Annotated in this window: 44 protein-coding genes; 17 read left to right on the forward strand and 27 right to left on the reverse strand. The window is 71.1% G+C overall.

The window, feature by feature from the left end:
• The first annotated feature begins 292 nt into the window (after positions 1-292).
• Entirely contained in the window at positions 293-2,779 is a 2,487-nt protein-coding gene (locus ABT340_RS38535; RefSeq protein WP_352015873.1) for a DNA gyrase/topoisomerase IV subunit A, read from the forward strand.
• Positions 2,780-2,977: 198 nt separating this feature from the next.
• Here the strand turns inward: ABT340_RS38535 and ABT340_RS38540 are convergent, their stop codons facing one another.
• Positions 2,978-3,358, reverse strand: coding sequence for a VOC family protein (locus tag ABT340_RS38540; protein WP_352015874.1), 381 nt, complete (start codon positions 3,356-3,358; stop codon positions 2,978-2,980).
• 174 nt (positions 3,359-3,532) lie between these two features.
• The gene (locus tag ABT340_RS38545; RefSeq protein ID WP_352015875.1) at positions 3,533-3,850 is read right to left on the reverse strand and encodes a hypothetical protein; all 318 of its coding nucleotides are present in this window, start codon (positions 3,848-3,850) and stop codon (positions 3,533-3,535) included.
• A gap of 165 nt (positions 3,851-4,015) precedes the next feature.
• On the opposite strand from ABT340_RS38545, the gene ABT340_RS38550 reads away from it, so the two are divergent.
• The gene (locus ABT340_RS38550) at positions 4,016-4,510 is read left to right on the forward strand and encodes a beta-class carbonic anhydrase (RefSeq protein ID WP_352015876.1); all 495 of its coding nucleotides are present in this window, start codon (positions 4,016-4,018) and stop codon (positions 4,508-4,510) included.
• Positions 4,511-4,585: 75 nt separating this feature from the next.
• Here ABT340_RS38550 and ABT340_RS38555 read toward each other — a convergent pair whose 3' ends face one another.
• The gene (locus tag ABT340_RS38555; protein ID WP_352015877.1) at positions 4,586-6,658 is read right to left on the reverse strand and encodes a DNA gyrase/topoisomerase IV subunit B; all 2,073 of its coding nucleotides are present in this window, start codon (positions 6,656-6,658) and stop codon (positions 4,586-4,588) included.
• Between the two features lie 240 nt (positions 6,659-6,898).
• Between ABT340_RS38555 and ABT340_RS38560 the strand changes: the two genes are divergently transcribed.
• Both ABT340_RS38560 and ABT340_RS38565 read left to right on the forward strand, forming a co-directional pair.
• The gene (locus ABT340_RS38560; protein ID WP_352015878.1) at positions 6,899-7,129 is read left to right on the forward strand and encodes a DUF7455 domain-containing protein; all 231 of its coding nucleotides are present in this window, start codon (positions 6,899-6,901) and stop codon (positions 7,127-7,129) included.
• A gap of 218 nt (positions 7,130-7,347) precedes the next feature.
• Positions 7,348-8,088: a YaaA family protein gene (locus tag ABT340_RS38565; protein WP_352015879.1), complete on the forward strand. Its 741-nt coding sequence runs from the start codon at positions 7,348-7,350 to the stop codon at positions 8,086-8,088.
• Between the two features lie 61 nt (positions 8,089-8,149).
• Here the strand turns inward: ABT340_RS38565 and ABT340_RS38570 are convergent, their stop codons facing one another.
• Together ABT340_RS38570 and ABT340_RS38575 are read right to left on the reverse strand one after the other, a co-directional pair.
• On the reverse strand, positions 8,150-9,781 hold the full coding sequence (locus tag ABT340_RS38570) for an RNA polymerase sigma factor (protein ID WP_352015880.1): 1,632 nt from the start codon (positions 9,779-9,781) through the stop codon (positions 8,150-8,152).
• 241 nt (positions 9,782-10,022) lie between these two features.
• Positions 10,023-12,116, reverse strand: a complete 2,094-nt coding sequence (locus ABT340_RS38575) for a SpoIIE family protein phosphatase (protein WP_352015881.1) — start codon at positions 12,114-12,116, stop codon at positions 10,023-10,025.
• A 631-nt stretch (positions 12,117-12,747) separates the two neighbouring features.
• Here ABT340_RS38575 and ABT340_RS38580 point away from each other — a divergent pair.
• The 5 genes from ABT340_RS38580 (at position 12,748) to ABT340_RS38600 (ending at position 16,981) form a co-directional block, all read left to right on the forward strand.
• Positions 12,748-12,987 carry a hypothetical protein gene (locus tag ABT340_RS38580; RefSeq protein WP_352015882.1) on the forward strand — a complete coding sequence of 80 codons (240 nt, stop codon included), beginning with the start codon at positions 12,748-12,750 and terminating at the stop codon, positions 12,985-12,987.
• A gap of 194 nt (positions 12,988-13,181) precedes the next feature.
• Complete coding sequence (locus ABT340_RS38585) at positions 13,182-14,693, forward strand: hypothetical protein (RefSeq protein ID WP_352015940.1); 1,512 nt, start codon at positions 13,182-13,184, stop codon at positions 14,691-14,693.
• Positions 14,694-14,700: 7 nt separating this feature from the next.
• Positions 14,701-15,456 (forward strand): LamB/YcsF family protein, encoded by a 756-nt coding sequence (locus tag ABT340_RS38590; RefSeq protein ID WP_352015883.1) that lies wholly within the window; start codon positions 14,701-14,703, stop codon positions 15,454-15,456.
• Positions 15,453-16,097, forward strand: a complete 645-nt coding sequence (locus ABT340_RS38595) for a 5-oxoprolinase subunit B family protein (RefSeq protein WP_352015884.1) — start codon at positions 15,453-15,455, stop codon at positions 16,095-16,097. The genes ABT340_RS38590 and ABT340_RS38595 overlap by 4 nt, the downstream gene beginning before the upstream one ends.
• Positions 16,094-16,981, forward strand: coding sequence for a 5-oxoprolinase subunit C family protein (locus ABT340_RS38600; RefSeq protein ID WP_352015885.1), 888 nt, complete (start codon positions 16,094-16,096; stop codon positions 16,979-16,981). Before ABT340_RS38595 ends, ABT340_RS38600 begins: the two co-directional genes overlap by 4 nt.
• Before the next feature lie 4 nt (positions 16,982-16,985).
• Here ABT340_RS38600 and ABT340_RS38605 read toward each other — a convergent pair whose 3' ends face one another.
• From ABT340_RS38605 to ABT340_RS38635, 7 genes are all read right to left on the reverse strand, one after another.
• Complete coding sequence (locus ABT340_RS38605) at positions 16,986-18,074, reverse strand: winged helix DNA-binding domain-containing protein (protein ID WP_352015886.1); 1,089 nt, start codon at positions 18,072-18,074, stop codon at positions 16,986-16,988.
• A 47-nt stretch (positions 18,075-18,121) separates the two neighbouring features.
• Complete coding sequence (locus tag ABT340_RS38610) at positions 18,122-19,846, reverse strand: ABC transporter family substrate-binding protein (RefSeq protein WP_352015887.1); 1,725 nt, start codon at positions 19,844-19,846, stop codon at positions 18,122-18,124.
• 13 nt (positions 19,847-19,859) lie between these two features.
• A complete protein-coding gene (locus ABT340_RS38615) occupies positions 19,860-21,989 on the reverse strand; it encodes a dipeptide ABC transporter ATP-binding protein (protein WP_352015941.1) in 2,130 nt (709 codons plus the stop codon).
• Positions 21,990-22,060: 71 nt separating this feature from the next.
• Complete coding sequence (locus tag ABT340_RS38620) at positions 22,061-22,987, reverse strand: ABC transporter permease (protein ID WP_352015888.1); 927 nt, start codon at positions 22,985-22,987, stop codon at positions 22,061-22,063.
• A 9-nt stretch (positions 22,988-22,996) separates the two neighbouring features.
• On the reverse strand, positions 22,997-23,980 hold the full coding sequence (locus ABT340_RS38625; RefSeq protein WP_352015889.1) for an ABC transporter permease: 984 nt from the start codon (positions 23,978-23,980) through the stop codon (positions 22,997-22,999).
• 213 nt (positions 23,981-24,193) lie between these two features.
• Positions 24,194-26,533 carry an AAA family ATPase gene (locus tag ABT340_RS38630; protein WP_352015890.1) on the reverse strand — a complete coding sequence of 780 codons (2,340 nt, stop codon included), beginning with the start codon at positions 26,531-26,533 and terminating at the stop codon, positions 24,194-24,196.
• Positions 26,534-26,771: 238 nt separating this feature from the next.
• Positions 26,772-28,652: a tetratricopeptide repeat protein gene (locus tag ABT340_RS38635; protein WP_352015891.1), complete on the reverse strand. Its 1,881-nt coding sequence runs from the start codon at positions 28,650-28,652 to the stop codon at positions 26,772-26,774.
• A gap of 210 nt (positions 28,653-28,862) precedes the next feature.
• On the opposite strand from ABT340_RS38635, the gene ABT340_RS38640 reads away from it, so the two are divergent.
• From ABT340_RS38640 to ABT340_RS38650, 3 genes are all read left to right on the forward strand, one after another.
• Positions 28,863-30,419, forward strand: coding sequence for an MFS transporter (locus ABT340_RS38640; protein WP_352015892.1), 1,557 nt, complete (start codon positions 28,863-28,865; stop codon positions 30,417-30,419).
• An 876-nt stretch (positions 30,420-31,295) separates the two neighbouring features.
• Positions 31,296-31,760 (forward strand): hypothetical protein, encoded by a 465-nt coding sequence (locus ABT340_RS38645; protein WP_352015893.1) that lies wholly within the window; start codon positions 31,296-31,298, stop codon positions 31,758-31,760.
• Positions 31,688-32,311, forward strand: coding sequence for a VanZ family protein (locus ABT340_RS38650; protein ID WP_352015894.1), 624 nt, complete (start codon positions 31,688-31,690; stop codon positions 32,309-32,311). Before ABT340_RS38645 ends, ABT340_RS38650 begins: the two co-directional genes overlap by 73 nt.
• Positions 32,312-32,320: 9 nt before the next feature.
• Here ABT340_RS38650 and ABT340_RS38655 read toward each other — a convergent pair whose 3' ends face one another.
• Genes ABT340_RS38655 through ABT340_RS38670 form a run of 4 tightly spaced genes read right to left on the reverse strand, consistent with a single transcriptional unit; the run spans position 32,321 to position 38,301 of the window.
• On the reverse strand, positions 32,321-32,911 hold the full coding sequence (locus ABT340_RS38655) for a phosphoribosylanthranilate isomerase (protein ID WP_352015895.1): 591 nt from the start codon (positions 32,909-32,911) through the stop codon (positions 32,321-32,323).
• A 28-nt stretch (positions 32,912-32,939) separates the two neighbouring features.
• Positions 32,940-33,197: a metallothionein gene (locus ABT340_RS38660; protein ID WP_352015896.1), complete on the reverse strand. Its 258-nt coding sequence runs from the start codon at positions 33,195-33,197 to the stop codon at positions 32,940-32,942.
• A gap of 59 nt (positions 33,198-33,256) precedes the next feature.
• Complete coding sequence (locus ABT340_RS38665; RefSeq protein WP_352015897.1) at positions 33,257-34,699, reverse strand: serine/threonine-protein kinase; 1,443 nt, start codon at positions 34,697-34,699, stop codon at positions 33,257-33,259.
• A 38-nt stretch (positions 34,700-34,737) separates the two neighbouring features.
• Positions 34,738-38,301 (reverse strand): WD40 repeat domain-containing serine/threonine protein kinase, encoded by a 3,564-nt coding sequence (locus ABT340_RS38670; protein WP_352015898.1) that lies wholly within the window; start codon positions 38,299-38,301, stop codon positions 34,738-34,740.
• A gap of 389 nt (positions 38,302-38,690) precedes the next feature.
• On the opposite strand from ABT340_RS38670, the gene ABT340_RS38675 reads away from it, so the two are divergent.
• Both ABT340_RS38675 and ABT340_RS38680 read left to right on the forward strand, forming a co-directional pair.
• On the forward strand, positions 38,691-38,864 hold the full coding sequence (locus ABT340_RS38675) for a hypothetical protein (RefSeq protein ID WP_352015899.1): 174 nt from the start codon (positions 38,691-38,693) through the stop codon (positions 38,862-38,864).
• Between the two features lie 86 nt (positions 38,865-38,950).
• Entirely contained in the window at positions 38,951-39,529 is a 579-nt protein-coding gene (locus ABT340_RS38680; protein WP_352015900.1) for a TetR/AcrR family transcriptional regulator, read from the forward strand.
• Here ABT340_RS38680 and ABT340_RS38685 read toward each other — a convergent pair.
• The 4 genes from ABT340_RS38685 to ABT340_RS38700 all read right to left on the reverse strand — a co-directional run bounded on the left by ABT340_RS38685 (position 39,459) and on the right by ABT340_RS38700 (position 43,704).
• Positions 39,459-41,159: an alpha/beta fold hydrolase gene (locus tag ABT340_RS38685; protein WP_352015901.1), complete on the reverse strand. Its 1,701-nt coding sequence runs from the start codon at positions 41,157-41,159 to the stop codon at positions 39,459-39,461. The genes ABT340_RS38680 and ABT340_RS38685 overlap by 71 nt on opposite strands.
• Before the next feature lie 72 nt (positions 41,160-41,231).
• On the reverse strand, positions 41,232-41,798 hold the full coding sequence (locus tag ABT340_RS38690; protein ID WP_352015902.1) for a TetR/AcrR family transcriptional regulator: 567 nt from the start codon (positions 41,796-41,798) through the stop codon (positions 41,232-41,234).
• A gap of 23 nt (positions 41,799-41,821) precedes the next feature.
• Positions 41,822-42,688 (reverse strand): RNA polymerase sigma-70 factor, encoded by an 867-nt coding sequence (locus ABT340_RS38695; RefSeq protein WP_352015903.1) that lies wholly within the window; start codon positions 42,686-42,688, stop codon positions 41,822-41,824.
• A gap of 35 nt (positions 42,689-42,723) precedes the next feature.
• Complete coding sequence (locus ABT340_RS38700; RefSeq protein WP_352015904.1) at positions 42,724-43,704, reverse strand: helix-turn-helix domain-containing protein; 981 nt, start codon at positions 43,702-43,704, stop codon at positions 42,724-42,726.
• A 103-nt stretch (positions 43,705-43,807) separates the two neighbouring features.
• On the opposite strand from ABT340_RS38700, the gene ABT340_RS38705 reads away from it, so the two are divergent.
• Positions 43,808-44,278 (forward strand): rhodanese-like domain-containing protein, encoded by a 471-nt coding sequence (locus ABT340_RS38705; protein ID WP_352015905.1) that lies wholly within the window; start codon positions 43,808-43,810, stop codon positions 44,276-44,278.
• Between the two features lie 5 nt (positions 44,279-44,283).
• Here ABT340_RS38705 and ABT340_RS38710 read toward each other — a convergent pair whose 3' ends face one another.
• The 5 genes from ABT340_RS38710 to ABT340_RS38730 all read right to left on the reverse strand — a co-directional run bounded on the left by ABT340_RS38710 (position 44,284) and on the right by ABT340_RS38730 (position 50,057).
• Positions 44,284-44,676 carry a VOC family protein gene (locus tag ABT340_RS38710; RefSeq protein ID WP_352015906.1) on the reverse strand — a complete coding sequence of 131 codons (393 nt, stop codon included), beginning with the start codon at positions 44,674-44,676 and terminating at the stop codon, positions 44,284-44,286.
• Between the two features lie 109 nt (positions 44,677-44,785).
• A complete protein-coding gene (locus tag ABT340_RS38715) occupies positions 44,786-45,703 on the reverse strand; it encodes a helix-turn-helix domain-containing protein (RefSeq protein ID WP_352015907.1) in 918 nt (305 codons plus the stop codon).
• Between the two features lie 134 nt (positions 45,704-45,837).
• The gene (locus tag ABT340_RS38720; RefSeq protein ID WP_352015908.1) at positions 45,838-48,678 is read right to left on the reverse strand and encodes a vitamin B12-dependent ribonucleotide reductase; all 2,841 of its coding nucleotides are present in this window, start codon (positions 48,676-48,678) and stop codon (positions 45,838-45,840) included.
• A gap of 84 nt (positions 48,679-48,762) precedes the next feature.
• Complete coding sequence (gene nrdR / locus ABT340_RS38725; RefSeq protein ID WP_352015909.1) at positions 48,763-49,224, reverse strand: transcriptional regulator NrdR; 462 nt, start codon at positions 49,222-49,224, stop codon at positions 48,763-48,765.
• Between the two features lie 482 nt (positions 49,225-49,706).
• Positions 49,707-50,057 carry a hypothetical protein gene (locus tag ABT340_RS38730; protein WP_352015910.1) on the reverse strand — a complete coding sequence of 117 codons (351 nt, stop codon included), beginning with the start codon at positions 50,055-50,057 and terminating at the stop codon, positions 49,707-49,709.
• Between the two features lie 199 nt (positions 50,058-50,256).
• On the opposite strand from ABT340_RS38730, the gene lexA reads away from it, so the two are divergent.
• A complete protein-coding gene (gene lexA / locus ABT340_RS38735) occupies positions 50,257-50,967 on the forward strand; it encodes a transcriptional repressor LexA (protein WP_352015911.1) in 711 nt (236 codons plus the stop codon).
• A gap of 76 nt (positions 50,968-51,043) precedes the next feature.
• Here the strand turns inward: lexA and leuS are convergent, their stop codons facing one another.
• Positions 51,044-53,530, reverse strand: a complete 2,487-nt coding sequence (leuS, locus tag ABT340_RS38740) for a leucine--tRNA ligase (RefSeq protein WP_352015912.1) — start codon at positions 53,528-53,530, stop codon at positions 51,044-51,046.
• 539 nt (positions 53,531-54,069) lie between these two features.
• Between leuS and ABT340_RS38745 the strand changes: the two genes are divergently transcribed.
• The gene (locus ABT340_RS38745) at positions 54,070-56,361 is read left to right on the forward strand and encodes a hypothetical protein (RefSeq protein WP_352015913.1); all 2,292 of its coding nucleotides are present in this window, start codon (positions 54,070-54,072) and stop codon (positions 56,359-56,361) included.
• A gap of 15 nt (positions 56,362-56,376) precedes the next feature.
• Here ABT340_RS38745 and ABT340_RS38750 read toward each other — a convergent pair whose 3' ends face one another.
• A complete protein-coding gene (locus ABT340_RS38750) occupies positions 56,377-57,609 on the reverse strand; it encodes a cytochrome P450 (protein WP_502992597.1) in 1,233 nt (410 codons plus the stop codon).
• Positions 57,610-57,671 lie beyond the last annotated feature (62 nt).

Here is a 57,671-nt window from a genome sequence, read left to right on the forward strand (position 1 = left end):
TTTTTTGGGGGGCCCACTCCCCCCCTTTGTGTGGTGGGGGGGGGGGGGGCCCCCCCCCCCCCCCCCGTGACCGGTCCCGCCACCACCGAGGAGGCGCCTTCATGATCTCGCCCCCCACGCGGGCGGCAGGGGCGTGTCACCGCACTCCGCAAGGTGCCGCCCGTCACGGGCGCGCAGGACGGCCCCGCCCCGGCACGCAGGCCTGAACCGGCCACCCGTCACACCACGAGGACTAAAAGGAGGATGCGCTCTCCCTCGGCAGAAAACCGAGGCGCCCGCGCAGGAAAAACAGATGGCCCGACGGACGACCACACCCCCGACCGACGGTGACTTCGAGGAGCGGATCGTCGACATCGACGTCTCCGCCGAGATGCGCACCAGCTTCCTTGAGTACGCCTACTCGGTCATCTACCAGCGTGCGCTGCCGGACGCCAGGGACGGCCTCAAGCCGGTCCAGCGCCGCATCCTCTACTCCATGAGCGAGATGGGCCTGCGCCCTGACCGAGGGCACGTGAAGTCGTCGCGGGTCGTCGGTGACGTGATGGGCAAGCTGCATCCACACGGCGACAGCGCCATCTACGACGCGCTGGTCCGCATGGCGCAGCCGTTCTCGATGCGGTTGCCCCTGGTCGACGGGCACGGCAACTTCGGCTCCCCCGACGACCTGCCCGCCGCGATGCGTTACACCGAGGCGAGACTGGCCGCCGCGGCCATGTCGATGGTGCAGTCGATCGACGAGGACACCGTCGACTTCAAGCCCAACTACGACGGGCAGGAGACCGAGCCGACGGTCATGCCCTCGGCGTTCCCGAACCTGCTGGTCAACGGCGCCACCGGCATCGCGGTCGGCATGGCGACCAACATGGCGCCGCACAACCTGGTCGAGGTCGTCGCCGCCGCCCGCCACCTGATCAAGAAGCCGGACGCGACGCTCGACGACCTGATGCGTTTCGTCCCCGGCCCCGACCTGCCGACCGGCGGCACGATCATCGGCCTGGACGGCATCCGCGACGCCTACGCCAAGGGCCGCGGCACCTTCAGGATGCGCGCCAAGTGCGCCGTCGAGCAGGTCAGCCCCAGGCGCAAGGGCATCGTCGTCACCGAGCTGCCCTTCAACGTCGGCCCCGAGCGGGTGGTCACCAAGATCAAGGAGCTGGTCACCGCCAAGAAGCTCCAGGGCATCTCCGATCTGAAGGACCTCAGCGACCGGCACAAGGGCCTGCGCCTGGTCATCGAGATCAAGAACGGCTTCATCCCCGAGGCCGTGCTTGAGGAGCTGTACCGGCTGACGCCGATGGAGGAGACCTTCGGCATCAACAACGTGGCGCTGGTCGACGGCGAGCCGCGCACGCTGGGCCTGCGCGAGCTGCTCCAGGTCTACGTCGACCACCGCATCGACGTCACCAGGCGCCGCTCCCTGTACCGCAGGCGCAAGCGGGAGGAGCGCCTGCACCTCGTCGAGGGCCTGATCATCGCCCTGCTCGACATCGACCGGGTCATCCAGGTCATCCGTTCCTCCGACGACTCCGGCCAGGCCCGCCAGCGGCTGATCGAGTCCTTCGCGCTGTCGGAGACCCAGGCCGTCTACATCCTGGACACCCCGCTGCGCCGCCTGACGCGCTTCGACAAGCTGGAGCTCGACCGGGAGAAGGCGACCCTGGAGGCGGAGATCGCCGAGCTGAGCGAGATCCTCGCCTCTGAGACCAAACTCCGCAAGGTCGTCTCCGACGAGTTGGCGCAGGTCGCCAAGACCTTCGGTACGCCGCGCCGTACAGTTCTGCTGGAGTCCTCCGGCGTCGCCAGGAACGTCTCGGTGCCGCTGGAGGTCGCCGACGACCCGTGCCTGGTGCTGTTCTCCTCCACCGGCCTGCTGGCCCGTACGGCCGACGCCTCCCCGCTGCCCGCCGACGGCGAACGCGCGGCGCACGACGTGCTGGTGTCCGTGGTGCGCAGCACGGTCAGGGGCGAGGTCGGCGTGGTCACCAACCAGGGCCGGATGATCCGGATCCAGGTGGTGGACCTGCCGACGCTGCCGCCGACGAACAGCCCGCCGTCGCTGTCCGGCGGCCATCCCGTGTCCGAGTACGTCACCCTTGAGCAGGGTGAGACCGTCGTCGGCATCGGTTCACTCGACCCCGAAGGTCCCGGCCTGGCCCTGGGCACGGCTCAGGGCGTGGTCAAACGGGTCGTTCCCGACTATCCCGCCAACCGTGACGACTTCGAGGTCATCGGGCTGAAGGAGGGCGACACCGTGGTGGGAGCGGCCGAGCTGACCTCGGAGGACCACGACCTGGTCTTCATCACCTCCGACGCCCAGCTGCTGCGCTATCCCGCGACGAGCGTCCGCCCGCAGGGCCGTCCCGCGGGCGGTATGGCGGGCATCCGCCTCGACGGGGACGCCCGGGTGATCTGGTTCGGCGTGGTCGACCCCGCCCGTGAGTCCAGGGTCGTGACGATCGCGGGCTCCTCGACCGCGCTGCCGGGGACCCAGGTCGGTGGCGCGAAGATCTCCGACTACGCCGAGTATCCCCCCAAGGGAAGGGCGACCGGCGGCGTGCGGGCCCAGCGTTTCCTGAAGGGTGAGGACGTCCTGCTGCTCGCCTGGGCGGGCCCCGCCCCCGTGCGCGCCGTCTCGACCGTCGGCAAGCCCGTCCCGCTCCCCGAGGAACTGGGCCGCCGCGACGGATCGGGCCTGCGTCTCACACACACCGTGGCGGCCGTCGGCGGCTCTCTCGGCGCCTCGGACGACCCGTCCGAGGACGAAACCGCCGGGGACTGAGCCCCCGATCCCGGTCCACCGTTCCCGGAGGAGGGCCCCGCGCCCGTCCTCCGGGAACCCTTCCCCGCCCTCACGGCCCGCAGGGCGGGGGTTCTCCCAGAAGATGACCTTTCCCCCCGGTGAACGCCTCTGCGAGCCTGGAGGGCCCGTCAGGGCCGTTCTCACCCCTCGTTTTCCCGGCTCCGCCTGCGCGGGCCGTCACCCGGTGCGGGAGGGCTCTCCCACACAGAGGCAGAACGGATGCCCCACCGGGTCGAGGAAGACACGGAAACTGTCGTCCTCGCTCGGCTGGTGGGCGTGCTTGGTCGCACCCGCCGCGAGCACGGCGGCCTCCCCCTCGTCCATGTCGTCCACGGTGAAGTCGAGGTGGAACTGCTGAGGGATCTCCGCACCGGGCCAGCGGGGCGGCCGGTAGTCCTCCGCGAGCTGGAAGCACAGCCGGCTCCGCCCGTCGGTCAGAACCACCCAGTCGTCCTCGACCGAGGACACCTCCCAGCCCAGGACGGCGCCGTAGAAATCGGCCAGGATCTTCGGGTCCGGACAGTCGAGGACGACCGACCTCATGCGCGCGATTGCCATGATCCCTCTCAGGAGACACCAACGACGAAGTTACGCCAGTGTCCTTCCCCCGGGCTTCGGCGCCACACCGGCACCCGACGGACCACAGCCCGGCCGAAGCCGTACGGCCAGGCCCCCACCCGGTCGTACGGCGAAGCGCGCCCCCGCGCAGACGGAGTCGGCGGACTCCGGACCTCAGACGGACGAGGTGTGCAGGGCGAACCTGACCGCCATCAGCAGCTGCCAGGGCTCGCCCGACTCCCAGGAGCGGATGAGCCGCGCGACCTGCTCGCCGGGCTGAAATTCACCGAAGCCGTGGGGACCGAAACACCCCGCCGCCACGAGCACCTCGACCAGCGGGTCGTCGTCGCCGAGGGACTCTGTGTAGACCGCCGCATCGAGCAGAGCCAGCGCCGAACGCGCGTTACGGCCCTCGTCATGGGTCTCCACCCGGTCCAGCCTCCGCCTGGCCTGCGCACGCAGGTATTCGGCCATCGATGCGATCCTGCTCATGATCCCCCCAAAATCCCGAACTTTGCGTCACGACATCATCACCCATCGTGAGCGGAGATGGCGGAGTCTTCCCTGAGCGAACGAAGAAGACCGCCCCGGAAGGCATCAGGAAAGCCGCATGAGGGATTATCAATCCATAGTTTCCGCCGACCGAAAGGTTTTTGCGTGGGTGCCTTCGACGATCTTCTGGCCGCGAACGAGGAGTTCTCCGCCACGTTCACCGACTCCGAGCTCACCGGTACGGCAGCCCGCGGCCTGGCTGTCGTCACCTGCATGGACTCGCGAATCGACCCGCTCGGGCTGTTCGGCCTGAAAGCCGGAGACGCGAAAATCCTGCGTAACGCGGGCGCCCGGGTGACCGACGACGTGCTGCGAACGCTGGTGCTCGCGGTCTACCTGCTGGGCGTCAACCGGGTCCTCGTCATGCCGCACACCGACTGCGGCATGTCGAAGGCCACCGACGACGACGTGCACAAGCTCGCCGCGCAGCACGGCGTCGACACCCGCAGTCTGGAGTTCCACACCGTGCCCGACCAGAGCGCCGCTCTGCGGCACGACCTGACGCGTATCAGGACCAGCCCGTTCCTCCCCGAGGGACTGGCCATCGGTGGCGCCGTCTACGACGTGCACACCGGGAAGATCATGCCTGTCGAGGTGTGAGAAGAGGGCCGGCTCCGTCCGGAGCCGGCCCTCTCTCATCTCGGACGCCCATGCGTCCCGTGCGTCCCAGGCGCCTCAGGCGTCGATGTGGTCGCGGTCGACCTCGGCCGCGCTGCCCACGATGAACTCTCTGCGCGGGGCCACGTCGCTGCCCATCAGGAGGTCGAAGATGCGCTCGGCCTCCTGGACGTCCTCGATCCTGACCCTGCGCAACGTCCTGCGGCGGGGCTCCATGGTGGTCTCGGCCAGCTGGTCGGCGTCCATCTCACCCAGACCCTTGTAACGCTGGACCGGGTCCTTCCAGCGCTTGCCCCGGCGCTCCAGGTCACGCAGGACCCGGTGCAGTTCGGCGTCGGAGTAACAGTAGACGTACTTGTCCTGGCCGCGTCCCGGGTTCGTGACCTCGATGCGGTGCAGCGGCGGAACCGCGGCGAAGACCCGGCCCGCCTCGACCATCGGCCTCATGTAGCGGTGGAAGAGGGTCAGCAGCAGGCATCGGATGTGCGCGCCGTCGACGTCGGCGTCGGCCATCAGGATGATCTTGCCGTAGCGGGCCGCCTCGATGTCGAACGAGCGCCCCGACCCCGCGCCGACGACCTGGATGATCGCGGCGCACTCGGCGTTCTTGAGCATGTCGGCGACGGACGCCTTCTGCACGTTGAGGATCTTGCCGCGGATCGGCAGCAGCGCCTGGAACTCCGAGTCGCGGGCCGCGCGGGCGGTGCCGAGCGCCGAGTCACCCTCGACGATGAACAGCTCGCTGCGGTCGACGTCGTCGCTGCGGCAGTCGACCAGTTTGGCCGGGAGCGCGGAGTTCTCCAGGGCGGTCTTGCGCCGCTGGTTGTCACGGTGCTCACGGGCGGCGATCCTGGCCTTGGCCGCCGCGGCGATCTTCTCCAGTACCGCGCGCAGCTGCTGCTTGGCGCCGCGGGGCGGATTGGTGAAGATCTCCCTGAGGTCCCGGGAGACGACGTGGGCGACGATCCTGGAGGCGGCCGAGGTGCCGAGGACCTCCTTGGTCTGTCCCTCGAACTGGGGCTCGGGAACGCGCACCGTGACGACCCCGGTGAGGCCTTCGAGGATGTCCTCCCTGGTGACCGGGGCATCGCCGTTCTTCAGCAGCCGGGTCTCACGGAGCAACTCGTTCAGCGTGCGGACCAGCGCCCGCTCCAGGCCGGTGACGTGGGTGCCGCCCTTGGGGGTGGCGATCACGTTGACGAAGGACCTGACGGTGCTGTCATAGCCCTTGCCCCAGCGCAGCGCGACGTCCACGGTGAGCTCACGCTGCACCTGGGTCGGCGTCATGTGCCCGAGCTCGTCCAGGACGGGCACGGTCTCGTGGAAGTGACCGGAGCCCTGCAGGCGCAGCACCTCGCACACGGCCTCGTCGCGGGCGAGGAACTCGGTGAACTCCGAGATGCCGCCGTCGAAGCAGAACTCCTCCTCGGCGGACTCCTCGCCGCGGCTGTCGCGCACGGCCAGGGTCAGGCCGGGGACCAGGAAGGCCGTCTGACGCAGCCGGACGTGGATCTCGTCGAGGGAGACCTCCGCCTCGGGCAGGAAGATCTGGTGGTCGACCCAGAAGCGGACGCGGGTGCCGGTGACCTTGCGCGGGAGCGGGCCGCCGTCGCGCAGGCCGGACTTCTTCTTGAACCTGCCGCCGGGCCCGTCGCCGTCGAAGACGCCCGGGACTCCCCTGCGGAAGCTGATCTCGTGGACCCGGCCGTCACGGTCGACCGCGACGTCGAGGCGGGAGGACAGCGCGTTGACCACAGAGGCACCGACGCCGTGCAGGCCGCCGGAGGCACCGTAGGAGCCGCCGCCGAACTTCCCTCCGGCGTGCAGCTTGGTGTAGACCAGCTCGACTCCGGCCAGACCGCTCTTGGGCTCGATGTCCACCGGAATGCCGCGGCCGTTGTCACGCACCTCGATCGAGCCGTCGGCGTGCAGCTCGACCTCGATGCGGGTGCAGTATCCGGCCAGGGCCTCGTCGACCCCGTTGTCCACGATCTCCCAGAGGCAGTGCATGAGACCACGGCTGTCGGTCGACCCGATGTACATGCCCGGGCGTTTGCGGACGGCTTCAAGACCTTCAAGCACCGACAGATGGCGCGCCGTATAGCCCTTCTCCGCGCTAACTGCGGTCACACCCACTCCCACTCTGCTCGAACACGTGTGCGCAGCTTACCGTTCTTCCCGCCGCGGCGGGTACAAGCTTCTCACGCGAGCACCATGGCGTTACACCGAGTGAAAAGTCCGTTACCTTCCGGCGCTTTCCGCTCTCGGCGTAGCCGGGGGCCGGTTGGGAAGCCTCGCATCCGGTTAGATGTTGTCTCAAGTGACTGACGCCAGATCCTCCACACAAGGGGATGACCTGAAAGGCGATACGTGACTGGAACACTCGCCCCCACCAAGCAGCTGACGGCCACGGACCGCTGTGACCGGTGCGGCGCCCAGGCTTACATCCGCGCGACCCTGCCCGCAGGTGGGGAGCTGCTGTTCTGCGCCCACCACGGGCGGCAGCACGTAGCCGTGCTCAGAGACAAGGGCGCCGACATCCAGGACGAGTCGGCACGCCTCAGCGACACCCCCTCGACCGCCGGCAACGACGAACGATAGAGACCGGCAGGCCCGGTGGCGACACCGGACCGACGCCGCGGGTGCGGCCGTTCCCGTGAACGACCCGTCCCGCGGCCCGGCTTGACCCATCTCAGATATCTCTGCCGTGTGCTCCGCTCCAGCGTCATCGGAGCGGAGCACACGGTCTTTCTCCACCGGTTCTCCAGCGAAGGCATCGGGCCTCGCCGGTGTGCCCCGCCGCGTTACGCTCGGCGACTGTGTTGATTCTGCTGCCGCCATCCGAGGGAAAGGCCGCGCTGGGCGACGGCCCCGCCCTCGATCTGTCCCTGCTGAGCTTTCCTTCCCTGACGGCCTCCAGGCGGAAGGTCCTGGGCACGCTCGTCACCCTGTCCGGAAAACGCCAGGCGCAGGACGTGCTCGGCCTGTCCCCGGGGCAGGTGGGTGAACTCGACAAGAACCGGCAGCTGAGGACCGCCGCCACACTGACGGCGGCGGAACTGTACACCGGCGTGCTCTACGACAATCTCGGCCTGGCCTCACTGTCTCCAGGCGCCGCCGAACGGGCCGCCGGAAGCGTGCTGATCTTCTCCGGCCTGTGGGGCCTGCTGCGGATCACCGACCGGGTGCCGCCCTACCGCCTGTCGATGAGCGTACGGCTACCGCCGCTCGGCGCCCTCGGACCCTACTGGCGCAAGACGATCACCCCGGTCCTCGACGCCGAACCCGGCCTGGTCGTCGACCTGCGTTCCAGCACCTACGCGGCGGCCTGGCAGCCGGGGCAACGGGCGGTCGGAGTGCGGGTCCTCAAGGACGGCAAGGTCGTCAGCCACATGGCCAAGGCGACCCGGGGCGTGATAGCCCGGGCGCTCCTGGAGAGTGGCGTCGATCCGCAGACACCGCAGGAACTGGCCAAGGTCCTGGACGAACTCGGCCACACCGTGACGCTCGGCCCCGTCCCGGGCGGCAGGAAGCCCTGGGCCCTCGACGTCACCACCTGACCTCGCGAGCCCGGGTACGGAAAAGGCCGCGCCATGCGGCGCGGCCTCTCACCGTGAGCGATCAGTCCAGGTAGTCGCGCAGGACCTGGGACCTGGACGGGTGACGCAGCTTGGACATGGTCTTGGACTCGATCTGGCGGATACGCTCCCGGGTGACCCCGTAGACCTTGCCGATCTCGTCCAGCGTCTTCGGCTGGCCGTCGGTCAGCCCGAACCGCATCGAGACCACGCCCGCCTCGCGTTCGGACAGCGTGTCCAGCACGGAGTGGAGCTGCTCCTGCAGAAGGGTGAAGCTGACGGCGTCCGCCGGAACGATGGCCTCGGAGTCCTCGATGAGGTCACCGAACTCGCTGTCGCCCTCCTCACCCAGCGGGGTGTGCAGGGAGATCGGCTCGCGGCCGTACTTCTGGACCTCGACGACCTTCTCCGGGGTCATGTCCAGCTCGCGGGCCAGCTCCTCGGGAGTGGGCTCGCGCCCCAGGTCCTGCAGCATCTGCCGCTGCACCCGGGCCAGCTTGTTGATCACCTCGACCATGTGGACCGGGATGCGGATCGTCCGCGCCTGGTCGGCCATCGCCCGGGTGATCGCCTGCCGAATCCACCACGTGGCGTAGGTGGAGAACTTGTAACCCTTGGTGTAGTCGAACTTCTCCACCGCGCGGATCAGGCCCAGGTTGCCCTCCTGAATCAGGTCCAGGAAGAGCATGCCCCGGCCGGTGTAGCGCTTGGCCAGCGAGACCACCAGACGCAGGTTGGCCTCAAGCAGGTGGTTCTTGGCGCGGCGGCCGTCTTCGGCGATCCACTCCAGCTCGGCGCGTACGTCGACCGGCAACCGGTCACCGTCGGTGCCGAGCTGCTCCTCGGCGAACAGGCCGGCCTCGATGCGCTTGGCCAGCTCGACCTCCTGCTCGGCGTTGAGCAGGGGAACCTTGCCGATCTGCTTGAGGTAGTCCTTGACCGGGTCGGCGGTGGCGCCCGCCGCCGCGACCTGCGGCACGGGGGCGTCATCGTCGTCGTCGGACAGGATGAGGACCTCGTCCTCGTTCTGCCTGACGGCCTCGACCTTGGGCTCCTCCTCCGTCTCGGCCTCGGTTTCGGCCTCGGCTTCGATCTCCACGTCGACCTCGACCTCGACATCGAGGTCGAAGTCCTCGATCTCGACGTCCTCAAGGTCGATGACCTCGTCGTCGTCACCGGAGACCTGCTTGGGCTTCGGCTCGGCCTTGGGCGCGGGGGCGGCCGCCTCGGGGGCGGGCTTCCTCGGCGGGGCGGGAACCGGCTTCTTCGCCGACGGCGCGATCTTCCTGGCCGGGGGCGCGGGCTTCTTTGCCGCCGGAGCGGGCTCGGAGCCGCTGACGACCGCCGTGACGGTCTCGGGCTGCTCCTTGGCCGCCGCGGCGGTCTTCGTCTTCTTGACCGGGGCGGGAGCGGCGGGGGTACGACGCTTGGTCGAAGTCCGGGACTTCTTGGGAGCCGCGGAGTCCTCAGCAGTCAGCCGTACGGTGATGCCCTCTTTGCTGAGGCTGCGCAGAATCCCTGCGACCTGCGCCATCGGAATGTCCGCTTCCTCGACGGCCTTGCGGACATCCTCGGACTCGAGGAACCCCTGCGAGCGCCCCCGCTCCATCAGCTGCTGAATGACGGGCTCGTTCAGCTCGGATGGCTTCGAGCGAGTCGAACTTGCAGGCGACACGAACACCTCTCGAAGGAAAGCGTGACGAGAATGGACCAAGGTGCCCACTAGGGGCGGAACCTCTAGTTGTTGATGAACGAGGCCGCGCGAACCGCGACGCACCTGTCCAGCATTGTGACACGACACCGTGATCCATACGGCCGCCTCCTGGCGGTTGCCCTCCACCCTAGGCCGACCAAGAGAGTAGTGCGTACGGAAGCGAGGCACCGATACCCGAAAGCAACCGTTATGACTGTTTCATTCAGTCACTCTTCGTGGCCAGGGGGACATGAATCGCGAGCACCGTGACGTCATCATCCTGTTCATACCCAGACAGCATCCGGTCAACAAGGAAATCAAGCAACATATGCGGACTTCCAACAACTTCCGGCGGCGCTTCGGTCACAACAGAGCAAAGATCGGCGAGCCCGGCGTCCAGACCTCGCTTACGATTCTCCACGAGACCGTCTGAATACAGGACCGCGGTGTGTCCCGGCGGCACGCAGAACCGGAACTGCCTACGGCTCGTCGGCCAGCCGAGAGGCGTTCCCGGCTCGCCCTCACACAGCAGGGGCACGCCCTGCGGGGAGACCAGCAGGGGCGGTGGATGCCCCGCCAGGGCCAGAGTGCCCTCACCGGTCCCGGGTTCCACGACCATGTAGGCCAGGGTGGTGACCTGCTCTTCCTCCTCGGTCGCCTCGAAGACCCTGTCCAGACCCGTGAGAACCGCCGCGGGCGGTGGGTTGGTCAGCGCCAGCGCCCGCATGGCGTTGCGGATGCGGCCCATGCCCGCGGCCGCCTTGACGCCCTTGCCCATGACGTCGCCGACCACCGCGGCGACCCTGCCGTCCTGTAGGACGAACGCGTCGTACCAGTCGCCGCCGACCTGCACGTGACGGCTTCCCGAGCGGAAGCGCTGGGCCAGCACCAGGCCCCGGACCACCGGCAGGCGGTCGGGCAGCAGGCTGCGCTGCAGCGTCTCGGCGGTACGGTGCTCACGCTCGAAGAGCGTCGCCCGCTCGACGGCCAGGGCACACTGCCCCGCGAGCGCCTCAAGGAAGACCCCGTCCTCCTGGGATATCTTCTGAGGCCTGGTGAACGAGAAACGCAGCGCGCCGAGGGCACGCCCCGCGGCCAGCAGCGGCAGGCCGACCCAGGCCCGCTCGTCACTGTGGGCCAGGAAGTCGCCGATGGCCTCCTCGTCGGCCCCGGCGTCGACGAGTTGGGCGCGCAGGCTCTCGGGCGACTCGGCGAAGACCGGGCGACGGCTGTTGACCGCCATGGTCATCACGCTGGAGTGCGCCAGCGGGATCTCCTCGCCCGGCGCGCCGGGGATGTCGGGGATGCCGCCGTTGTTGACCAGCTTCAGCGCGGCCCGCTCGACGTCGAGCAGCGCCACGGCCGAGCGATCGGCCGCCAGCGCCGTACGGCCCACGTCGATGATGACCTGGACGACCTGCTCGACGGTCAGCGCCTCGGCGAGTATGGCCGTGGCGCCCTGCAGCCTGGCCGTACGCAGCGCGGCGGCGCCGAGCTGGTCGGTGAGCCTGCCGCGCATCTCCTCGGCCTCGCGCTGCGGAGTGACGTCGGTGTTCGCGCCGACCCACTCGACCACCCGTCCGTGCCGGATGATCGGGACGGCGCGCACCTCGAAGTGACGGTAGCCGCTGGCCCTGGTGCGGGCCCGGTAGCTCCACTCGAACATGGTCCGGCCGCGGAGGGCCTCGTGCCACGCCTCCTCGGTGTACTGGCGGTCGTCGGGGTGGACGGCGTCGAGCCAGCCGTGGGCGAGGTACTCCTCAAGCCCCTGACCGGTGATGGCCCGCCACTGCGGGGCGTCCTCAAGCACGACCCCCGTCGGGGCGGTGATCCACACGAGCTGGGACTGCGCCTCGACGAGCGAGCGGTAGCGCTCCTCGCTGCGCCGCAGGTCCTCCTCGACCTGACGGCTCTCGGTGATGTTCACCCCGACCAGGCAGACCGCCCTGAGCGTCCCCTCGTCGTCATGGACGGGCGAGAACGTCAGAGACCAGTGGTGGGTCTCCCCGTCCGCCGTCCTGACCCGGATGCGCTGGTCCCCCTCGACCTCCGCGCCCTCCGCGATGGCCCGGACCGACCCCTCGATCAACGCGGTCAGGTCGGCGGAGAGCATCTCGCCGGGCGTCCGGCCGACCAGGCGCTCGGCGGGCAGGCCGACCACATCGGCGAAGACCTCGTCGACCCGGTGGAAACGCCCCTCGGGGTCAAAGAACGCGAAGGCGAACGGCGACTGCGACAGCAGGCCCTGCAGCAGGCCGGAGTCCGAGATGTCCACACCCGACTTCCGGGGACGGGGCACGGAGGTTTCGGCGCTCATGGTCGGCACCTCCGTCGCGTGCCAGGGTCTCCCACGAGGCACATCTCCAAACTTGCGAATTGGCGTAGCGCAGCTCCGGGGGACCGGATCCTGCAGTACATCATCGGCGATGGGCGGGGGCGGACGGAAGCCCCGCCCATGATGCGGTCGGCGCGTCCGGTGGGCCCTGCCCATGGACGGCCACGGACGAGACGGCTCGGGAGCGTTCCGCGCGCGGCGCGGTCACCCGCTCCGAAGGGCCGGCGTCGGCCGGGGCCCGATGTCGCTCCCACCGCCCTCCCGAAACACCGGGGCGGTCGCCTCCGGCGCGTTCAAACGTTTGCGGCCAGGACCCTAGCAGGATCAAGCCGGACCGTCCCGACAACTGCCCACCTCGTCTCCGCGAGCGTCCCAGGGAAGATCAGGCTACTGACTCATTCCCGATTTGGCTCCCCCTTCGGGGACAGTGGTTTACTCCCCAGTCGACAAATCCAGTCAAGACACGCCTCACCTCGCACCTCTTCCTCGCAAACATCGGCCAACACGGTCTCAGGAGGGTTGACACCCAGGCGATACGTTGTGGAATGGGAACGCACGTCCCCGTCGTCCACCTGGGGATCACCTTCCGGAGAAGCCGGAGGAAGGCGACGCCATGCCCGCTCTCGCCACAGGCCTTGACGGCCCGCGCGCGTCCCGCGACCGGGTGAGCGCGGGTCTCGCCGCCGAGTTCCCCACCGTCCCGCCGGGCACCGTGGACCGCCGCGTGGCCGACGCCCGAGCCCGCGCCGAGCACCTCGGCATCGAGGCCACACCCGAGGTGGTCGAACGCGTCGCCCGCGAGCATCTGCTCGCCCTCGTCAACTCAGCGCCGCCACCGCGGAGTCCCCGGTAACATCGGGATCATCGGGCCGTCTTCCACGCGCCGTTCGGCCCGGGGACGCGAGAAGGTTGGGACGTGAGCGAGCAGGGCGAGCGAGCCGGTCGGCACTGCACCGGTCCCATGCCGCCGACGGAGGGGGCGGCTTGAACCGGCGGCACCGGCGGCACCCGAGAGAGAACCAGTCCCCGGACGAGGTGTTCGCCGAGATGCTGCTCGCCTCCAGGGAGCTGCTGGCGGTGCGCAGTCCGCTGGACGCCGAGCTCATGGTCTCCGACATGGTCGGGGCCTGGTGGGGGCGTCGCCTGCGGGGCGGGGACGCCGAGCAGGTCCTCGGCGAAGGGCTGGTCGACTACGCCGCCAAGGCGGGCTCCCCCGCCGCGCTGACCCTGCTGATCGCTCTGGCCTACCTCGGCACCGCCCGTCAGGCCGCGAAGGCGGAGGGCGCCGCCCTGGCGCTCATCGAACGCGGCGTGGCCAAACCACGCTGGGCCGAGCGTCTCGGCGTCGTCAAACCGACCGGCTGCTACGTCTCCCGCGACGCCTACGGCGACCAGGACACGGTGGTGTGCACCTTCGGCTACCGGGGCGCGGACAACGACGAGGACCGCCACGCGCTGGTCATGGTCGTCGACTACAACATGCGGGGCATCGCCCGCGACGCCTGGGTCTCCTCCCACGTGGACAAACTGCTCGACCAGGCCAGGACCGAGGCCGGGGCCAACCCCATGCTGAGGTTCGAGGAGATCGAGCCGCAGCAGGCCAGGGCGCTGCTCGAATCGGCCATGAAGGCCACCGCCGAGTACGGCGACCGCAGGGCGAACCTCCCGGTCAGCGACAGCTACAGCGCCTACCACGCCTTCGCCCGCGCCCGGATCAAGGCGCTGCCGCCGGGCCGTAAGCGGCCCGCCCCGCTGCACAGCGAGGCCCCCTACAGCCGCGACCGCAGGGCGATGCTGGCGGCGGAGTTCCTCTCCTCCGACGCCGCCGAGCACCTTTCCGACCCGTCGGCGGCCTCGCGATGCGCCGACCACATCATCGACTACGGCTGTGACCAGGACTTCGGCAGGCCGCTGCGGGTCAGTCCCACCAAGTGCCAGACGTTCCTGCTCGACTGGCTGCCGCGCAAGGTCCTGCTCACCCCGGCCGAGCAGGAGGCCGTGCCGTACGTGCTGGGGGCGTGGGCTCGGTTCGCGGCGCGGCGCAGCGGGCTGGCCGACCGGGGGCTGCGCGCCACGCTCGACGGCATCTGGGAGGCCACGGCCAGGTTCGCCGAGGCCTACCGTGACCCGACCACCTTCGGGCTCGACCGCGACCTGCTCGAACGGCTGCTGCCCGACGGCGACCTGTCCGCGCTGGCCCGCAGGGTCTTCGCCTTCCCGTTCCTGCAGGGCACGCACGGTGAGATCAAGCTCGACCTGCTCAACCCCTCCGACGAGGCGGACCGCAGGATCCTGCTGGGCATCGACCACGCGGGCGAACTCGACCGGCCCGACTACGACGAACACCTGGCCTGGCACGAGGAGATCGCAGGCAGGCTCTGGGAGGGCGATCCCCCGCAGCTGTGGGAGGCCGCCCAGCGGCTGCTCGACCTGGGTCACGACCGGCACGACGTGCTGCACGTGCTGATCGAGATCGCCGAGCGGATCGGCGACGACCCGGAGGAACTCTCCATCGCCCTCGACGACATCGCTGACATTCCCGACGAGCCTCCGGTGTAGGTGAGCCATGGTGATCGACCTCAACGCCGACCTCGGAGAGGGTTTCGGTGTCTGGCGGCTCGGTGACGACACGGCCCTGCTCGACGTGGTGACCAGCGCGAACATCGCCTGCGGGTTCCACGCGGGCGACCCGCTGACCATCCGCCGCACCTGTGCCGCCGCGGTGGACCGGGGGGTGCTCATCGGCGCCCAGGTCTCCTACCGTGACCTGGCCGGGTTCGGGCGCCGCGAGATGGACGTGGATCCCGAGGAGCTGTGCGCCGAGGTGCTCTACCAGCTTTCCGCGGTCGACGGCATCGCCAGGGCCATGGGCGGGCGGGTCTCCTACGTCAAGCCGCACGGCGCGCTCTACAACCGGATCTGCCGTGACCGCGAGCAGGCGGAGGCCGTCGTCGCGGCCGTCGCCGACCATGACGAACGGCTGCCCCTGCTCAGCCTGCCCGGTTCCGTGGTCCACGAGATCGCCGCCCGGGAGGGGGTGGTCACGGTCACCGAGGCCTTCGCCGACCGCGCCTACACCCCTGAGGGAACCCTGGTTTCCCGGCGTGCCCCCGGCGCGGTGCTGAACGATCCCGGCGAGGTCGCGGCCAGGGCCGTGCGGATGGCCACCAGGGGGACGGTCACCGCCGTCGACGGTTCGGAGGTCGCGGTCGGCGCCAGGTCGATCTGCGTGCACGGCGACACCCCCGGCGCGGTGGCGCTGGCACGGGCCGTACGTGACGCCCTGGCCGCGGCGGGGGTCACCCTGCGGGCGTTCGGGTGAGCGGGCGGCCCGGGGTGATCCGCAGGGCCGGAGAGCACGCGCTGCTGGTCGAGACCGGGTCGCTTGAGGCCTCACACCGCCTCGACGCCCTGCTGCGGGCCCGGCGCCTGCCCGGCGTCGCCGAGATCGTTCCCGGCCCGGAGACCGTCCTGGTGAGCGCGCCCGGCGCCGATCCGTCCCGGCTGCTGCCCGAGCTGTCCCGCCTGCTCGGTACGGCCTCCGCCGGGCAGGCCGACAGGGACCTCCCGGACGCGCGCGCCGTGACGGTCCCCGTGATCTACGACGGGGCCGATCTGGAGGAGGTCGCCGCCCTGGCCGGGCTCTCCCCCGCCGAGGTCGTCGAACGGCACACCGGGCGGGAGCTCGTCGTCGGCTGGCTGGGGTTCGCCCCCGGGTTCGCCTACCTCACCGGGCTCGACCCCGTGTTGCACGTGCCCAGGCTCACCACACCGCGGACCTCGGTGCCCGCCGGGTCCGTCGCGGTGGCGGGGCCGTACTCGGCGGTCTATCCCTCGGCCTCTCCGGGCGGCTGGCGGCTGCTCGGCCGTTCCGCCGTGGTGGTGTGGGACGTGAACGCCGACCCGCCCGCCCTGCTCACGCCGGGGACCCGGGTCAGGTTCGAGGCCGTCACCGCGTCATGATCGAGGTCATCGCGGCGGGGCCGTACGCCACCGTGCAGGATCTCGGCCGTCCGGGCCACGCTCATCTCGGTGTGCCGTGCTCAGGGGCGGCGGACGCGCCGAGCCTGCGTCTGGCCAACCGTCTGGTGGGCAATCCGGAGGGAGCGGCCGGGATCGAGCTGACCTTCGGCGGCGCCCGGCTCCGCTTCACCGCCGGGGCGTGGGTCTCGGTCGCCGGGGCCGACTGCCCGCTGGAGGTCGTCGTGGACGGCACGACGGTCAGGCCGGCGATGCTGGCGCCGTTCTGGGTTCCGCCGCTCGGTGAGCTGCGGGTGGCGTTTCCCCGGGCCGGGCTGCGGACCTACGTCGCGGTCCGGGGCGGGCTCGACACGCCCATGGTGCTGGGCAGCCGCTCGACGGACTCCCTGTCCGGTCTCGGCCCCGCCCCGCTCGGCGTCGGCGACAGGCTGCCGGTCGGGCCGGCCGGGCACCTGCCCGCCCTCACCGTGGACGCCGCACCTCCCGTCTCGTCCTCCGCCGCGTCCCGGGAGGTCCTGCGGGTCGTCGCCGGGCCCAGGGACGACTGGTTCGCCCCCGGCGCCCTGCGGGCGCTGTGCGCGCAGCCGTACGTGGTGAGCCAGGACAGCAACCGGGTCGGCGTACGGCTGGGCGGCGGCGCACCGCTGCCGCGGGCCCGCCCCGGGGAGCTGCCCAGTGAAGGGGTGGTCACCGGGGCCGTCCAGGTGCCGCCGGACGGCCTGCCGATCGTCTTCCTGGCCGACCACCCCCCGACCGGGGGGTATCCGGTGATCGCCGTGCTCACCTCGGCCTGTCTGCCCGTCGCGGCCCAGCTCCGCCCCGGAGACCGGGTGCGCTTCCTCCTGGAGCGCCTGCCTCCCCTGTGAGGAGTCATCTCAGCAGGGCGGCGACCCGCTCTATCTCCTGGGCCAGGGCGGCGGCGGGGGCCTCCTCGAACAGGTCGAGATCGATGACGCCGTCCTTGGCCTGCCAGACCCCGGTGACCCTGCCCTGGTGAACCACAACCGGGGAGATCCACCCGGCGGCCCGGCTGACCTTGGCCTTCGCCTCCGCCGGCAGAAGGGGTTCGAGATCGCGGGGAGCACCGAGGATGTACTGGTCGAAGCCCGGCAGCAGGTGGACGCCGGTCGCAGGCGCGGTCGCCATCAGGTCGTCGAGGTGCTCGGCGAGCACGACCATGGGGCGGCCGTCCACCTCGATCTCCGCCAGCTCCGGCGCGAGATCGCGGAACCAGCCCCGCAGCACGGTCTTCGGGGCGACGCCCCGGTAGAGCCAGACGTTGAAGGTTTCCGGGGTTCCCGGGCCGTGGGCGCCGAGGAAGGACCTGACCAGGCGGACGCCGCCCTCGTCGCGGGAGAGCGGCGCCGAAGGCCCGCCGGGCACCCAGTCGCGGGGGCTGACGAAGGTCACGCGGCCCTCGCGCGGCGGACCGTAGCACAGCTCGCCGAGGAAGCTCAGCGGTTTGAGCAGCGCCCCCCAGCCCGAGGTGAGGGCCTGTCTCAGGTGGGCGTCGCCGGTGACCTCGATGACGGCCTCGACCAGCTCGTCGCGGGTCAGCACATGTCCTTCGAGCGCCTTGGGGACCGCCTCCAGGATGGCCGTGACCTCATCGGCGGTGACCCCGTGACCGCGCTGCCACGACGCCTTCTCCCAGTTGCGGAAGGAGCCGAGGACCGCGGTGTAGGCGGGCAGTTCGTCGGAGGGGACCAGGTGCAGGGTGCCGCGCGCCGTCCAGGTCTTGACCAGCGTGCGGTCCAGCCACAGGGCCTCGCCGACCTCACCGGGACGCGGGTCCGCGCGCCGTACGGCGACGGCGAGCTCGGCGGAGGAGGCCACCTGGGCCTGCACCCCCGCCAGGCGGCGGACGACGGACACCGCGTCCGGCCCCGAGGCCGGGTCGACGAACTGCCGTCTCAGCCGCCATGCGAGCACCTGGGGCCAGGTCGTGGAGAGAACCATGGAAAGACTTCTATCGTCTCCCCCCGACAGAATCCCGCCCGGGCCCCCTATCTGACGAAACCGATGTCCTGGTACTTCAGATCGTAGAAGCCGCGAGCCCCGTAGTTGGCGATGTTCTTGTTGACCGCCACGTTCTGCGGGCGCTGGTAGAGCGTCACCACGTTGACCGCGTCCCAGATCAGTTTGTCCGCGGCGTTGGTGTCCGCGATGGCCTGGGCGTCCCCCAGGTCTCCGGTCGCCTTGTTCATCGCGGCGTCGATCTCCGCAGAGCCGATGCGGCCGAGGTTGGCGTTCCACTGGGGCTGGCCCTTCGCGTCGCGGACGGCGTTGACGTACTGGCCGTAGGCGCTGAAGACCGGGAACGGCGTGCCCATGTAGGCGAACGCGGTGATGTCGTAGTTGCCGGGGATGATGTACTTGGTGAAGTAGTCGTCGCTGGGCACCGCCTGAAGGGTGACCTTGACGCCGATCTGGGCCAGCATGCTCTGGGTGATCTCGGCCTCGGACTTGGTCACCTGCAGGCCGGAGGGCATGACGAAGCGCAGGTTCAGCTCGCGGCCGTCCTTCACGCGGGTCTGGCCGGACAGCCGCCAGCCCGCGGCGTCCAGCAGCCGCCTGGCCCGTTCGGGGTCGTAGACGCCGACCTCGCCCGCGTTGTCGCGGTAGCCCTCCTGGGTGTTCATGAAGAAGTGGTTGTTCAGCAGCACGATGGGCCAGTCGAGCCCCTGCAGGTCGGACTGGGCGATGGCCTGGCGGTTGATGCCCATCGCCACGGCCCTGCGGACGTTGACGTCGGACAGCACCGCGCTCTCGCCGTTCAGCGTGAAGTGCCGGAAGTCGGGCCCCGCCGCCTGACGGACGATGGCCCCCTGGCTGCTCTTGGCCCGCGCGTAGTCGGGCGCGGACGGCCCCATGTCGAAGGTGTCCAGCTCGCCGTTGCTGAAGGCGCCGATCAGGGCGTCGTTCTCCAGAGCCCGGTAGATGATCCTGTCGAGCTTGGCCCGCTGTCCCCACCAGCGCTCGTCCCTGGCGATCGTGATGGTCTTGGCCGTCTGGTCGAACGAGACGAACCTGAACGGCCCCGCGGTGACCGGGACGCGGTTCAGCCAGGCCGTGTTGAAGGTCTCCGCGGTCGCGTTCGTGCTCTTCGGGTAGAGCGGGCCGAACAGGGACTGCCAGTCGCCGAACGGCTTGGCGAAGGTGACGACCACCTCGTGGTCGTTCCTGCCCTTGGCCACGTCCTCGACGTCGCGGTAGCCGGTGGTGCTCGAAACCCGGTAGTCGAGGTTCGAGCCGTTCATCGCCCGCCACTGGGCCCGGTAGTCCTCCCAGGTGATGGGGGTTCCGTCCGACCACCTGGCGCGCGGGTTGAGGGTCAGCGTGACGACCTGCCTCGGCTTGGTCTCGGTGACCTTCCCGGCCAGCAGGTAGTCGGTGTTCGCCGAGATCTCGCCCTTCTCGTTGGAGCGGAACGCCGAGGGCATGAGCGCGTCGACGACCTTCTTGACCATGGCCAGATTGCCGTCGACGTGGTTGAGGTTCCAGTTGGCCGGATACTCGTTGATGCCCACCCGGAGCAGGCCCCCGTCCCTGACCCTGTCGCGGGGAAGCGGGTTGATGTCGTAGGCCTTGATCGTGGTCCCGCGTTCGTCGCCGTCGCTGCTCGGACCGCCTCCCCTGGCTCCCCCCTGGCCCCCGCAGCCGGTGAGGGCCAGCGAGCCCGCCATGGTCAGCGCGGTGGCGCACACGCCCACACGCCGGATTGCTGTCACAGTTCCTCCAGGGTTATACGACTTCGACCTTCTCGGCGAAGTGACAGGAGACGCCGTGGTCCTCGCCGACCGGCCGGACCTGGGGCTCCTCGTTCACGCATCGGCTCTGGCCGGTCTCGTCGAGGGTCCTGAACAAGGGGCAGCGGGTACGGAAGCGGCACCCGGAGGGAGGTTCCGCCGGGCTCGGCAGGTCGCCCTCCAGCAGGACTCGCCTCCTGGAACGTTCCCTGCGCGGGTCGGGCAGCGGGACCGCCGAGAGCAGCGCCTGGGTGTAGGGGTGCATCGGGGCGTCGTAGACCGCGCCGACCCGGCCTATCTCGGCGATCCTGCCGAGATACATGACCGCGATCCGGTCGGCGATGTGCCGGACCACGGCCAGGTCGTGCGCGACGAACAGATAGGACAGCCCCAGGCGCCGCTTCAGGCTCTCCAGCAGGTTGACCACGCCCGCCTGGATGGAGACGTCGAGGGCGGAGACCGGCTCGTCCAACACCACCAGCCTGGGCTCCAGGGCGAGCGCCCTGGCGATGCCGATCCGCTGGCGCTGGCCGCCGGAGAAGTCCTGCGGGTAGCGCCCGGCGTGACCGGGGTCCAGCCCTACCAGGCCGAGGAGCTCCTGGATCCTCGGGCCGGGGTCTTTGACGCCGTGCGCCCGCAACGGCTCGGCGATGATGTCGTAGACGGTCATCCTGGGGTCGAGCGAGGCCAGCGGGTCCTGGAAGACGACCTGCATGTCGCGTCTGACGGCCATCCGCTCGCGGGCGCCGAGAGCCGAGGTGTCGTGTCCCAGCACCACGATCGCGCCGCGCTGCGGCCTGGCCAGCTCCAGGATCTCCATCAGGGTGGTCGTCTTGCCGCAACCCGACTCACCGACCAGGCCCAGCGTCTCGCCCTGCCTGATGTCGAAGCTGATGCCGTCGACGGCGTGCACCGTGCCGACCCTGCGCCGGAAGAGCGCCCCTCTCAGGAGGGGGTAGTGCCTGGTCAGCCCGTCGACCGCCAGCACCACCTCGCGTTCGCCGCGGGGCCGTACCGCGACGGCCGTTTCCTCGGGCCGGGCCTTGGGCTCCGCGACCCGGTAGACCTCGGCGGGCGACCAGCCCTCGGCCTCGATCTCTCCCGCGCGGACGCAGGCCGCCAGGTGGTCCGGCGCGCCGGCCTCGCCGAGCGCGGGCTCCGCCTCGGCGCACACGGGCACCGCGATCGGGCAGCGTGGCTCGAACGGGCAGCCCGGCGGCAGCGCGGCGGGCGAGGGCGGACTGCCCGCGATGGGCACCAGGGGCTGGTCCCCGCCCTCGTCGAGCCGGGGAACCGACCCCAGCAGCCCCATGGTGTACGGCATGCGTGAGCTGTAGTAGACGTCGTCGACGGAGCCGACCTCGACGGGTCGCCCGGCGTACATGACCATGACCCTGTCGGCGAACCCGGCGACGACTCCGAGGTCGTGCGTGATCATGACGATCGCCGCCCCGGTCTCCCGCTGCGCCCGTTTGAGCACTTCGAGCACCTGGGCCTGGATGGTGACGTCGAGGGCGGTCGTCGGCTCGTCGCAGATGATCACGTCCGGGTCGTTCGCGATCGCCATCGCGATCACCGCGCGCTGGCGCATGCCCCCGGAGAACTCGTGCGGGAAGGCCCTGGCGCGCTGCGCGGCGTTGGGGATGCCGACCAGGTCGAGCAGTTCGACGGCCCGCCTGGCCGCCTGCTGCCTGGAGACCCGCTGGTGGATCCGTACGGCCTCGGCCACCTGGTCGCCCACACGGTAGACGGGCGTCAGGGCCGACAGCGGGTCCTGGAAGACCATGGAGATGGCCTTGCCGCGAAAGGCGGTGAGCGTCTTCTCCGTGGCGCCGAGTATCTCCCTGCCGAGCAGCCGTACCGAGCCGGTGACACGGGCCTGTGGCGGCAGCAGGCCCATCACGGCCAGCGAGGCGACAGACTTCCCCGACCCCGACTCTCCGACGATGCCGAGCACCTCCCCCGGGTTGACCGAGTAGCCGACCCCCCGTACGGCGTGCACCGCGCCCGCCCCCGTGCCGAAGGTGACGTCGAGGTCGGTCACCTCAAGAACCGGGCCGGTGGGCGCCGCGGGCACAGGAAGAGCGCGACGCCGGTGACGCCCCCCTCTCTCCTGCCTGGCCATGAGGCCGTGGAACTGCGAGAGGGGGAACCTTCCCACGGGGAAGACCCCCACCCGGCGCTCTTCGCGTTCGCTCACCGTGCTCCTTTTCCTGTCGCGGGTTTTCTGGTCGCGGGGTCGAAGGCGTCGCGCAGGGAGTCGCCGACCAGGTTCACCGCGAGCACGGTGACGATCAACAGCCCGGCGCAGAACCAGAACGTCCACGGGGCGTAGACGGCCGTCTGCGCGCCGTCGGCGATGAGGCCTCCCAGCGAGACGTCGGGGGGCTGGATGCCGAAGCCGAAGTAGGACAGGGAGGTCTCGGTGAGGATCGCGGTGCTGACGTTCAGCGTCGCGTCCACCACCAGCAGCGAGGACATGTTCGGGATGATGTGCCGGAAGATGATCCTCGCCGGCGGGACGCCCATGTACCTGGCGGCCTGGATGAACTCCCGCTCCTTGAGCGAGACGGTCATGCTCCGGACGATCTTCGAGGTGACCATCCAAAGGAACATCGCCAGCAGCAGCACGAACAGCGGCCACTGGCCTCCCGCGAACAGCGGCGACATGATCGCCAGGATCAGGAAGGCCGGAAGCACGAGCAGCAGGTCGGTCAGCCAGGTCAGCGCACGGTCGGCCCAGCCGGGGAAGTATCCGGCGAAGGCGCCGACCACGGCCGCCAGGGTCGTGCCGACCACGGCGGCCAGCAGCCCGACGATGAGCGACTTCTGCATGCCGCGCAGCGTGACCGCGTACACGTCGGCGCCGGTCTGCAGCGTGCCCCACCAGTGCTCGCCCGAGGGCGGCTGCAGGAAGGCCATGAAGTCCTTGTCGGTGTAACCCCACCGGCCGGCGTACGGCCCGGCGAAGGCCAGCAGGAACAGCAGCGCCAGAAGGGCGAACCCGACACGGCCCTGGAAGGAGCCGAAGAAACGTCCCGCGACCACCCACAGCCTGGAGGGCGCCGTGATGCCCGCGACGCTCGCCTCCTGCTCGGCGAACCGCTCGTCCGTGATGGTCATCGCTTCCCCTCACCCCACCCGCACGCGCGGGTCGAGAACCGCGTGCAGAACGTCGGACGCCAGGGACGCCACCAGCACCGCGAAGGCCGCGAAACAGCTGATCGCCGCGACGGTGTTGACGTCGTTGGTCGAGATGGAGTCGACCAGCCACTCGCCCATGCCGTGCCAGCCGAAGATCTTCTCGGTGAAGGTCGTGCCGACCAGCAGCGCGCCGAAGGTGAAGGCGAAGTAGGTGACCGCCGGGATCAGCGCGGTGCGCAACGCGTGCCGCACCAGCGCGGTACGGCGCCGCAGCCCCTTGGCCATGGCGGTGCGGACGAAGTCGGCGCCGAGCACGTCGAGCATCATGTTGCGCTGGTAACGGCTGTAGACGGCGATCAGCCCCAGGGACAGGGAGAGCGTGGGCAGGATCAGGTGCCGCAGGCGGTCGGTGAGGTGGGTCAGGAGATCGCCCTCAAGGCCGGGCGTCGTCTCACCGCTGACCAGGAAGACCTGGGCGCCGGTCAGGTCGTTGAACGAGACCGCGCCGATGATCAGGATGTTGGCGAGCACGACCGTCGGAACGGCCAGGACGGCGAAGGAGGCCCCGGTCGCGAGGCGGTCGAACACGCCGTACTGCCTGACCGCCGCGTACGCGCCGACGAGCACACCCGTGAGGCTGCCGAGGACCACCCCCACGGTGATCAGGCGCAGTGTGACGCCGACGCGCCGCCCGAGGTCGTCGTTGACCGGCCCGCCGGTGACCGTCTTGCCGAAGTCGCCGTGCGCGAGGCCGCCGACCCAGGTCAGGTAGCGCTCGACCAGCGGCGTCTGGTCGTTGAGGTTCAGCTCGGTGAGCCGCGCGTCGATGACCGCCTCGGGGATCGGCGGGTTGCGGCCCTCGTAGTTGGAGCGGGGGTCGAGCGCGAAGGCTGCGAGCATGTAGGCCAGGCTCGTGGCGACGACGATGAGCACCAGATAGTTGAGCAGCCTGCGGAGAAGAAACCCCGCCATAGCGCCCCCCTTAAGCGTCGTCCCTGTTGTCGATGGCCATCCTGCTACATCTTGCGGCCACTCAACTACAGGGAGTGCTCAATCGGGGGTTCGATCTCGGTCAAGGGCGGTGTTTACCACGCCATCTCTCTGGTTGTCGAACCATCCCTCTGGTTGTGGAACCGAAAAGCACATGTCGGCCATCGCACGCCGTACGGGGCCGAGTGGGAGAGGTCAGCGCCCGGCGAGCTCGTCCACCGCGGCGCGCAGGTCGGCGCTGGTGATGGTGGTCAGGTCCGCCGCGCTGGCCGTGCCGCCCATCTGGGCCGCCAGGCGCACGTCCCTGCGCATCGCGGCGCGCTCGAACAGCGAGCGCGCGAACCTGCCGTTGCCGAGGCTGTCGATGAGGCCGTCCGCGCAGACCCAGGTGAAGACCTCGTCCAGGTCGCGTGCCGCGGCCTCGTCGAAACGGTCGCCCGCCTCGCGGGCGAGCAACGCGGCGATCTCGGCGAGTTCCCGGGGCGAGTAGGAGGGGAAGTGCACCCGCTGGCCGAACCTGCTGGCCAGGCCCGGGTTGGTCGCCAGGAAGGCGTCCATCTCCCGTTCGTATCCGGCCAGGATGATCACCAGCCGGTCGCGGTCGTCCTCGGCCCGTTTGAGCAGCGTCTGCACCGCCTCCGTGCCGAAGGCGTCACCCCCCGCGTAGCCGGGGTTGACCAGGCTGTAGGCCTCGTCGACGAACAGCACCCCGCCGAGCGCCCTGTCGACCAGCTCGTTGGTCTTGATCGCGGTCGCGCCGAGGTGCTGACCGACCAGGTCGGCCCGCTGTGCCTCGACCACGTCGGGCTGGGCGAGCAGGCCGAGGGCGGCGAAGATGCGGCCCAGGATGCGCGCCACGGTGGTCTTGCCGGTGCCCGGCGGCCCGGCGAAGACGAAGTGCCTGGTCTGCGGGGGTGTCGGCAGCCCCCGCTCCTGGCGCATCCTGGCCACCTTGAGCTGGGCGGTGATGGCGTGCACCTGCTGTTTGACCGGTTCGAGCCCGGCCATCCTGTCCAGGTCGGCCAGCGCCTCCTCCAGGGAGGGGATGGCCTGGTAACCCCGGTAGCGGGCGGTGAGCTCGTCGAAGGCCTTGGCGACGTCCCGCGCGGTCGTGGTCACCAGGTCCTGCGCCGTCGGTGAGCCGCCCGCGCCGACCACCCGCACGTCACGGGCCTGGGCCGCGGCCTCGACGAGGCTCCTGGCGAACCTGGCGTTCCCCAGCTCGTCGACGAGGGCGCGCCGGTGCACGTCCTCGAAGCGGTCGAGCAGCGCGGGCCCGGCGTCGTCGGCGAGCCGGTCGCCGCGCCGCCGCTGCAGCAGCTCGGTGATCTCCAGCAGTTCTCCCGGGGAGTAGCTGGGGAAGCGGACCCGGCTGGAGAAGCGGCTGGACAGGCCGGGGTTCGACGACAGGAAGGAGGCCATCTCCTTCTCGTATCCGGCCAGGATGATGATCAGCCGGTCGCGGTCGTCCTCGGCCCGTTTGAGCAGCGTCTGCACCGCCTCCGCGCCGAACCGGTCCGGCTGGCCGTCCCCCGAGTTGATCAGGCCGTAGGCCTCGTCGACGAACAGCACCCCGCCGAGCGCCCTGTCGATCACCTCGTTGGTCTTGATCGCGGTAGCACCGAGGAACTCCCCGACGAGGTCGGCGCGCTGGACCTCGACCACGTAGGGGGTTTCGAGCAGGCCGAAGGCGTAGAAGATCTTCGCGACGGTCCTGGCGACGCTGGTCTTGCCGGTACCGGGAGGACCGACGAAGACGAAGTGGCGCATCGGCGGCTCGGTGGAGTATCCCGCCTCCTTGCGCAGCCTGGCCGCCTCGATCGAGGCTGCGATGGAACGCACCTGCTCCTTCACCGGGGCCAGGCCGATCATGCCGTCCAGCTCGCCGAGCGCCTCCTCGACGGAGATCGGCGGCGGGGCCGCGGGTGTGCCCTGCGCGTGGGCGGGCTGCCCGCTCTCACGCGCCCTGATCCGCACCCGCTGGTCCCCGGCCCGCAGATCGGCCCTGGCCTGACGGGCCTGGACGAACCGGTAGACCAGCACGGCCGCGGCGACGCCGTAGGCGATCCACGGGGCGACGCCGGGGGCGAAGACGGAGATGGCGGCGGCCACGACGGCGGCGGGCACGAGCGCGGCGAGCGTGGTCAGCCACGGCGGCACCCAGCGGATGAGGTGGGCCGCTCCCGCGACGGGCAGCGCCAGGAGCGTCAACGGCATCGAGGCGGGCACCCCGACGCCGTACAGGCTCTGGAAGGGGGGCATGAGCAACACCCACCCGACCACCACGACCAGGGTCGCGGCGGCCCGGGGGAAGCGCAGGGTCAGTCCGGCGAAACCGAGCAGGACCAGGATCGCCAGGAAGGTGTCGCGCGACCACCCCATGCCCAGGGTCAGCCCGACGGCCAGGACCAGTGCGAGGAGGTAGATCAGCCGGCGTGTGCCGGGAGCGAGCTGGAAGTAGCGCAGCCGTACCCTTTCGAACGCATCCCGCACCGCCGCCCGCCCCGCGGGCCGGATCCTGTCGGGTTCCCGCATCACGCCTCCCCGGATTCGCCCCCGGTTATACCGCACCGGGCAGACGTTTGCGCGTGCGTGAGCGCCACGCCACGCCGCCACACTGACACGATCAGATAAACGGACGAGACCGGATGAACCCCACGATCCGGGTGCGGGGTTTCTGCCCCGCCTTCGGATGCCGAAACGATCCCTCCTGCCGCCTTCCCGCGTGCCCTCCCCGGGCCTTCCTGCGGGCGGTCCCCGGCACGGTTAACCCTCAGCGTGTCCGCGTGGTCCCGTGTCGCTCCCGGGCACGGCGGCGCCGGTGGCGGTCCCGGTGGCGGGCACCGCCGAGACCTGGGACTTCGGAGACGAGGACCCGCTTCGGGGTGATCCTGAGCGCGCCCGTCTCCACGTCGCCGACCGCGACGCCCCGCACCTCGGCCCAGAACCGGCTCTGCGCCGGGTCGGTGACGAACACCGTGACTCTCGGGTCCCGTCCGGCCGCCTCCCAGGCGTCGGCGGGGGCGGTCAGGAGCAGTTCGCCGTCCGCCTGGCCGGTGACCTCGGCGGCCAGGGTTCTGGGACCCTCCCGGTCCGTGAAGGCCAGGACGACTCCCCTGACCCGGGCCAGCGCCCGCCGCACGTCGCCACCGAGGAGGATCGGCGCCCGCGCGTCCGCCGGCGGGCGCACGTCATGCCCCTCCCGCATGGCCAGGCCCGAACGCCACGGTCCCGGCAGGTCGTGCCCGCGCGCCCGTGCCGCCCTGAGGGCCAGCGCCCCGGCGAGTACGGCCGGCGGCACACCGCAGGCCCACCAGATCCACCAGGTCCACCGCTCCAGGCCTGCCCCGGCCAGCAGGCCGGACGACGTCACGACCGCGACGCCCGTGAGCAGGACCGAGGTCAGGGTCAGCAGGTACCGGGTGGCCGTGAGCAGGCGGTCGGCGGCGAGCACCCGGTCGACGAGGTGCCCCGCCGTACCCCTCGGGCGGGCCAGGGCGAGCGCGACGGGGATGGCGGGGGCGGCCAGGGCCGGCCGGATCTCGCCGAGTGCCCCCGCGGCCAGCAGGAGCCCCATGAGCGCCGACCAGGCGCGGGCCGTGAGCATCCACAGCGTCGTCTCGGCGTTGCGCCGCGCCGTACGGTCTCCCGGGATGGCGGCGAACTCGGCCAGCGCCCTGACCGGGCGCCCGCGCCACGCCCGCACGGGCACCCGCAGGGCGGGCAGGGCGATGCCGTTGAACAGGACGAATCCCGCGAGCAGGGGCCACGCCACGCCCTGCGGGACGGGCGGGAGGGTGGCGACCGCCACCGTGTAGGCCACGACGGCGAGCACGGTGGCCGAGACCGAGACGCCGAGCCAGGGGTCGCGCGCGAGCAGACGCGGCACATAGCGCCAGAGCCTGATCTCACGACCCCGCCTGAGGGTGATCGCCACCCCCGCCAGCACGGTCACGCCACCGGCCACGGCCGCCGCGGTGGGCCCGGTCCGCAGGACGAGCAGGGCGGCCACGGCGAGCGCGACGGCCAGCAGTGCACGGATCTGCCGGGACCAGGCCTCCACGGCGTCCCTCGTGCGGGCGGTCTCCCGGGGGTCGACCGGCCAGGCGGGGTCGTGGTGGCCGTGCGGAGGCCGCCAGCGCAGCAGGGCGAGCCCGAGGTTGACCCGTGCGAGCGGGTGGTCGTCCGCCAGGCGCAGCGCGGCCCGGTAGGCGGCCTCGGCCCGGTGGTGTTCGCCGCGCAGCAGCGCGAGGTCGCCGGCGAGGACGTGGGGGTCCGGCTCCTCGGGGGCGTAGCGGACGGCCCTGTCCGCCTGGACGGCCGCCTCCCACCGGCGTCCCGGCACCCGGCGCAGGGCGGCGCCCAGTCGCAGCCGTGCCGTCCACGACCCGGGAGCGGTCCCTACGGCCTCCTCGGCGGCGGCCACGGCCTCGGCGTCTCGGCCGAGGCGTTCGAAGGAGAGACTCAGCAGCCGGTATGCCCAGTCCGCGACACCGGTGACCTGACCGTGCCCCATGGCGTCGAGCGCCTCCTGTGGCCGGTCGCGCTCCAGCAGGGCCGCAGCCGCGGCGCACCGTTCGCGGGGGTCACCGGTGTCACCGTCCGGTTCACTGTCCGGTTCCGGCGGTTCATGGACCTCGTGCTGGCTCCCCACGACCGTCATCGTGCGCGCGAGATCACTGTTTGCCTAGATAAGAGATATATCCCTGTATCTCTCTAGAGAGGCAGGATATATGGGGACAATATCCACAATTAGCGGTAAGCCAATCTCCGATTCCTGGCTTTCCCACTACCCGGCTTCGCCTAAGCTGCCTGGCATGTCCGTCGAGGCCGACGTTCCCTTCAGCGGCCCCTCCAGCGGCTCATGATCGCCATGGGGGTCGTGGACAGTGCGGTCCGCACCGGGATCGACCCGCGAAGGCGAGGGACCGGCCGTTGGTCGGTCCTGATCCTGCTGTGCTTCAGCCTGCTGCTCATCGCGGTGGACGCGACGGTCCTGCACATCGCCGTTCCCGCACTGACCGCCGCCCTCGAACCCACCTCGGTCCAACTGCTGTGGATCATCGACGTCTACTCCCTGGTGGTCGCGCCGCTGCTGCTGACCTTCGGCACGCTCGGCGACCACTACGGCAGGAAACGCCTGGTGCTGATGGGGTACGTGGTGTTCGGCGTCGCCTCGGCCGCCGCCGCGTTCGCGCCGAGCGCCGCCGCGCTGATCGGCGCGCGGGCCCTGCTGGGCGTCGGCGGCGCGATGATCATGCCCGCCACGCTCTCCATCATCAGGCAGGTCTTCACCGACCGGCGTGAGCGCGCCGTCGCCCTGGGGGTGTGGAGCGGGGTCGCCGCCGCCGGGGCCGCGGTCGGCCCGCTCATCGGCGGGTTGCTCGTGGAGCACCTGTGGTGGGGCGCCGTCTTCCTGATCAACGTCCCGATCCTGCTGGTGCTGTTGCCCGCGGCCGTCAGGCTTCTGCCCGACTCCTGCGCGCGGGCGCTGCACCCGTGGGACGCCTTCAGCGCGCTGCTGTCGGTCGTGGGCATCCTCGCCCTGGCCTTCGGCCTCAAGGAGACGGGGACCGGCGGCACCGGTGGACCGGTGGTCTTCCTGGCCGGGATCGGACTGCTGGCCTGGTTCGTGCGCAGGCAGCGGCGCTCGCCCTCCCCGATGCTCGACCTCGGCCTGTTCCGGCAGCGGGCGTTCTCCATCGGGGTCGCCGCAGTGTTGCTCACGGTCTTCGCCCTGGTCGGGCTCGAACTGATGCTCGCCCAGTATCTCCAGCTCGTGCTCGGCGACAGCCCCTTCCAGGCGGCGGTCCGCCTGCTGCCGCTGATGGCCGCCGCGGTCGCCGGCGGCCTCGCCGGGGCGCGGCTGCTGCACCGCTTCGGGCTGCGCGCGACGATGGGCGGCGGCCTGGCGTTGACCGCGCTCAGCCTGCTGCCCACGCTGGCCTGGGGTACGGAGCCGCACTCCCTGACGCTCGCGCTCTGTTTCGTCGGCGTCGGTTTCGGCATCCAGGTCACCCTGCTCGCCGCCTCCGACACGATCATGTCCTCGGCGTCCGAGGCACGGGCCGGTGGTGCCGCCGCGATCGAGGAGACCGCCTACGAGCTGGGAGCCGGCCTGGGGGTCGCGGTCCTCGGCACGGTCACCACGGCCGTCTACGCGCCCTCGCTGGCACCGGTCGCCGGGGTTCCCTCCGGCCTGATGACCCTCGCGCGTCAGTCGCTCGCCGCCGCCGCGCACGCGGCGCAGGAGATCGGCGGCGAAACCGGGGCCGCGCTGCTGACCGCCGCCAGAGTCGCGTTCGTCGGCGGTCTGCACTCCACGATCGTGGTGAGCGCGCTGCTGCTGGGCGCGACCGCGGCGCTCGTCACCCTGCTGCTCCCCCGTGGCACCGTCCCCCCTGAGCACGGTCACCACTGACGGGTTCCAAGACCGCGGGCCGGTGATCACCCGTCCGTCCGGCGGACCGGTGACCGCCCCCCTTCCGGCCGGGCCCCTCCGGGAGGGGAACAGTCCGGCCTGACGGCCCGCGGTCTCGGCCGTCACCCGCGGCAGCACGGCCCGGGGCCGGCTACGGCGTCCGGCTACGACATCCGGTCCGAGGTGTGGCGGCGCTCACCCTCCAGTTCGCACCGCCACACCCGGCATACGGGGTGTCGTGTGACGGCCTGACCGTCCAGATCACCCCTGCTCTGTCGGCGGGATCCGCCGGTTTCCGTCCGCCGCGGCGCCGTACGGGCGTCTCGTGGCGCGGGCCACCCCCACCCCCGGGGCGGCCATGTGACCATGTGACGGCGCTCCCGAGCCGTCCAGCGATGTGTATGGCAGACGGTCGGGTGGTCGGATTGGAAGCATTCATTGCTGTTTTCTCCTTTCGGCGCGGGAGGGGTGCGCGGTCGTTTCTCCTCAAGGGTGCCTGAGAAGGACTCTTTCGGCAGCCACATGATTGCGACGATCTGTTCGCACATTGAGTTTCGGTTTCTGTAGGACGCACACAGGTTTATGTAGGACCGTGAAGGATTCCTCGCCGACGGCGCGAATATATTTCACAAATCCCACATAACAGGCAGTCCGCACAAGCCCTGACCTGCACGGGACCCGATACCACGGCGCGACCCCGGTCGAGCTTCGTTGATCACGTGCCGGTTTGCGGATAGGTTCCCCCTGACCGCGAAGCGCGAGAGAAAAACAAAGATATCCGACAATTAGAACATTGCCCACAAATCATAATTTGTCATTTATGCCCTTTTTCTTGCGCCGTCTGCCGCCGCGAACCCACCAGCGGAAGGACTCGCCTTGCTGGATCGCCTCCTGCCCTCCCTCGTCACGCCGGCCGCATTTCTCACCGTCTCGGCGATCGCCTGCGCGGCCGTCTGGGCGGGGAGCGCCGCGGCCGGGGACACGGGTTCCGTCGGCGACTGCGGTCCCTCCCTGACCTTCTCCGGCTCCGCGTTCGGCTACCTCGACAACGGCACGCTCAGCGCCGGGTTCTGCGTCAAGGGGAGGTCCCTGCGCCGGATCAACGTCGCCTACGACAAGGCGCGGGGAGGGGCGACGAACGTCCGGCTCGGCTACCAGCAGACGAACAGCTCGGGCGTCGGGATCAAGAGGCCCGTCTACGGCCCGGCCGTGACGGCGCGGGCGGGCGGCACCACCTTCAGGAGCTTCTCCCTCTCCCTTCCCTCCGGGTGTTACCACGGGATCATGCTGAACACCGCGACCCGTTTCCAGTACGTCACGAAGGTCTGGGGCGACTGCTGATCCCCCTGCCCGTCGAGGTCTTCCTCGCCAACCGTGACCTCTGGCTGCCGGTCGTCTGCCTGCTGACGGTCCTCACCGGACTGTGCGTCCCGCTGAGCCGAAGAGCCTCGGCGGTGTTCCGCGTGCGGCGGCCGACGGCGTTCCTCTGGCTGTTCTCCCTGGCCGTGATCCCGGCCCTCACGATGCCGACGCGTCTGACCACGCACGGCCTGGCCTTCTGCGCGACCGGCGGCCCGGCCTCCCTCACGGAGGCCCAGAACCTCCTCAACCTCCTGCTCTACGCCGCGCCCGCCCTGCTGGGGGTCCTCGTGACCCGCCGCCCGCTGGCGGTCGTGACGGGGCTGGCGGCGGCCTCCCTCGCCCTGGAGATCGCCCAGGCGTTCTCGGAGGGGCGTAGCTGCGACGCGGCGGACGTGCTCTTCAACGTCCTGGGCGCCCTCGCGGGAGCCGGGACGGCGCTGCCCGTCCTGCGAACGGCTCCCCGCTCCCCACGCGGAACGCCCGCGATCCCGGCCGAACGGCCGTCCCGGACGCCCGGGGGCACCGGGTAGCCGGGGACTTCAGCCGCGCGCGGCGGCCACGAACTCCCTGATGAGCCCGGCGTCCTTCACCCCGGGAGCGGTCTCGACACCGCTTGAGACGTCGACCCCCCACGGCTGGGCGGCGGTCACGGCCTCGGCGACGTTCGCCGGGCCGAGTCCTCCGGCCAGCATCCAGCGGCCCTGCGGGAGGCCGCGCACCGCCGCCCAGTCCCACGGCTCCCCCGAGCCCGGGCGGGGGGCGTCGACGATGAGCATGTCCTCGTCGAAGGCTCCGCAGCGCAGGTCGGCGCCCGCCGCCGCCCCGGCACGGACCAGTGTCAGGCCGAGGTCCTTGAGCGCGGTGAAGTCCTCGTGCGGATGGGCGCCGTGCAGCTGCACGGCCCGCACCCCCGACTCGGTCGCGGCCCGCCGTACCTCCTGCGGGGTCTCACCGGCGAAGACCGCGACGGTCAGCACATGGGCGGGCACCTCGGCGGCCAGCTCACGGGCGAGCTCCGGGGTGATCCGCCGGGGGCTCCGGGTCAGGACGAAGCCGATCGCGTCGGCTCCCGCCTCGACGGCGGCCGTGACGTGGCCGGGCTCTCGCAGCCCGCAGATCTTCACATACACCCCTGCACCCTAGCGGTGCCCGAACGGTTCAGGCTCCCTGCTGCATCGGGATGCCGACCCGGTCGACGATCGCCTCCTCCCCCTCCTGACGGGCGCAGTGCGCGCAGCAGAACCAGCTCCTGCCCACCTGGACCCCGTGGCCGACGACCTTCACCCCGCAGTGCTCGCACACCGGGGCCATCCGGTGGACCGCGCACTCGAAGCTGTCGAAGACGTGCACGGCCCCCTGCGCGTGCACCTCGAAGCTCATGTCGTAGTCGTTGCCGCAGACCTCACATCGCGCCATGTCTTCCCCCCGAAAACTCACGGCGTACTCCCGGCTATGCCTACCCGCCGGGGGAGGGCTCAGACAGGCCGGCCGCCGGTTCCGAGGGCGGCCACCAGGGCCGCGACCAGGGCGAGGGTCAGCAGTACCGTCAGCCCCAGCCAGTACAGGCGGTCGCGGGCCGTGCGGGCCCGCGCGTCACGGTCCGCCTCGATCCACCCGGCCAGCCTCGGCCAGGCGTACGGCAGCGCCGGATCGGCCAGGCGGGCCAGGTCCCCCGCACGGACGACCAGCGGTCCGAACGCCTCGGCGATCCGTTCCTCGGCCTCCCCCGCGCCACGCGGCCCGCCGCGCCCGTCCGCCAGCCTGAGGAACATCGCCGAGGCGAACGGCCGGTCGGCCGGGTCGAGCGTGACGTAGGCGTCCTCCGCGACCGCGCCCAGTCCCGGGTCGTCGTACGGGGTCCGCAGCCTGGCCGCCATGGCGTCGCCCGCCGCCAGCAGGAAGTCCAGGGTGAGCGGCACGCGGGCGGCCAGCAGGGCGTCGGCGAGACAGACCCGCCCGCCGAGGACCGCCTCCGTGGTGAGCGGCGCCTCCGCGGTGAACGTCTCCGCCGCCCATCCGGGGATGTCGCCGCCCGAGGGCACGAGACAGGCCGCCGGCAGGCAGGCCGCGGTGGGGGAGGCGTGTGTGAGGCAGTCGGGGGCGAGGCAGGGGGCCTTGAGCCGGACGGTCGCGTCCGCGGAGACCAGGGCCCGCAGCAGGTCCCGGGCCCCGGGCCTGCGCTCGGGGTCCTTGGCCAGGGAGTCGGCGACCAGGGCGCGCAACGGCTGCGGGATCGGGTCCAGGTCGGGATCGACCGACAGCACACGGTGCATGACCGTCCCCAGACTGGTGCCCTCGAACGCGTCCCTCCCCGTCGCGGCGTAGAACACGACCGCGCCCCAGGCGAACACGTCCGCGGCGGCGCCGGGCTCCCGTCCGGTGAACGCCTCCGGCGCGGTGTAGGCCGGGGCGTTCATGGCCAGCCTGGGCCAGGTCAGCGTCGTCTCCGTCGGGGAGAGCGGCCCGAACCCGACGACCCTGGGACCGTCGGGGCCCAGAAGCACGTTGTCCGGGGTGAGGTCACGGTGGACGACCCCGGCCTCGTGGAGGGCGGTCAGCGCGGTGGCCAGGGCCGCGGCCAGGTGGAGCAGGTCGGGCCCGGCCAGGATCCGCCCCGCCCCACGCAGGCTCGGTCCGGCCACGTACTCACTGACGACGTACGGCCGCGCCCCCACGCAGTCGGCGTCGATCACCTTGGCCGTGCAGGACGGCGCGGCGGCGCGGACCGCGGCCACCTCCCCGGCCAGTGGCCGCCACAGTTCGGGGTCTCCGTGCGGCACCTTCACCGCCACCCGCCGCCCTCCGGAGTCGTAGGCCTCGTAGACCACGCCCCGGCGGCCCGCCCCAAGACGGCCCGCCAGCCGGTAGTCCCCCAGACGGTGCGGGTCCCCCTCGATCAGCCTCGCCGCGACTCTCATACGGTGTTGGATGCGATCTCAGACCGGAAAGTTCTGGGTCATCGAGGGCATACATCACGGTACGGCGTCTCCCCCAGGTAGGTCCGCCACTCCTGCGCCGAGAGCGTACGGCCCGCCCTCGCGCAGACCGCGTTCGCCACGGCCTCCGGCTCCACCGGGTGCTCGGCCAGGACTCCCGAGGAGTCGGCGACGACCAGGCGCGTCCCGTCTCCGGTGAAGGCCAGCGCCTTCGGCTCTCCTGGCCCCGTCGCGATCGGCGCGCCGAGGCGGCGCCCGGTCTCGACGTCCCACAGCGCCACGGAGCCGCCGTCCACCCGGCCCGCGATCACGTCGCCGCGCGGCGAGTAGGTCAGCAGGGGGGTCTCGCCCGCCCCCGTCCTGACCGTCTCACCGACCTGCTTCCTCGACGAGGTCTCCCAGACCGACAGCCGTCCCGCCTGGTCGGCGATGGCGAAGCGGGAGCCGTCCCCGCCGAAGGCGAGCGAGAGGACGGGGACGCCGACGGTCGGCGAGCCGTACGAGGGGCCGAAGGGTTTGCCCGTGCGGGTGTCGAGCAGGCGCTGTTCACCGCCCGCGACCGCCAGGGTCCTGCCGTCCGGGGCGAAGCGGAGGCCGTCAGGGTAGCCCTGCTTCCTCGCCCAGCGGTGCCGGCCGCCCGGCACGTCCCACAGGTGGATCTCCCCGCCGTCCCCGGTCGGGGAGTCGGGGTAGGCGACGTATCCGGCGAGGGCGGTGCCGTCGGCGTTCACCGCGATGGCGGTCACGTTGCCCTGTCTCGGGGCGGTGACGGTCATGACCTTCTCGAACGTCCTGGCGTCCCAGATCTGCACCTCGCCCGCCATGTCGCCCGTGACGACCGCCAGCCGTCTCCCGTCGCCGCTGAAGGCCATCTCGAAGTAGCCACCAGGGTCCTGTGAGCCGACGTCCAGGGCCGCCGGGGACCTGCGTCCGCGCACGTCCCACAGGACGACCTTCCCCGGCCCCTCCCCCTTCGAGGCGAGCAGGCGGCCGTCGGGGCTGAGCGCCGCCCTGGCGAAGCCCGCCTTCCCCAGCGGCGCCGGGGCGGTCGCGAAGGCGATGTCGAGGCTGGTCACCGAGTCCTCCGACAGGTAGCGCAGGGTGCGCCCGTCGGGGTCGAAGGCGGCGACCGGCCTGAACGCGGCGACGGCGTGGGTGAACAACAGGGCACCGTCCGCGACGCGCCAGAGCCTGATGTTGCGCTCGCTCACCGACGCCAGGAACCGCCCGTCGGGGCTGAAGACCAGCGTGTCCGCGTCTCCCTCGTCGAACGAGCGCTGCACGTCGGCGTCGGTGAAGGAACGTTGCAGATCGGCGCCGGTCGAGGCGTCGTGGAGCCGGATGAGCGCTCCGGTGCGGACCGCGACGACCTTGCCGTCCGGGCTGTAGGCGACGCGCCGCACGCAGGTGCACCGCTGTCCGAGCGACACCTTGCGGCCGTCCGCGAGGGTCGTGACCGTCGCGTTCCCTCCGAGGTCGGCGACGGCGAGCCCGGTGCCGTCCGGCGAGGTGTCGAAACCCATGCCCGCGGTGAACGGGGCCGCCTCACCGCCCGTCCGCCGGTTCCAGACCATCAGCCCCTCGCCCCTGCTGACCAGGACCAGGTCCTCCGAGCGGCCGAAGGCCACCTGGGATATGCCGTCGACGCCCCTGCCCCGGACGGTGAGGGTCGCACCGGTCGGCTTGCCGGTCGTCATGTCCCAGATCGTGAGTTTCGTCCCGCTGACCACGGCGAGCAGCCTGCCGCTCGGGCTCAGCGCGATCCCGGTCAGTTCGTCGCCTATCCCGTCGAACCCGCCGGCGCGTCCGCCGGTCCGCACGTCCCAGACGCGCGCCTGTCCGTCGCCGGCGCTGACGAGGACGCGCCCGTCACGGCTCAGCGCCCGCAGCGTGTGCACCCCGGCCGCCGGGTCGTGGAAGGCGGCCGTCTCACGCTGGGCCAGCGAGCCGGTCAGGGCGGCTCTCGCCTCGACCACCGGGTTCAGCCGCCAGGCGGCCACGCTGAGCAGCATGGCCCTGACCGGCTCGGAGACGCGCAGCGATTCGGCGGTCGCGGCGAGCTGGCGGGCCTGCGCCTGGTCGCGCTGGTGCGCGATGGTGACGCTGCGCGCCTCGGCGACCCTGCCCTGCTGTACGGCCAGCACCCCGGCGGCCAGCGCGACCGCCAGCAGCCCGGCCAGCGTCACGGACAGCAGCCTGCCCCTGCGTGCGCGGCGCCTGGCCAGGGCGGCTCCCGCTTCCAGGAAGTCGCGTTCGACCGGGCTCAGTGTGATGTTGCGCCGTCCCGTCGCCGCCCAGTTCATGGCGTTCTCCAGGTTGCTGCCCTGGAACAGGTCGCCGTCCCTGCGGCCCTGGCTCTGCCAGCGCCAGGCCGCGGTGAGGATGTGCCGGTGCACGACCAGGCCGTCGCGGTTGGCCCCGACCCACTGACGCAGCCGGGGCCAGGCCTGGGTCAGGGCGGGCCGCGAGAGCCACAGCGCCTGCTCGTCGCGGCCGACCAGATAGGTGAAGGCCGCGAGCACCCGGTGGACGGCGGCGATCTCCTCCTCGCCCCTTCCCTGGAGGAGTTCGGCCAGCTGGGCGCGCCGTACGGTGAGCTCTCCGTCGTCGGTCACGGTGACGAGCCGGAGGAACACCTCGGGGGCGATTTCCCGTTCGGCCTGCCCGAGCGCGCCGAAGGCCTCCTCGGCGAGGTCGCCGAGCGCGGGGTCGTTCGAGCCGGTGTGCATCCGGCCGCCCGTCTCGCTGCCCGCCGCGAGCAGCCGCCGGGTGTCGAGCGAGCCGCCCCCGCTGATCAGGGCGAGCAGCAGTTCCCTGGCGGCGGGCCTGGCCGTGGGGTCCTTGGCCAGGGAGGCGGCCACCAGCGGACGGAGCTGCTCGGGCAGTACGTCCAGCTGCGGCTGCACGGAGAGCACCCGGTGCATGACACCGCCCAGGCTCTCCGCCCTGAACGGGTCGAGTCCTGTGGCGGCGAAGACCATGACCCCGCCCCAGGCGAAGACGTCGACGGCCTCGGTCGCGCGCTCCCCCATGAAGATCTCGGGGGCCATGTAGGTGGGGGTCCCCGCGACCATCCCGGTCGCGGTCAGCGACATGTCGGCCATCCGGGCGACACCGAAGTCGATCACCCGGGGGCCGTCGGGGCCGAGCAGCACGTTGTCGGGCTTGAGGTCTCGGTGGATGACCCCGGCCTCGTGGATCGCGGTCAGCGCGGTGGCGACGGCGGTGGCCAGGCGGTGCAGGTCACCGCCGGTGAAGCGGCGCCCGTCGACGACGGCCCTGCGCAGGCTCGGTCCCTCGACGTACTCGGAGACGATGTACGGCCTGGGCCCTTCGAGGTCGGCGTCCACCACGGCGGCCGTGCAGAAGGAGGCGATCCGCCTGGCGGAGGCCGCCTCGCGGCCGAACCGCTCGCGCAACTCGGGGTCGGCCGCCGCGTCGCCGTGCAACACCTTGACCGCGACCCGTTCGCCCCGTGCGTCGTAGGCCTCGTAGACCACTCCCTGTCCGCCCGCGCCCAACCGGCCCGCCAGCCAGTAGCCGCCGAGCCGTTGCGGATCTCCGTCGACCAGTCCGGTGCTCATTCCCGCCTCCGTTCACCGGCTTGTTGGACGCGCCGCTGGACACCATAGTTCGGCCGATGTCACGCACTCAGGCGTTCCCCAGGTCAGCGGCGTCGTCCGGCCGCGATCAAACCGGTTGATAGGGCTCACCGGGGAGAACTAGGTTGGCAAGCGTGGGCGGGCTCCCGCCGACCCCCGGCCGGCGAGCCCGAGCAAGAGGAGGGACGAGCCATGCGTCACGCGAAAGTCGCCCGTTCGCAGCACCGGCGTCGCCGTACCCGCGCCTTCGACCTGGACCTTCGCACCCCGTCAGGCCGCAGGCTTCCCTACTGACGATCAGTTCTTTACGACGGTTTTACGGGACGATCTGTAGACATTTCGTGTAACGAAAGCGTCACGCGGGGGGCTCAATGAAGAGACTTGTGCTTGTGCCGCCGTCCGTCGCGCGGCTCAAGATCAGAGACATCCGGTCGGTACGGCGCCGCGGCGGCGCGTCCGACACCAAGGTCGTCGATCTGCGCGCCTACACAGGACGCAACGTCCTGCGGTTTCCGGCCACGAGCGGCCCCACTCCCGCGGCCTGACCGACCGCCCGGCCAGCCGAGAGGACCCGCGACCCGCGGGTCCTCCCGCATTATCCGGACACAGTGTCCACCTATACCCTGGGGGCATGGAGAGAGCAGACGCCGCGCGTAACCGGGCGCGCATCCTGGAGGCCGCGGAGCGGCTGTTCGCCGCCAAAGGGGCGCCCAACGTCACCATGGAGGACATCGCCAGGGCGGCGGGAGTCGGCCGGGGCACCCTGTACCGCCGCTATCCCGACCGGGCCGCGATCGCGACCGCGATGCTCGACGAGCACGAGAAGGCCCTGCAGCGCGAACTGATCGGAGGCCGGCCGCCCCTCGGCCCCGGTGCCACGCCCGCGCGGCGGCTGGCCGCCTTCTACGCCGCGATGGTCGGCCTGCTCGAATCCCACTCCCACCTGGTGCTCGGCGCGGAGACGGGCCGCTCGCGCTTCGCCACCGGCGCCTACGGTTTCTGGCGGGCGCACGTGCGCTCGCTGCTGGTCGCCGCCGACGTGCCCGACCCGGACGCGCTCGTCGAGATCGCGCTCGCCCCGCTCGCCCCCGAGGTCTACACCTTCCAGCGTGAGGGTCGCGGGCTCGGACCCGAGCGGATCACAGCCGCGCTGGAAGAACTCGCCCTGCGGCTTCTCGCAGGACACGCGCCACCCGCCGGGGATGGGTGAGCTGGGGGTAGTGCCCCGCGCCCTCGATCACGACGTCGGCCTCACCCACCACGAGCGGGTCGGCCGCGCCCGTGACGATCGTCACCGGGACCTCGGCCCGGCCGAGCGCCCGTCGCAGTTCCTCCCTGGCCGCGTAGCCCGCGCGCATCGCCCCGATCACCCGCCGGGCGGCACCGGGGCGGCGCAGGTCGGCGAGCGCGCCCTCGGGCACGCCGAGTCTGCCCGCCAGCCGCGCCGGGGACGTCCCGCGCAGTACGGCGGCGCCGAAGGCCGAGCGGGCCGGCCACCCCGCCGGAGCCTGCAGGAAGGCCGGGGCCAGGAGCACGACCGCGGAGATCCGCTCAGGACGTGCGAGCGCGTAGCGCAGGACGGGCCCGCAGGCGAAGGAGTGCCCGACCAGCACCGGGCGCGTCCCCGCCGGTTCGAGCAACGCCTCGGTCCACTCCCCCAGTGAGCGGGCGGGCGAGGAGCGGCCGAGTCCCGGCAGGTCGGCGGCCAGGACGGGACCGTCGAGCGACTCGCTCACCTCCGCCCAGGAGCGGGCGTCGAGCGGCAGCCCGTGCAGCAGCACGTACCGGGGGCTCTCCCGCTCCCCCGCCACCCAGGTACGGCTGCCCGCCACGTCCCGGAACCCGTACGGCCCGCGCGGCGCCTCCCCCTCCCCGAACCCGGCGCCGACCAGCCCGTCCGCCCAGGTCCTGAGCATCTCCTCCACCGGGGGCATGCGCAGACCGGCCCGCTCGGCGAAGGCCAGGGCGGGGGCCGTCTCGTAGCGGTCGCCGGACATGAACGACAGCGTCTCCGGGTCGGCGCCGGTCAGGGCGCGGGGCAGCCGCCGTACGAGAGGGACCGGGATCGTCGCGCGCGGAGGGCGGACTCCCAGGTGGGCGGCCAGGAGCCCGGCCAGCTCCGGCAGGTTCGGCGTCCGGTCGTCGAGCACCCAGTAGGCCTCGCCCGCCGTCTCCTCGTGGCCGGGCACCTCCGCCATGAAGCGGGCCAGGTAGCCGATGTCCACGACCGGCAGGAAGGTCCTGCCGTCCCCGGGCAGCAGGGGCAGCCGGCCACGCCACAGGTCGCGCACCACCGAGGCGAGGCCGATGAACTGCCCCTCACCGGTGACCGAACTGGGGTTGACGACGGTCAGCGGGACGCCGAGTTCCGCGGCGCGGGCGCGCACCGCCGCGTCGCCCTCCCGTTTCGAGGCCTCGTAGGCCCCGTCACGGCGGTAGTCGGGAGGACCGCCGCTGACACGGTAGCCGCTGACGTGCACCAGGCGCCGCAGCCCCTGGCGGGTGGCCGCCCAGTCGGCCACGTTGACCGCCCCGGCCACGTTGGCCGCCCTCGCCTCGGCGATGCCCAGTCCGAAGGCGAAGCGTGCCGCGGTGTTGTAGACGTCGCGCACCCGCCCGAGGTCCGGCGCGGCGCCGAGCCCGAGCCCGGGGACGGCGATGTCGGCGGTCACGACGGTCAGCCGCGCGGTGTCCACGCCCTGCCCGGCGAGCCAGGAGGTCAGCCGGTCCGCCGGTCCGCGCAGGGCGGCGGCCACCACGCGCTCCCTGCGCAGGAGTTCGGCGACCAGGGAGCGGCCGATGAATCCCGCCGCGCCGAAGACGATGGAGTCGGGGGTCACGCGATCACCTCATAATAGATCGGTCTACATATTTTATGGACATACGAAGGGAGCCGGGGAGGGGTTCCCGCGTTACGGCCTCAGCAGCGTGGCGGTCCCGCGCGCCACCCGGTCGAGCGGCTCCCGGCTGCGATGCGCCCTGGCCAGCAGCAGCGCGCCCTCGATCAGGGCCAGGACCGTGGCGGCCGTGTCGGCGGGCTCCGGGTGCCCGTCCACGGCCAGCCGGTGACGCAGCGCCTCCTCCCACGAGCCGTAGACCTCGGCGCAGACCTCCTGGAGCGGGTCGCTGACGGCCGCCATCTCCAGCGCCACCGTGGCCACCGGGCAGCCCTTGCGCCACCCGGAGGCCTCAAGCCGGTCACCCAGCAGCGCGAGCACCCCGGTGACCAGGCTCACGGCGTCGGGCGCGGACTCGGCAAGCTCCCGCACGATCCGGCCGACCTCGTGGCCCGCCCGCCGTACGGACTCACCGACGAGCTGGTCCTTGCCGCCGGGGAAGTGGAAGTAGAGCGAGCCGCGCGGCGCTCCGCTGGCCGCGACCACCTGGTTCAGCCCGGCCCCGAAGTAGCCGCCGCTCTCGATCAGCTCCCGCGTCGCGTCGAGCAGCCGCGTCCTGGTCTCCTCACCCTTGCGTCCCATGGCCAAAAAATAGACCGGTCTGCTTATTCTTGGCAACCCGGGGCGGTGAAGCGCGAGAGCTTGTCCGGATTCAGCACGGCCCGCACCGCCGTGATCCGCCCCTCCGTCACCTCGATCGCGAAGACCGCGACGACCACGTCCCCGGCCCACACCACGATCCCCTCCTCGCCGTTGACCTCGGTGTGGGCGAACCCGCCCCCGGGGCCGAACTTGGCGGCGATCCCGGCCAGGAAGCGGACGACCTTGTCCCGGCCCTCCACGGGGCGCAGCGCGGCGCCGACCCGGCCACCGCCGTCGGACCAGACGACCACGTCGACGGCGAGCAGCCGCTCAAGCTCGGCGAGGTCGCCGCCCCGCGCGGCGTCGAGGAACCGCTCGACGATCCTGCGCCGCTGCTCCCCGGGCACGTCGAACCTCCGGGGCTCGCCCATCCGCTTCCTCGCCCTGATCAGGAGCTGACGGCAGTGGGTCTCCGAGAGGTCGAGCACCTCGGCGATCTCGCGGTAGCCGTACGAGAAGGCCTCGCGGAGCACGAAGACGGCGCGCTCCGGAGGGGTGAGGCGCTCAAGCAGCGTCAGGAACGCCATGGAGACCGCGTCACGTTGCTCGGCGGTCTCCAACGGGCCGAGCGCCGCCGACTCGACGGGCTCGGGAAGCCAGGGGCCGACGTAGCTCTCACGGGTGGCGCGGGCGGCGGTCAGCCGGTTGAGACAGAGGTTGGTGACCACCTTGGCCAGCCACGCCCCCGGCGTCTCCACGTTCCGCCTGTCGGCGGTGTGCCAGCGCAGGTAGGCGTCCTGGACGACGTCCTCCGCCTCCGCGGCCGAACCGAGCATCCGGTAGGCCAGGCCGAACATCCGCCGCCGCAGTTCCTCGAACTCATCGACCATCCGTCCAGGGTCCCAGAGCTCAGCGGGCGCCCGGCTCACGGGGACTCCCTGAAGGCCCTGCGGTAGGCCGAGGGCGAGGTGCGCATCGTCCTGGCGAAGTGGTGCCTGAAGGTCACGGCGCTGTCGAAGCCCACCGCCGCCGCGACCTCCTCGATCGAGGCGGAGCCCGACTCCAGCGGCTCCAGGCTGGCCGCGATCCGCTGGGAGATCACCCAGCGCAGCGGGCTCGTCCCGGTCTGGCGGGCGAAGTGCCGCAGGAAGGTGCGTTGCGACATGCGGGCGGCCCCGGCCATCCCGGCGACCGTGATCGGCTCGGCCAGGTGCCCGAGCGCCCAGGCCATCGCGACGGCCACCGCGTCGTCCCCCTCCGCGGGCGCCACCGGGGCCTGGACGAACTGGGCCTGCCCGCCCTCCCGGTGCGGCGGGACGACCAGCCTGCGCGCGACCGAGTTGGCCACGCCGGGGCCGTGGTCGGTGCGGACCAGGTGCAGCAGCAGGTCGAGGCCCGCGGCGCTGCCCGCGCTGGTCAGCACGTCCCCGCCGTCCACGTACAGGACGTCGGGGTTGACCCTGACCAGCGGGAACCTCTCCCTCAGCAGGTCGGCGTACCTCCAGTGGGTGGTCGCCTCACGCCCGTCGAGCAGCCCCGCGGCGGCCAGCGCGAAGGCCCCCGAACAGATCGACACGATCCTGGCCCCACGCTCGTGCGCCGTCCGCAGCGCCCTGACCAGCTCCGCGGAGACCTCCCCCCGCACGTCCGCGACCGCGGGCACGATCACCGTGTCCGCCGCCGCGGCCACGTCGAGCCCGTGCCCGGCCCGCATGGTGAACCCTCCGACGACCCGCAGGTCGGCCGGGGTCTCGGCGCAGACCGTCAGCTCGTACCAGGGGACGTCGAGTTCGGGCCTGGGAATGCCGAAGATCTCCACCACGCAGCCGAGTTCGAAGGGGGCCATGCCGTCGAAGGCGACGGCGGACACGGTGTGCGCCCGCCGCGCCGGGAAAAGAAGCGACATGGCGGGATATTAGCGATAAGCGGCGTTCACGCCACTGGCCGGAGGGGCGCCGTGCGCGAAACCATGTCTCACGCACGGCACCGTTCTCCGAGAAAGGCATGTGATGTCCGCCGCCTCATCCGCCGTCACCGCGGTCCCCGCCGCCGAGAGCACCACGGCGATCGCCCACTTCGCCGCCCGGCTCGCCTTCGAGACCGACGTCTCCGACGTGGCCGCCGACCTGGCGGCCGGAGTCCCGGACGTCGTCGTGGTCGACACACGTGGCGTCCAGGCCTGGCTCCAGGGCCACGTCGCGGGAGCCGTACACCTGCCGACCGGCGAGATCGCTGCCCGCGCGGCCGAGGTGGTCCCCACGGGGGCGACCGTGGTGACCTACTGCTGGGGACCGGGCTGCAACGGCGCCACCAGGGCGGCCCTGGAGTTCGCCAGGCTCGGTCACCCCGTCAAGGAGATGATCGGCGGCTTCGAGTACTGGGCCCGGGAGGGCCTGCCCGTCGAGACCTCGGAGGGGGTCTCCCGGCGTGCGCCCGACCCGCTGACCGCCCCTGTCCTCGGCGTCTCCTGCGCCTGCTGACGCCCTCAGCCGTTCGCGGCGAGCAGATCGACGCCGTTGCCGTCGGGGTCGTGGACGATGGCGTACCGCTGCCCCCAGAACGCGTCCCAGGGCTCCTTGTGGCCCTCGTAGCCCAGGGAGACGAGTTCGTCGTAGGCGGCGTCCACCTCGGCGGGGGTGTCGAACTCGAAGGCGAACGCCGTCCGGGAGCCTCCGGTGGGCGGCCGCCAGCCCGGGTCGAAACCGTGGAGCGTCTCGACCGTGTCCCAGACGAGCTTCAGCCCCCCGGGCAGTTCCGCCTCGACGTGCGGCTCCCCGTCCGCCTCCGGCGGCAGGTCCAGGCCCAGCCGGCGGTAGAACGCCAGCGACCTGGCCATGTCCTTGACGACGATTCCCACGAAACTCAGACGTGCCCGCATATCAGTGTCTTTCCGGTTGAGGTGCCGTGCTCGGTGCGCGCGTCCCGGGGCCGCGCACGGCCCAACCTAACCGGAGGTCACATCCACGGTCTTGCAGGAATCGGACGACTCACGCCTCGGCGGACGCCCTGAGCGCGGCGGCCAGCCAGAGGAAGGCCGCCACGGCCGGAGGGAACGGCGGGCGCCCGTTGATGGCCCCCACCAGCTGCCAGTACCGCTCGACCCGCAGGTCGCTGAACAGCTCCACCTGCTCGGCCAGCCGTACCCGCTCCTGTGCCCGGGTCTCCGGCGCGACGATCAGGTCGAGTACGGCCCGCCCCTCGGCCGAGTCCGGCGCGACCCCCGCCGCCTGGGCCGGGACGGCGTGCTCCATGACGGCCTGGTGGTCCAGCGGGTCTGCGGGGCTGTCCGCGTTCTGGCCCGCCACCACCATCTCCCTGACCCGGCGCTGGAAGTCCTCGTCCTCGACGAGTTCCGCCAGCTCCATCCAGGCGTCCACCTGCTCCGGGCTCGGCTCGTCCGGCAGTTCGGTGTTCACCTGCCGCATGCCGTTCGCGATGCCCAGCGCCGGGCCCTCGCCGGGGTCGACCCCGGCGAGGACGCGGTCCACGAAGTCATCGATGATCTGCTGCCGCTCCCGCGCGGACAGCCTGGCCAGTCTGTGCATCAGTGACGCCTCCTCGATCGTGCTGCCGCGCTTGGCGACCGTGCTCAGCACGGCGCGGCGCAGCCGCAGGGTACGGATCTCCGCCTCAAGCGCCGCGACATGCGTCTCGGCGACCTGGGCGACTGTCGTGGCCCGGCACAGGACCTCCTCGACCGCCTCAAGACCGAACCCGAGTTCGCGCAGGGTCCTGACGAGGTCGAGCCGGGCGACCGCCCGCGCGTCGTAGAGACGGTAGCCGCCCGCGGACCGACCGGTCGGCGGCACCAGACCGCTGTCCGACCAGAAACGGATCGTCCGCACCGGCAGTCCCGTACGGCGGGCGAGCTGCCCGATCGTGAAAAGCTCCGTGCCTTCGCTCACGGCACCACTGTGCCGTCTCCACTCACTGGAGACTCAACTCCCTTTTCCCGCGATGCTCCCTTTTCCTGCGATCGGGAGAGACGATGGGGAGCCGGTGAGCCATGTGGCTCACCGGCTCCCCGGTTCAGGCCGTGTCAGCTGCAGCCGCTGGTCGAGCCGCAGCCCTCGCAGACGTAGCAGCTGCCCGCGGGACGCATCTTGGTGCCGCAGGTCATGCACAGCGGCGCGTCGGCGGTGCGGCCCTGGTGCGACTCCAGGGAGCCCGCGGCGCGCTCGGGGGCGGCCACCTCGACGGTCTGGGCGCGGGTCTCGGAGCGGGGCTGGGGCCGCTCGATGGGCGCGGAGGTGGCCAGCTCGGCGATGACCTCGTCCGCGGCGATCGGGGCCGGGTCCTCGCCCCGCTGCTGGGCGGCGCGCTCGGAGGCCGAGAAGATCCCCAGGGCGGCCCGCTCGTCGTAGGGCAGGTGGTCGAGCGCCAGGCGGCGGAAGATGTAGTCCATCACCGAGGCGGCCATCCGGATGTCCGGGTCGTCGGTCATGCCCGCCGGGTCGAAGCGCATGTTGACGAACTTGCCCACGTAGGTCTCCAGCGGCACGCCGTACTGCAGACCGATGGAGATGGCCACGGAGAAGGCGTCCATGACGCCCGCCAGGGTGGAACCCTGCTTGGACATCTTCAGGAAGACCTCGCCGAGACCGTCGTCGGGGTAGGACGAGGCGGTCATGTAGCCCTTGGCGCCGCCCACCGTGAAGCGGGTGGTGGTGCTGGGCCGCTGGTTCGGCATCCGGCGCCTGGTCGGACGGCTGACCTCGACGACCTGGACCTCGGGCTCGGCCGGCTCGGCCTTCTCCTCGGTCTTCTTGCCCGCCGCCGACAGCGGCTGGCCGACCTTGCAGTTGTCGCGGTAGACGGCCAGGGCCTTCAGGCCGAGCTTCCAGCCCTCCATGTAGACCTGCTCGATGTCCTCGACCGTCGCGGACTCGGGCAGGTTGACGGTCTTGGAGATGGCACCGGACAGGAACGGCTGGGCCGCCGCCATCATCCGCACGTGGCCCATCGGCGCGATGGCCCGCTCTCCCATGGCGCAGTCGAACACCTCGTAGTGCTCGGGCCGAAGACCGGGGGCGTCCACGACGTGGCCGTGCGCGGCGATGTACTCGACGATCGCCTCGACCTGCTCCTCCTGGTAGCCGAGCTGGCGCAGCGCCCGCGGGATCGTCTGGTTGACGATCTGCATGGAGCCGCCGCCCACGAGCTTCTTGAACTTGACCAGGGCGAGGTCGGGCTCGATGCCGGTGGTGTCGCAGTCCATCATCAGGCCGATGGTGCCGGTCGGCGCGAGCAGCGAGGCCTGGGCGTTGCGGTAGCCGTTCTTCTCGCCGAGCTTGAGGCAGTCGGCCCACTGGCGCGAGGCCTCGGTGTGGATGACCCGGTCCATCCCGCCCAGGGTGCGCAGGTCGTCGTTGGCCGCGGCGTGCTTGCGCATGACGCGCTTGTGCGCCTCGGCGTTGCGGGCGTAGCCCTCGTACGGCCCGACGACCGCGGCCAGCTCGGCGCTGCGGCGGTAGGAGGCGCCGGTCATCAGCGAGGTGATGGCCCCGGCGATGGCCCGGCCGCCCTCGGAGTCGTAGGCGTGGCCGGTGGCCATGAGCAGCGCGCCCAGGTTGGCGTAGCCGATGCCGAGCTGACGGTAGGCCCGGGTGGTCCGGTCGATCTTCTCGGTCGGGAAGTCGGCGAAGGTGATGGAGACGTCCATCGCGGTGATGATCAGCTCGGTGAGCTTCACGAAGGCCGCGACGTCGAAGGTGTCGTCGTCCCTGAGGAACTTCAGCAGGTTGATGCTGGCCAGGTTGCAGGAGGAGTTGTCCAGGTGGAGGTACTCGGAGCAGGGGTTGCTCGCCGTGATGCGGCCGGTCTCCGGGCTGGTGTGCCAGTCGTTGATCGTGTCGTCGTACTGGACGCCGGGGTCGGCGCACTCCCAGGCGGCCTGGGCCATCTTCCTGAACAGGGACTTGGCGTCGACCTTCTCGATCACCTCGCCGGTGAGGCGTGCGCGCAACCCGAAGTCACCGCCGTTCTCGACGGCCCGCATGAACTCGTCGGAGACACGCACGGAGTTGTTGGCGTTCTGGTACTGGACGGAGACGATGTCCTTGCCGCCCAGGTCCATGTCGAACCCGGCGTCGCGCAGCGCGCGGACCTTGTCCTCCTCGCGCGCCTTGGTCTCGATGAACTCCTCGATGTCGGGGTGGTCGACGTCCAGGACGACCATCTTGGCCGCGCGGCGGGTGGCGCCGCCGGACTTGATGGTGCCCGCCGAGGCGTCGGCGCCGCGCATGAAGGAGACGGGGCCGCTGGCCGTACCGCCGCTGGAGAGCAGTTCCTTGGAGGAGCGGATCCGGGAGAGGTTCACCCCCGAGCCCGAACCGCCCTTGAAGATCACACCCTCTTCCTTGTACCAGTCGAGGATGGACTCCATCTGGTCGTCGACGGCCAGGATGAAACAGGCGCTGACCTGCTGCGGGGAGGCGGTGCCGACGTTGAACCAGACCGGCGAGTTGAAGCTGAAGACCTGGTTGACCAGGGCGTGCTTGAGCTCGTGGTCGAAGATCTCGGCGTCCTCCTCGGTCGCGAAGTAGCCCTCCTCGACCGCGGTCCTGGTGTAGACGCCGACCACCCGGTCGACGAGCTGCTTCAGGCTCCACTCGCGCTGCGGGGTGCCGACGGCGCCCCGGAAGTACTTGGTGGTCACGATGTTGGCGGCGTTGACCGACCAGGAGTCGGGGAACTCGACGCCCCGCTGCTCGAAGTTGACCGAGCCGTCCCGCCAGTTGGTCATGACGACGTCACGGCGTTCCCAGGTCACCTGGTCGTACGGGTGCACCCCGGGCGTGGTGAAGATGCGCTTCATCTTCAGTCCCTTGCGTGGCCGCTTGCCCCCGCGCGCGACCGCGCCGTTGACCGTCTCCGTCATGACTTCCCCCTTCCGAGGCTCCATGGAGCCCCCAGTCGGACCAGTTCAACACGCCGCGTACTCCCCCGGCGCCCGGGGACTGACTCAGTCGCGCCGCACGGAACGCTCGGCGCGCAGCTGTTCGATCTCGGCCTCGAAGTCGGCCAGGGTCTCGAAGCCCCGGTAGACGGAGGCGAAACGCAGGTACGCCACCTCGTCGAGCTCGCGGAGCGGGCCCAGGATCGCCAGCCCGACCTCGTGGGCCGCGATCTCCGCGGCCCCGGTCGCCCGGATGCTCTCCTCGACCCGCTGGCCGAGCTGGGCCAGCGAGTCCTCGCTCACCGGGCGCCCCTGACACGCACGCCGGACACCGGCGATCACCTTGTCCCGGAAGAACGGCTCGGTCACCCCGCTGCGTTTGCTCACCATGAGCAACACCGTCTCCTGCGTGGTGAACCTGCGCCCGCACTCCGGGCAGGTGCGCCTGCGCCGGATGGCGCTGCCGTCCTCGGTCGACCGGCTGTCGATGACCCGCGTGTCAGGATGACGACAGAACGGACAGTGCACGCGTGTCGCCTCCCTGACTTGCCCAGCGGCTCATCTTCCTCGCGTTGCTCCGCCGGCTCTGCGATCTCCGTGTGGAGACGCTCACGCACGCCCTCGAATGGTCGAGATGCGGTAATAGAAACACAATCTATGGTGGAGCGGAATGATGAAGCCACTAGATGTTGTGGTCCAACCGTAGGAGTGTCGGACCATGAACGCAAGTTAGGAAGGGCCTGCCGAGCGAAGTCGCCGATCAGCGCAGCTCAAGGGCGTCAGCCGGGCGTGTCGCCCTTCCGGTACGGCCCCGCGGGCGCCGTCCGGACATGCGGCACCCCTCCCCGGGGCGTGCGAACGGGCCGATCGCCGAGATCCATTATCGGGTGAGCCCGGGGCGCGTCGTCACGCTCCGTCGCCAACGCCCCCGCCCACCCTCCTTGGAGCGCCCAGGACCCCCACTGGCCACAGGGCCCGCAGAGGCCCGTCGAGGCGCCCCGGAAAGCCTCCTAGGAGGCGAGGGCCGCGTCCAGGAGGGCACCCGCCCAGAAGGCCCCCAGAACGAGGAGCACGAGCGCCAGGACCGCCACGACCCTCCCCCTGCGGGTCAGCCTGACCGGGGCGCGCCTCCGCCGGACGGTCGCGTGCGCCGCCCTCCCCCCGGCGACGGCCCGCCTCCGCGAAACCGCCGGAACCGTACGGCCTGCACGCCCCGCGGCGGTCCCACGGGGACGCGCGACGGGCCGCCCTCCCCCCGCCGCCCCACGGCCCGCGCCCCTGGCGGCCGTCTCCCCGGTGCCCCTGACCAGCGTCAACGTGGGCCTGGTTGTCCTCGTGGCCGCCTTCACGGTGCCCCCCATCTCTTCGACCTGGCCGAACACATGTCGAAGAAAGATCGGCGAATCGAACACGATGTCGATCGAACTCCCGTACGATGTTGTACACCACGCCGCCACCGATTTCGAGGACCATTCGAACAAATGTTTGAGTATGATCTTCGGCGGAGGTACGGTCGCTGTGTGCGACGCAACCAATACAGACCGGGAGCGAGGAGATCATATGAGTGAGCGCGACGAGAGCGGCGCGGCCGTCAGTGACCTGGCGGTGCGCAGGCGTGACTCCCTCGGCCTCACCCCCAGGCAGCGCAAGATCCTTGAGGTGATCCGCGACTCGGTGCAGCAGCGCGGCTACCCGCCGTCGATGCGCGAGATCGGCGAGGCGGTGCAGCTGACCAGCACCTCCAGCGTGTCGCACCAGCTGACGGCCCTGCAGCGCAAGGGCTACCTGCGCCGTGACCCGCACCGCCCGCGTGCCCTGGAGGTGCGCCTGCCCGGCGAGCCGGTGCTGTGGGTCGACCCCGACACCAACGCCGAGGAGACCTCGGTCAACCGCCCGACCGCGGCCTACGTGCCGCTCGTCGGCCGGATCGCCGCCGGCGGCCCGATCCTCGCCGAAGAGAGCGTGGAGGACGTCTTCGCCCTGCCCAAGCAGCTCGTCGGCGAGGGCACCCTCTTCCTGCTCCAGGTCACGGGCGACTCCATGATCGACGCCGCGATCGCCAACGGCGACTGGGTGGTCGTCCGCCAGCAGCCCGTCGCCGACAACGGCGACGTGGTCGCCGCGATGATCGACGGCGAGGCCACGGTCAAGACCTTCAAGCGCAAGGACGGCCACGTCTGGCTGGTTCCGCACAACACGAACTACGACCCGATCCCCGGTGACGAGGCCACCGTCCTGGGCAAGGTCGTGGCGGTGCTGCGCAAGCTCTGAGGCGCCCCGGCGGCATCTCTCCCGGAACGCGAGGAGTGACCCTCAAACCGAGGGTCACTCCTTTCTGCGTTCACGGTCAGGGAACGATGTTGACCAGCTTGGGTGCCCGGACGATGACCTTGCGGGGCGCGCCGGACAGGAAGGCCTGCACCTTCTCCGACGCCAGCGCCAGTGCCTCCAGGTCGGCATCGGAGATCTCCGGGGAGACCTCCAGACGGTCACGGACCTTGCCCGCGACCTGTACGACGCAGGTGACGGTCTCCTGCACCAGCAGCGCCGCCTCCGCGACCGGCCACCCGGCGGTCGCGACGGAGGCGGGGTGCCCCAGCCGCTCCCAGCCCTCCTCCGCCGCGTACGGCGCGACCAGGGACAGCATGACCGCCAGGGTCTCCGCGGCCTCGCGCACCGCCGGGTCGGCGGCGCCGGGGCCCGAGTCGATGGCCCTCCTGGCGGCGGTCGTCAGCTCCATCATCCTGGCGATCGCGACGTTGAAGCGGTACGAGTCGAGCAGCTTGGTGACCTCGTCCACGGTCCGGTGGACGACCTTGCGCAGCTCCAGATCACCGGTGGAGAAGTCGACGCCGGGTGCGGATCCCGCACCGGCCTCGGCCATGACGCGGAAGGCCCTGGCCAGGAACTTCTGCGACGCGGCCGGGGAGACGTCGGCCCAGTCGATGTCGTCCTCGGGCGGGCCGGCGAACAGCACGGTCAGCCTGACCGCGTCGACGCCGTAGGTGTCGATCTGCTGGCCCAGGTCGACCCCGTTGCCCAGCGACTTCGACATCGCCTTGCCCTGGTTGATGACCTGCCCCTGGTTCAGCAGGCGCAGGAAGGGCTCGGTGAAGTCGAGCATGCCCATGTCGTGCAGGACCTTGGTGAAGAAACGCGAGTACAGCAGGTGCAGCACCGCGTGCTCGACACCGCCGACGTACTGGTCGATCGGCCCCCACCTGCGGACCTTCTCCACGTCGAAGGGACCGTCCAGGTAGGTCGGATCCACGTAACGCAGGTAGTACCACGAGGAGTCGACGAAGGTGTCCATCGTGTCGGTGTCACGCTTGGCGGCTCCGCCGCACTTGGGGCAGGAGACGTTGACCCAGTCCTCGGCCGAGGCCAGCGGGGAGACACCCTTGGGCGCCAGCGCCTCACCACGCATGTCGGGCAGGGTGACGGGCAGCTGGTCGTCGGGAACCGGGACCTCGCCGCAGTCAGCGCAGTGGATGATCGGGATCGGGCAGCCCCAGAAACGCTGGCGGGACAGCAGCCAGTCACGCAGGCGGAAGTTGACCGCCGCCCTGCCGGTCCCGCGCCCGGCCAGCACCTCGATGATCCTGTGGATGGCCTCGGCCTTGGACAGGCCGTCCAGCGGCCCCGAGTTGACCAGGGTGCCCTCACCCGCGGTGGCGATCCCGGTCTCCCCCGGGTCGGCCATGCCGGTGTGGACGACGACCCGCACCGGCAGGTCGAAGGCGCGGGCGAAGTCGAGGTCGCGCTGGTCGTGGGCGGGAACCGCCATGATGGCGCCGTGGCCGTAGTCGGACAGCACGTAGTCGGCCGCCCAGACCGGCATGCGCTCGCCGTTGACCGGGTTGATCGCGTAGCGGCCCAGGAAGACGCCGGTCTTCTCCTTCTCGGTGGACAGCCGGTCGATGTCGGACAGCTTGGCGACCTCGGCCCGGTAGGTCTCGAAGGCCTTCCGCTGCTCGTCGGAGACGATCTCCTCGGCCAGCGGGGCGTCCGGGGCGACGACGAAGAAGGTCGCGCCGTACAGCGTGTCGGGGCGGGTGGTGTAGACCGTGACCGGCTCGTCGCGGCCCTCGATCACGAAGTTGACGTCCGCGCCCTCGGACCTGCCGATCCAGTTGCGCTGCATGGTCAGCACGCGCTCGGGCCAGCCGCCCTCCAGCTGGGCCATGTCGTCCAGCAGCCGGTCGGCGTAGTCAGTGATCTTGAAGTACCACTGGGTCAGCTCCCTGCGGACGACCTCGGCGCCACAGCGCTCGCACCTGCCTCCGACGACCTGCTCGTTGGCCAGCACGGTCTGGTCGTTGGGGCACCAGTTGACCAGGCCGCCCTTGCGGTAGGCCAGGCCGCGTTCGAAGAAGCGCAGGAACAGCCACTGCGTCCACCGGTAGTAGGTGACGTCACTGGTGTGCAGACGACGGGACCAGTCGAAGGAGACCGCGTAACGCTTGTAGGAGGCCGCCTGGGTCTCGATGTTGGCGTAGGTCCACTCGGCCGGGTGCGCGTCACGCTTGATGGCGGCGTTCTCCGCGGGCAGGCCGAAGGAGTCCCAGCCGATCGGGTGCAGCACGTTGTAGCCGCGCTGGAACCAGTAGCGCGACACGATGTCACCGATGGCGAAGGCCTCGGCGTGACCCATGTGCAGGTCGCCCGAGGGGTAGGAGAACATGTCGAGCATGTAGCGACGCTCGCGCGGGTCCGCGGGGTCGTCGGAGGCGTGGAACGGGTCCAGTTCCTCCCACCGCCGCTGCCACTTGACCTGCAGTGCCTGCGGATCGTAGTGCTGCTCGTCGCTGTTCACGTCGGCTCGCTCGCTCACGTCAATCTTCCCTCGGTATACGTCTGCTGCGATGATCTGACCCGTCCGGCCCAATAGAAAAACCCTCCGCTCATGCGAAGGGCAGCCGCACCGGCGGGCGTCTAACGCCGAGAAGGCCGATGCGGCCCGGTAAGCAGCAGGGTCGCGGCACGCATACGACAAGACTATCGCAGTCCGCAAGCCGTATTCGTGGCCTGGGGAAACGAATTGGATCACGGTAAACGGAGGACGCCCGTCCGGCGATCCAGCACAATAAGAGCAATCACGTGCCTGGAGCGGGCCGAGACCTGATGGGGACACATCCGTTGTGACCTCGCATGTCCCGTCAGTTTACTCTTCTCACCGTGGCACACTCAGTCGAGCCGGGGCAGGGCCCGGATCCCTTGGAGGCCGGCCTGCCGATGCAGGATCCACCGACCGACCCCACAGGACTCCAGTTCAGGGGGGCGTTCTCCGGTTTCCCTGCGAACATCCCTGCCTCCCGTGAGACCATGCCGAATACCCATAATTCGGGCACCCGTGCGGAAGGTAAGGAAGCCATGGCCCCGGAGCAGCCCAGCCAGCCCCACCTGCCTCCGGCGTGGCCGGAGGCGGCGGAGACGACGTCCGGCTGGGCGAACGACTCCTTCGGCGCCTCGTCGCCACGACTTCCCCTCCCCCATGAGGAGCCGGCCTCACCCGCCGACGGCCAGGGACAGCCGGGCGCCGGTTGGGAGCAGGCGGGGGCGAGCACGCCCGAATACGGCTGGAGCCAGCCGACGCCGTCCCAGACCCCCAACGGGGCTCCCAGCGGGTCCTCCAACGGCTCCGCGACTCTCGGCGGCGGCTGGGACCAGGCGCTGGCCTCCCCTTCGGGGGGCGCGCCCGACGACATGGAGACCCCCCGGCAGGGCGTCCCCACCCAGCCTCCCGTCACCGGTCCGGCGTCCGGCTGGAACTCCCCGGCGGGGACCGGGTGGGACCAGGCAGCCCGTACGGCGCCCGCCGATCCGCGGGACCGCCCCGCCTCCAGCGCCACGACCAGTTGGAGCGACGCGTTCACCCCGCAGCCGAAGGACGCCCTCAGGCCGGACCCCGACCTGGCCGGCGGATACGGAGGCCAGCTTCCCGAGGCCGCTCCCGTGAGTGCCGAGCCCCGGTGGGACCCGCAGCCCCCGGCGGAGGCGACACCCGCCGACAACCCGGTGTGGCCGCCCGCCACCGCCGAGAACACCGGATGGCCGTCCGCCACCACCCCACAGGACGACGCCGCGCAGCCGCCCGCCACCGCAAACGCCTCCTGGCCGTCCGCCGCGCCGCAGGACAACGCCGTGTGGCCGCCGACGGCCCAGGCGAACGGCTCCGCCTGGCCGTCCGCCTCCGCCGAGAACACCGGGTGGCCACCCGCCGCTCCGGCCTCCGGTCCGGCCGCGGGACCCACCGCGCCCGCGGGAGACCCGGCGCCCGGGGCAACCGCGTGGCCGTCGGCCGTGCCCGGGGACAACCCCGTGTGGCCGCCCTCCGCGGCCGAGGGAACCGTGCGGGACCCGCTGTCGCACACGTGGTCGACCCCTCCTCAGGAGGAGCCGAGCCGTGACGGCGCGCCCTTCGGCGAGGACGCCGCCCGGGGCAGCTTCGGGGTGCCGAACAACCCCGCCGTCTGGGCCCTCGCCGCGACGACCGCGCCCGAGCCCACCCCGCGCGCCGATCCGCTGAACGACCCGCTCAACGCCCCCCGCAACGCCCCGCCGGTCGACCCGTTGAGCGGCCCGCCGAACAACCCCCTGAACGACCCGCTGAACGACCCGCTGACGGCGCCCGCCTACGACGCGTCCGCGACACGGCATCCGGCCGACCTTCCGCTCCCGCCGCAGGCTCAGCCCTTCGGGCAACCGGGACAACCGGCTTACCCGGGGCAGCCGGGGCAGCACGAGTTCGGCCACCCCGGGCAGCCCGGGCAGCCCGGTCACCACCTGAGCCAGGACCCGTCCGACCCCAACAGGCGTTTCGTCACCGCGGGCCAGATCAGCGGCCCGAAGACCCCTCCGCCCGAACGTCAGCAGGAGCTGTGGGACACGGTCTTCGGCGACAACTACCAGGCCATGGGGAACGAGGACGACTTCGACGAGCAGGGCAGGCCGGTCTGGGTCTTCGCGCTGGTCGGGTCGGTGGTGATCGCGCTGGTCGGCGCGCTGCTGTGGGCGTTCATGGCCGGTCCGCTCGCCGCGACGAACGAGGCGGACCCCGCTCCCAGCGCCAAGCCCTCCGCCACGTCCAAGAAGCCGCCGAAGTCCCAGACGCTCGGCCGTCTTCCGCGTTTCCCCGGCAAGGCGTCCCCGGTCTCGGGCACCCTGGCCGACCAGGCGGCGGCGATCAGCGTGACACGGCTGGGCGGAGAGTGGCGGGAGGACCAGCGCAGGACCGTGCCCACGGTCTACGGTTTCACCACCCGCCAGTACGTCGCCGCGGGCACCGACTCCGCCGGTAGGACACAGTTCGCCCAGCTGATGTCGGGGGTGCTCCCGTCCCGGCTGAAGGACAAGTACACCTCACCGGAGAATCTCTCCCCCGTGACCAACGCGGTCGCCGCCTCGGCGCGCAAGAAGTTCTTCCCCGAGGACAACACCGCCCGCAAGACCGCCCAGCAGTCCCTGACCGTCAACGGCCTGCCCGGACAGCTGTCCGCCTACGAGATCACCACGGGCGACACCAAGACCACCATGGTCGTGGCGGCCGTGAGCACCGGCGCCGACCTTCCCTCGATCGTCTACATGTCGGTGCCCGACAGCAAGAAGGAGCTGCTGCCGGACATCAACACCGTCTTCACCTCGATCAAGGCGCTCTCCTCTTAGGACCCGCGTCCGGTCTCAGAAGTCGCACTCAAGGTGCTTGATGCCGTTGATGAAGCTGGAGCGCAGCCGGACCGGTTCGCCGACGGAGCGAATGTGCGGAAGCCGGGTGAACAGCTCACGGAACATCACGGAGATCTCCCTGCGGGCCAGGTGCGCGCCCAGGCAGAAGTGCGGGCCCGGGCCGCCGAAGGCCACGTGGGGGCCGCCCGCGCGCCGGATGTCGAAGCGCAGCGGGTCGGTGAAGACGGCCTCGTCACGGTTGGCCGCCCAGTAGTAGAGCAGCACCTTGTCTCCCTCGCGGTAGAGGTGGCCGTTCATCTCGTGGTCGCGGGTGAGGGTGCGGCGCATCCAGGCCACCGGTGAGGCCAGCCGGAGGATCTCCTCGACCGCGCCGGGCAGGCGTCCTTCGAGGTCGTCGAGGAGCAGCGCGCGCTGCTCGGGGTTGTCGGTGAACAGCTTCAGGCCGTGGGAGATGGCGTTGCGGGTGGTCTCGTTGCCCGCCACGACCAGCAGGATGAAGAACGAGCCGAGTTCACGCACGGTGAGCTTCTCGCCGTCGATGTCGGCGCTGGTCAGCGAGGTGATCAGCGGGCCACCGCCCTCGGCCGCCAGGGAGACGACGAGGTCCTGCAGGCACTGTCCCGCGCTGAGGAGCAGCTCGGCGGCACGGCTGACGTCCTCGATGAACTCGGGGTCGCCGCCGGACAGGATGACGTTCGAGGCGTCGAACACCGTCTGGTAGTGCTCGGCGCCGATGCCCATCATGTCGCAGATGATCTTCAGGGGCAGCCTCGTCGCGACCTCGGTGACGAAGTCACAGCCCGGCCCCTTGGCGATCAGGTCGTCCACGATCCTGGTGGCCTCGGCGCGCACGTCGGCCTCGAAGCCACCGATCATCCTGGGGGTGAAGGCCCGTGAGACGATCCGGCGGAGCCTGGCGTGCCGGGGATCGTCCATGTTGATCATCGATCCGAAGTACTCGCCGAACTCGGGGCTCAGGTCGTGGATGGCCGTCGCCCCGCGCGCCGAGGAGAAGATCTCGGGGTTGCGGCTGGCCTCGACGATGTCGGCGTGCCTCACCAGCGCGTAGTAGCCCGTCCCCGGCAGGGCGAAGCTGATGTCGGGTTCGGTGAACCTCATCGGGGCGGGCTGGGCGCGCAGCAACGCGAAGGCCTCCTCCCGCTCGGCCATCGGACGCTCCCAGAAGGAGATTTTCGAGAGGTCGATGTCCGACAGTGAGACGGTCACCCCAGCTCCCCATTTGCCGATCCTGTCATGTGACTTTCCGTTCGAAGAGTGCTGAACGGGAC

The sequence above is a fragment of the Streptosporangium sp. NPDC000239 genome, assembly GCF_040300765.1.
Taxonomy (GTDB): Bacteria; Actinomycetota; Actinomycetes; order Streptosporangiales; family Streptosporangiaceae; genus Streptosporangium.

What these genes read in the sequence shown, in the direction of transcription:
- ABT340_RS38545 (WP_352015875.1), bottom strand. Translation starts at nt 3,850, where the DNA reads ATGAGCAGGATCGCATCGATGGCCGAATACCTGCGTGCGCAGGCCAGG.
- ABT340_RS38535 (WP_352015873.1), top strand. Translation starts at nt 293, where the DNA reads ATGGCCCGACGGACGACCACACCCCCGACCGACGGTGACTTCGAGGAG.
- ABT340_RS38720 (WP_352015908.1), bottom strand. Translation starts at nt 48,678, where the DNA reads ATGACGGAGACGGTCAACGGCGCGGTCGCGCGCGGGGGCAAGCGGCCA.
- ABT340_RS38730 (WP_352015910.1), bottom strand. Translation starts at nt 50,057, where the DNA reads ATGGGGGGCACCGTGAAGGCGGCCACGAGGACAACCAGGCCCACGTTG.
- ABT340_RS38600 (WP_352015885.1), top strand. Translation starts at nt 16,094, where the DNA reads ATGATCGAGGTCATCGCGGCGGGGCCGTACGCCACCGTGCAGGATCTC.
- ABT340_RS38665 (WP_352015897.1), bottom strand. Translation starts at nt 34,699, where the DNA reads ATGAGAGTCGCGGCGAGGCTGATCGAGGGGGACCCGCACCGTCTGGGG.
- ABT340_RS38590 (WP_352015883.1), top strand. Translation starts at nt 14,701, where the DNA reads ATGGTGATCGACCTCAACGCCGACCTCGGAGAGGGTTTCGGTGTCTGG.
- ABT340_RS38660 (WP_352015896.1), bottom strand. Translation starts at nt 33,197, where the DNA reads ATGGCGCGATGTGAGGTCTGCGGCAACGACTACGACATGAGCTTCGAG.
- ABT340_RS38630 (WP_352015890.1), bottom strand. Translation starts at nt 26,533, where the DNA reads ATGCGGGAACCCGACAGGATCCGGCCCGCGGGGCGGGCGGCGGTGCGG.
- ABT340_RS38705 (WP_352015905.1), top strand. Translation starts at nt 43,808, where the DNA reads ATGTCCGCCGCCTCATCCGCCGTCACCGCGGTCCCCGCCGCCGAGAGC.
- ABT340_RS38580 (WP_352015882.1), top strand. Translation starts at nt 12,748, where the DNA reads ATGCCCGCTCTCGCCACAGGCCTTGACGGCCCGCGCGCGTCCCGCGAC.
- ABT340_RS38625 (WP_352015889.1), bottom strand. Translation starts at nt 23,980, where the DNA reads ATGGCGGGGTTTCTTCTCCGCAGGCTGCTCAACTATCTGGTGCTCATC.
- ABT340_RS38670 (WP_352015898.1), bottom strand. Translation starts at nt 38,301, where the DNA reads ATGAGCACCGGACTGGTCGACGGAGATCCGCAACGGCTCGGCGGCTAC.
- ABT340_RS38615 (WP_352015941.1), bottom strand. Translation starts at nt 21,989, where the DNA reads ATGGCCAGGCAGGAGAGAGGGGGGCGTCACCGGCGTCGCGCTCTTCCT.
- ABT340_RS38695 (WP_352015903.1), bottom strand. Translation starts at nt 42,688, where the DNA reads ATGGTCGATGAGTTCGAGGAACTGCGGCGGCGGATGTTCGGCCTGGCC.
- ABT340_RS38700 (WP_352015904.1), bottom strand. Translation starts at nt 43,704, where the DNA reads ATGTCGCTTCTTTTCCCGGCGCGGCGGGCGCACACCGTGTCCGCCGTC.
- ABT340_RS38675 (WP_352015899.1), top strand. Translation starts at nt 38,691, where the DNA reads ATGAAGAGACTTGTGCTTGTGCCGCCGTCCGTCGCGCGGCTCAAGATC.
- ABT340_RS38540 (WP_352015874.1), bottom strand. Translation starts at nt 3,358, where the DNA reads ATGGCAATCGCGCGCATGAGGTCGGTCGTCCTCGACTGTCCGGACCCG.
- ABT340_RS38690 (WP_352015902.1), bottom strand. Translation starts at nt 41,798, where the DNA reads ATGGGACGCAAGGGTGAGGAGACCAGGACGCGGCTGCTCGACGCGACG.
- ABT340_RS38710 (WP_352015906.1), bottom strand. Translation starts at nt 44,676, where the DNA reads ATGCGGGCACGTCTGAGTTTCGTGGGAATCGTCGTCAAGGACATGGCC.
- ABT340_RS38620 (WP_352015888.1), bottom strand. Translation starts at nt 22,987, where the DNA reads ATGACCATCACGGACGAGCGGTTCGCCGAGCAGGAGGCGAGCGTCGCG.
- lexA (WP_352015911.1), top strand. Translation starts at nt 50,257, where the DNA reads ATGAGTGAGCGCGACGAGAGCGGCGCGGCCGTCAGTGACCTGGCGGTG.
- ABT340_RS38640 (WP_352015892.1), top strand. Translation starts at nt 28,863, where the DNA reads ATGATCGCCATGGGGGTCGTGGACAGTGCGGTCCGCACCGGGATCGAC.
- ABT340_RS38575 (WP_352015881.1), bottom strand. Translation starts at nt 12,116, where the DNA reads ATGAGCGCCGAAACCTCCGTGCCCCGTCCCCGGAAGTCGGGTGTGGAC.
- ABT340_RS38605 (WP_352015886.1), bottom strand. Translation starts at nt 18,074, where the DNA reads ATGGTTCTCTCCACGACCTGGCCCCAGGTGCTCGCATGGCGGCTGAGA.
- ABT340_RS38585 (WP_352015940.1), top strand. Translation starts at nt 13,182, where the DNA reads ATGCTGCTCGCCTCCAGGGAGCTGCTGGCGGTGCGCAGTCCGCTGGAC.
- ABT340_RS38680 (WP_352015900.1), top strand. Translation starts at nt 38,951, where the DNA reads ATGGAGAGAGCAGACGCCGCGCGTAACCGGGCGCGCATCCTGGAGGCC.
- ABT340_RS38745 (WP_352015913.1), top strand. Translation starts at nt 54,070, where the DNA reads ATGGCCCCGGAGCAGCCCAGCCAGCCCCACCTGCCTCCGGCGTGGCCG.